Origin of the sequence: Blautia sp. HCP3S3_C4 (assembly GCF_052064095.1) — a bacterium.
GTDB lineage: Bacteria > Bacillota > Clostridia > Lachnospirales > Lachnospiraceae > Blautia_A.
Genome location: NZ_JBQHWF010000001.1, coordinates 1 through 57,671 on the forward strand (window position 1 = coordinate 1; position 57,671 = coordinate 57,671).

Below are 57,671 nucleotides of genomic sequence, written 5' to 3' on the forward strand. Positions count from 1 at the left end.
ATCAGATGGAGAAAAGACAGAAAAATAGAATTGTTTTGAGTTGCAGATATAGCGACACTCGATTTAGGCGGAAAAAAACTGGAAGTTCACAATAATAAAAGAACAGGCACAAAGATGGTCGAAACGGTATAATACAAAGATTGTTTCTGTTTATGAAGTCAAACTTGATCTGAAGTTAAATATAAAAGAATTCCGGGAAATGACGGATGAGTGGCTTGATTTTATTATTGCCTGCAGGAGTGGAGAAAGTCACGATTATGACATTGTGATAGGAGCAATGGCAGATGATCAGATTTATAATTATATTGCAGATTATATGGATGGAGTAATTACAAGGGAGCAGTTTTGGGTATTGGCGAAGTTTAAATATCCTACACATCAGATTGCGTTTTGTACAAGTCAGGCCTTAAAGAGCCTGACCTATAGAGGATATGAAGAGGTGAAAGAATGACAAATCAGATTGGAAGAGAAAATCAAAAGGATAACGACCTGTTTTTTACCTGCAGTTTGATTGATTATATTGCCAGAAAAACAAAAAATACCCGAACAGACGTTGTTAATAAGCTGGGTAAAAAAAGACTGCAGAAAATATATGATCTGGCGGATGTTTACCACTGTGATAATATTGACAGAGTAAGTGATGACTTCATAGAGGATGCAGAAATCATAAATGGGACGTTTGATAATGTCGGAGAGTGCAGGTATGCAATCCCATCCCATTGGGACATAGGAAAGGTATATAAAAGACTGATTAAACAGGTGGCGCAGGGGGAAAAACTCAGCATCATTGATGCTTTGATAAAAGTATATAATTCTTTTATCAGCCAGAAAATTGATGATTACAACAGCAGTGTGTACTATGAAAATCCTTCATATATTTATGAGAGTTACAGGGAAAATGAAATGCTGTAAGCTTTGATCTGCCATAATTTAACCCTGTTCATATGGTGCTATGTCCCAGCGTTCCTGCTGCCATCAGGATACCCACCAATATCAGGAAACAGCCGCTGACAGTATTGATGATCCGGTAGTGTTTTTTAATCCAGTTGAAGGCTGACTTCAAATAGTCGATCAGAATAGCACTGAGAAGAAAAGGAATGCCAAGTCCCAACGAATAGCAAAGCAGCATCAGCATACCTTTAATTACATGACCCTGCTGAGAGGCCAGCATCAAGGCAGAACCGAGGAATGCGCCCACACAAGGTGTCCAGCCCAAGGAAAATATTATGCCAAAGAGCATAGCGGGGAAGAACCCCATCTCACGACTGTTTAATGTTTTACTGCCGCCTCTGAACAAATTCATTTTGAAAATGCCCAGAAAATTGAGGCCAAAAAGAATTACTATCAATCCGGAAATTAAATTCACTGCACCTTTGTATTCTCGCAGAAAGCTGCCAATGGTGCCTGCCAAAGTGCCCATTGCCACAAAGATTACAGTAAACCCACTAACAAATCCCAATACTCCCAACAAGGTCTTTTTTGTGCTGCGTTCTCCACCACCTGCAAAATAGGAGATATAGATGGGCAGCATGGGAAGCAGGCAGGGTGATATGAAGGTGATAATGCCCTCCAGGAAAGCTACTGCGTATTGCATGAACCGCTGCACCCCTTTCCGAAAATACCGGACAACAGCCAGCCGATAAAGCCCATATAGGTCATCGTGATGAACGGGTTAGAAGTCAGCGGACAAGCTCCAGTGGGGCATCCCACAAAGTAGTAATATGCAAGGCCAACTAATGCGCCGCCTGCGGTAAAAAGAACTGGCTTCAGCCATTTTTCAATTTTTTCTTTCATCTCACATTCCTCCTGCTAAATATTCCTCTGCATAGTGAACAGCAGTTGCCCCATCGGCTACAGCAGTTACGACCTGCCGTAATGCCTTTGTGCGGACATCCCCAACGGCGAACACACCGGGGATGTTGGTGCGGGTACTCTCATCTGCAATAATGTATCCAGCCGGATCAATCTCAATCTGATCTTTCATCAATTCGGTGGAAGGCTTTCTTCCCACGCTTACAAATACACCATCGCAAGCAAGGGTACTTTCTTCTCCAGTTTTCACGTTCCTAATCTGGATACCGGTCAGCTTTTCGTTATGGAGCAGAGCTATAATCTCACTGTCCCAGAGAAATTCTACATTTTCTGTTTTCATCAAAGGCTCATGGTAGATCTTTGTTGCTTTTAGGGTGCCTCTGCGGTGGACGACGATGACTTTTTTGCAGATACGGGAGAGAATCAGCGCATCCGCCGCAGCGGTATTGCCACCTCCTGCGATGACAACCGTTTTGTTCCGATAGAACATTCCGTCACAGGCTGCACAGTAATGGACACCTTTACCGATTAACGCCTGTTCCCCATCAACACCCAGCTCTCTGGGACCGGCTCCTGTAGCCAATACGATGGATTTTGCGTACATAGCGCCTTCGCTGGTCACAGCTTTCTTTACAGAACCTGACAGTTCCAGAGACAGCACCTCAGTCAGCTTGGTTTCCACACCAAACCGCTCCGTTCCTCTGGCCGCTTGGCACATTCTTCGGCAAAACTGTTCAATATCGATACGGATGTCCGTAAGACTATTGTCAGAACCAATTCTATCCAGTTGATAAACTGAGGTTCCGCAATTCACGCCCAGGTGAAAACGAATCGAAGAATTGTCCTCAGTATTTGCAAAACCTTTGTTCTGGTGTAGGTATTCACAGCGAAGCTGCCAGCATCGTTCTCCTCAGATATAGGGCGAGATATCCTGCGCAGAGACTTTAAAGAAAGGTGCTGCGTATGTATCAAACCAACGAATATATTGATTTCCTACATCACGAGTTGGTCTCTGGTTTCTGTCCAGAACAGCACGCCCATCCCGATAACGCTTTACAATTTCTGGGAAAGCAATTCCGCCACAAATATCAGGCAAAGTCAGCGCCAATGCCAAAGCAGATTGCCAGCGTCCATCCTCAATGTTCAGTTCTACTTCCTCTATGCGATGTAAAAAGGTAAAGCTGGCATTATCTTGAATCATAGGCATCCTCCTGTAAAAAACCGCCTGCCGGGAAACCGACAGGCGGCATACTGCCTTTTATACTTCCATCATCTATAGGCTATAGTGATTAAAGAACCAAAGAAGGAGCAGAGTAAATTCGTGCTGCCAATTCCTGATTGAGCATATACAAGCTCTTGGGATCGGAGTCAAAGAGTTCAATTTTGGAAATCAAATTATTTAGTAATTTTCCGCGCGCACTTCGAAGAATGCCTGAGGATGCTTGCAGACAGGGCAGATCTCAGGAGCCTTGGTTCCTACTACGATATGTCCGCAGTTACGGCACTCCCAGATGGTAACGCCGCTCTTCTCAAACACCTGCATGGTCTCCACGTTGCTCAAAAGCTTGCGGTAGCGCTCCTCGTGCATCTTCTCAATGGCAGCTACGCCACGGAACTGTTCAGCCAGATCATGGAATCCCTCCTCATCAGCTTCACGAGCCATGCGGTCATACATATCCGTCCACTCGGCGTTCTCACCTTCAGCAGCATGGAGCAGGTTCTCGGCAGTATCGCCCAGCTCGCCCAGAGCTTTGAACCACAACTTGGCGTGCTCCATCTCGTTCTGTGCGGTATGCAGGAACAGAGCAGAAATCTGCTCGTAACCGGCTTTCTTGGCTACTGAAGCAAAGTAAGTATATTTGTTGCGTGCCTGAGATTCACCAGCAAAGGCTTCCCACAGATTTTTCTCGGTTTTGGTGCCTGCATAGGGATTCTTTGCAGGAGCCGCAGCATCCTCAATCTTCACAAACTTGTTGGCAGGCTGCTTGCAGACAGGGCACTTAAAATCAGGTGTCATAGGGCCTTCGTGAATGTAACCGCAGACTGTGCATTTCCATTTTTCCATTTTCTTTTCCTCCATTTTTTCATTGAATTGAATGTTTTTTAATAGAGATTCCACAGCATCCACAGGAATGCCGGGATACGTTTTAATACTTTCCAGAAACGATCTGGTGTTGCTGCTCTGAGGCAGCATAAAGCCGGCTTCTCTGCACAGATCCTCAGCCATCAGGCGAGAGGATTTTTCCACAGCGACGCTCAAGACATCAGGAAGCTGCGAAGCAATGTTCTCTGCATTGGCTTTGCTTTGAACTAAGCCACGAAGTGCTTCGACAACTTTTTCTTCTTTCGGCTGCTGCGGCGGCAGTTCTTTTGGAACCATAGAGATTGCAGAGGATGGACAGGCTTCGGCACAGGCACCGCAGCCGATACACTTTTCAGGATCAATGATGCTGTTCTCTGTATCAGTCGCTCCGGTTGGGCAGACATAGAGGCAAAGGCAATCCTTGGTACACAAGCGAAGATTTCTTACTGCATATTTTTCAGCCATAGTTATGCCCTCCCTTCCATTTTTTCAAATTTCCAACTGGGAACCTTACACACTGGACATAGCTCCGGAGCTATGTCACCAACATAGACAAAACCACAGACCGTGCAAACCCAGACACCGGTGTTTTCCAACATCTTGTCTCCCTCAGATTCATATCGAGTCAGCAGAGATTGGAGCATTCGGGTAACCTTTTCACTCCACACCTGACAGCGCAGACCACCCCGATCAGGCTTTTCACCGGCTATAGCATTGCCATAGGGATACCCTACAGACAAATCCTTGTCAATGAGTTCCAGCAGCTTGGCTGTGCTGGCCTCCTCGACGGGCGCAGCCTTGCTTCTGAAGAACTCTGCCAGTTTTCTGAAATCATCTGCCTGCTGGGGCAGATACTGCTTTTCGCAGCCACGGGCCAGATTGGAGCAGATGATGCTCATTTCCATGGGAGAGAGTTCCTTGTCCACATGGGGCTTTTCAAGGACCTCCTGGGACGCTGTTTTTTCTTCTTTGGGTTTGAAAGCGTCTTTGCCTGCTTTACAGACAGGACACTTCCAATCGGCAGGTAGGTCTTCCCACTTGCCACCGACAGCTTCATCGTGAATATATCCACAAATGCCGCAAACATATTGTTTCATAGGTTTTACCGCCTCCTTTATCTATATTTTATCAAATCACGACACATATTCCGTGACTTAATCACCTATTTCAGTCGCAGGAGTGATGGCCGCAGCCGTGGGAACCGCAAGAGTGACCTTCCCCATGGTGGTCGTGATGATCACACCGGACATTGGGGTTGAAGTCCAGCTCGCCTGCTGCCAGTGCTTCTGCTGCTGCATCAGCGTTGCCGGAAACACCACCATAAAGCCGGATACCCACATCGCTCAGTGCCATCTGGGCACCGCCGCCAATACCGCCGCAGATCAGGGCATCCACCTTCAGTGCACTCAGGACGCCTGCCAGTGCACCATGTCCGCTGCCGCCAGCATCCACAACCTCAGACGAAATGATTTTTCCATCTTCCACATCGTAGATTTTAAACTGTTCGGTGTGACCGAAGTGCTGAAAGATTTCTCCGTTTTCATAAGTGACTGCAATTCTCATAATATTATCTCCTTTCGGTTTTTCGTGCATCGGATGGATTTTTTGCTGATAGCAATTTTTGCACCCGTAGGCTGCGCTGTTTCCGCTGCAGAGTGTAAAATCCCCTCCCTCGATTCGCAGAGGAAGTCCCTCAACCAGCGCATCGGCCAGTTTTTTGCGGGCAGCTGCATAAATCTGCTGAACCGTTGTTCTGGCAATACGCATATATTCTCCGCATTGCTCCTGAGAAAAACCTTCACGGTCAATCAGGCGAATGGATTCATACTCATCCACATTCAGGACAATGGGAGTCAGTTCCTCGCCGCCACGAACCGGAACAAAACCATCATTATCCGGCAAACAACAAACTTTTCTGCATTTTCTCGGTCTTGGCATAGATTCACCTCCATATTATTTGCGGCATATGCCATTTATACGACCATTGTACATCTCCTTTTCCTATATGTCAACGGAATTATTGACATATGCCATAATTTATTTTATACTATGTGTATTCAAGGAGGTGTACCCATGGATTTTTCATCTTATTTTCCAATTTGGAACAAACTGACACCGACCCAGCAGCAGATTTTGGAGCGAAATGCAGTTTTACGAAAAGTGGACAAAGGGACTGTGATTCACAACGGAACTGTGGAGTGTACCGGTCTTCTGCTGGTAAGAAGCGGACAGCTTCGTGCCTATATTCTTTCCGATGAAGGACGGGAGATTAGCCTCTATCGTTTGTTTGATCGTGATATTTGCCTGTTTTCCGCCTCCTGTATGATGAACAGCATTCAGTTTGAGATCACCATTGAGGCGCAGAAGGATACCACGATGTGGGTTATTTCTGCTGACACTTATCAGCGCATTATGAAAGAGTCTGCTGTGGTAGCTAATTTTACCAACGAAATTATGGCTACCCGTTTTTCTGAGGTTATTTGGCTCATGGAGCAGATCATGTGGAAAAGCTTTGATAAAAGGCTGGCAGAATTTCTGCTGGAGGAATGCAGCTTAGAGGAAACAAACATCCTCAAGATTACCCATGAAACCATTGCGGGCCACATGGGCACCGCCCGTGAGGTAGTTACCCGAATGCTTCGCTATTTCCAGAACGAGGGTATGGTCAGGCTGACTCGTGGAACAGTGGAGGTTACAGACAAAATCAGACTGGAACAATTGCAAAATGATTAAGCAAAAAGGACATCTGCTTGCTATTAGTTGCAAGCAGATGTCCTGATTTTATGCTCGATCCATTCCGCAGGCCGTAGCCGATTCAATGAGACAGCGATCATTGGTCACAGCATCATAGAACCGGAAGCCGCCGGAGAAGTTATAGCAGTCAAAGCCGTTTCCGGCCAGGATACGACAGGCAATGTAGCTGCGCAGACCGCTCTGACAGATGACGTAGACAGGCTTACGCTTGTCCAGCTCACCCAGCCGCTCCCGCAGCTCGTCCACCGGGATGTTAAAGAAGCCGTCAATGTGTCCGTGTGCGAATTCTTCCACAGTGCGGGTGTCCAACAGAGTTACGCTTCCGTCACGAGGAAGACGATCTGCATCTTCCAGATGCCATTGTTTCAGAACACCGTTTGCGATATTCTCAACCATAAAGCCAGCCATATTTACCGGGTCTTTCGCAGAGGAATAAGGCGGTGCGTAGGCCAGATCCAGATCCTTCAGTTCCGTGGCTTTCATTCCTGCCCGGATAGCGGTGGCCAGCACATCAATGCGCTTATCCACACCTTCATAGCCTACGATCTGCGCACCCAGCAGGCGATAAGTCGCCTTTTCAAAGACCACCTTCATTGTCATGACTTTCCCGCCGGGGTAGTAACCTGCATGGCTCATGGGCGACAGGATAACCGTATCAACATCCAGCCCTGTTTTTCTGGCGTTGGTCTCATTTACGCCGGTAGTAGCGGCAGTCATGCCGAAGATCTTGATGACACTGCTGCCTTGGGAGCCGGTATAATGGCTGTCTCCGCCACAGATGTTGTCCGCAGCGATTCGTCCCTGTTTATTGGCAGGGCCAGCCAAAGAAATCAGAGCATCCTGCCCGGTGACGAAGTGCTTCACCTGCACCGCATCGCCCACGGCATAGATGTCGGAAATGGAGGTTTCCATTCGGTCATTGACCACAATACTTCCTTTAATGCCCAGTTCCAACCCGGCATCCTTTGCAAGGGTGGTTTCGGGAGAAACACCAATGGCCAGGATTACCATATCCGCATGGAGAGGCTGTTCGTCTTTCAGCAGCACATCCACGCCGCCGTCCCTTTCCTCAAACCCTTCTACGGTATGACCAAGTGCCAGCTTTACACCGTGCTTGCGCATTTCATTATGGATGAAAGAAGCCATATCGGCATCAAAGGGATTCATAAGCTGTTTTGGACGCTGGACAATGGTGACATCCATCCCCAGCTCTCGCAGGTTTTCTGCCAGCTCCAATCCAATGAAGCCACCACCTGCCAGTACAGCGGATTTGGGATGGTTTGCATTGATGTAATCCTTGATGCAGAAGGTATCTTCAACAGTGCGCAGGGTAAACAGCTTATCAAGACCTACACCGGGAAGCCGGGGCTGGGTAGGCTTGGCTCCGGGAGAGAGAATCAGCTTGTCATAGCTCTCCTCAAACTCCTCACCGGTTTCCAGATTTTTCACGGAAACGGTTTTTTCTTCAGGATGAATCGCTGTGACCTCATGGCGCACCTTCATGTTCACACGGAACCGGGAGAAGAAGCTTTCCGGGGTCTGGAGGGTCAGATCCGACCGATCGGTAATCACATCACCGATATAGTATGGCAGACCACAGTTGGCATAGGAGATATACCCCGAGCGCTCAAAAACTACGATTTCTGCCTGCTCATTCAGTCTGCGAATACGGGCGGCAGCGGTAGCACCGCCTGCCACACCGCCTACAATGACAACTTTCATATTATCGTTCCACCTTTCCTGCATAAGCGGAAATTCCGCCTATGTTTTTCACGTTGGTATAACCCAGCTGCTGCAAAACAGCAGCTGCCTGGCGGCTTCTTGCACCACTGAGACAGTGTACAAAGATGGGGGTAGCTTTATTGTCAATCATGCCAGCCACTTTGTCAATGGACTGCAAAGGAACATTTTTACTGCCGGGGATATGCCCCTGCCGGTATTCGTCGGGGGTGCGAACATCCAGCAGGACTGCGCCATCCGTAGTGCTATATTCTTTGACACCCTGATTGATGTCAGGGCCTTTCAGGAAATCGAAGAATCTCATCTTTGCACCTCCTTACAGCATGGCGAGAATCTGAGCCTTAGGTCTGGCACCGGTGACTTGATTGACAATCTTTCCGTTCTTCATAACCACCAGAGTGGGTATGCTCATCACACCGAACTGCATAGCCAGTTCCTGTTCCTCATCCACATTAATTTTAACAACCTTGATATCGGAGCGCTCCTTGGCAATCTCCTCTACCAGAGGAACTACCATGCGGCAAGGACCACACCAGGGAGCCCAGAAATCCATCAGGACGGGCTTGTCCGAGTTCAAAACCTCTTGATTGAAATTGTTTTTATTAACACTGATAGCAGACATATTTAAGTCCTCCTGTTTCCTTTTTTATGTTCTTGCCATTCCGTCTACACTGAGCACAACACCTGTGATATAGGATGCTTCGTCAGATGCCAGGAACACAAATGCATTGGCAATATCCTCCGGCTGACCCAGGCGGCGCAGAGGGATCTGCTTGATGAGCGGATCAATTACTTCCTTGGGAACAGCTTTCATCATATCGGTCAAGGTAATACCGGGAGCGACCGCATTCACTCGAATCCCCTTCGGACCCAATTCCCGGGCCAGGGAAACCGTCAGGCCATTGACAGCGAATTTGGATGCGGGATAAGCAAAGCCACTGGGCTGGCCGTAAATGCTGACCATTGAGGAGGTGGAGAGAATAACACCTTGACCTTTTGCAATCATGCACTCACTGGCGGCTCTTGTGGCATTGAACACGCCTTTTACATTCAGATCCATAACCTTATCAAAGGTTTCCTCCGTATATTCGGTAAAGGGAGTGCTTTCGGATACACCGGCATTGTTCACCAGAATATCAATGCAACCGTATTTTGAGGCAGCCTCCCGGAACGCAGTGCGGACAGACTCTAAGCTGGACAGATTGGGACTGATTCCCGCAACTGTTGCATCAGGGTACTTTCCTTTCAGCTGCGCAACCGCTTTGTCAGCAGAACCTTGTGAGCTTGCGGTCAGGATTACCGTAGCACCTTCCTTCAAAAATTTGTCTGCGGTGGCGTAGCCAATGCCACGGCTGCCTCCGGTGATGATTGCAACTTTATCTTTCAGTCTCATAAGAATACCTCCTTGTGTTTTGTATTTGTAGTATAACCTGTTTCGGAGGTGCTCTCCGTGATAAAATCACATTTTTCCAAGAAGGAATGATAGAAAAATCATGCCCGTGCATAAATAAAAAGTCAAAGTCACGCTCCGATTAAAAATGATACCAAGGAGATACTCACGAACTTTATCACCAAGCTGGAGGATTTGACCGGAGAACAACAGTAATAAGTTGGGTGATACCGGCAAGAATCAGATCAGTATGCAGAGTCTTCTCATTTTGGGTTCGGCGTCCTGCAAGACAGAGATTGTCTTTGATGTGGTTGATATCCCTTATCGATATGTGTTTCTAATAGAGAAAGAAAAGCAGGTTTGTCATTTTCAAATTTTTCATGGCAATCTGAAAAAATATCTGCCAAAGAAAGCTGTTTATATGGTATCATAAGTATCAGAATAACTCCTTTCTTGGATGTAGGTTTATAGTTTTTAGTCAACTCTATTATACCATGTCCAGTGAGGAGTTATTTGTTTTTAGGTAACAAAAAATGCCGTATTTATGCGGTGTTGTGGCGTTTCGCAAACGCCCAGGAATAAAAAAGATTGAGAGGAGAAATATCATGGATTACAGGACTTTTGTAGATCAGGTCATTAAAAAGGTAACAGAGAAGACGATTTTTGGAGATGCCATACTATAACAACAGATAAAGGAACTAAAAACTGTCAGCTGGTATCATGGGAGTGATCCTGTATGATGCAGCATAAATAGGAAACAGGTACGAAAAAAGATCTGGTACTCTACCGTATACAGACATCCAGGGATAATCTGAAATCTGCAAGGATATTTAGGCAGAAGAATACAAAGGAGCAAATAACCGTACATACTTTATACTCGTCTTATTTTTGTGCGGAACTGTCTTTTTTGTAGATTCCTGCTTTATGGCTGGACGGGATGTCCAAAGAATAAGAAATGTGAATCTGTTTTTGTTGACAATACTTACCGGAAATTTTACAATGGATACAGGTACAAAGTGATGCATATTACTGTATGGAAATACGCAGAAAAACAGGATAAGGAGGCAAACTATATGAGAAGAAAATTCAGGAAAATATTAGCCCTTACTACTGCAATTGCTGTGGTGGCAGGCGTGCTGCCGCTGGACGGAGGGGCATTATCCAGTAAAATTACGAATGGCGGACTTACAGTAAGTGCGGCAGAATTTACATCACCGGAGACAGGAAACGGAGTTACTCCGGAGGAGGATCCGGAAGTAACATTTTCCGATAATGATGCTTCGGTGGAAAGTGCGGAGACATTGTTTACAGACAATGGCACGGCAGATAATGAAGGAGCATTACAGGACGGGGAAGAGGAGATCACCGTACAAAGTGTACAGAACCTGATAGATGCCCTGCCATCATCAGAAGAAGTCAGTGAAATGAGCTTTGAAGAGCAGGAGAAAGTATATGAAAAACTCCAGAATGCATATGAGACTTATGAGACTCTGACAGAGGAAGAAAAATCTCAGCTCACAGGAATGGATGCTTTTGACGAACTGTTTGATTATTTTAATGGGATGGTTAGTGCTGCTGGTGCTGGGGAGAGTAATGGTCTTACGGTAACTCAGAGTAATGGGGGTACAGATTTCTATGTGTATGATGAGGCTACCCATACTCTGACAATTAATGATACGGGAAAAGAGAAGATTACGATATCCGGTACAACGACCGTAGATCATATTGTGGTAAAGGGTGATAATACTGTTAATATTATACTTGATAATGTAAATATTCAGCAGTCCTCTAGTTGGACTAGTGCATTTCTGATTGAGACTGGAGCTATTGTTAATCTGACACTGAAAGGTAAAAATGTATTACAATCAGGTATATCATGTGCTGGATTACAGGTGGAAGGAACATTGAATATTACCGGTGGAGAAAATGGCAGCCTTCAAGCGACAGGCGGTGCTCAAGGAGCCGGAATCGGAGGCGGTGAAAATAAACCAGGAGGAACCATTAACATTACAGGAGGAACAGTAACTGCGACAGGCGGTGCTTATGGAGCCGGAATCGGAGGCGGTTCCAGTGGAGCCGGAGGAATCATTAATATTACAGGAGGAACAGTAATTGCGATAAGCCTTGGTTCTTCTGTCTATATAGGAGGAGCTGGAATCGGAGGCGGTAAGAGTGGAGCCGGAGGAATCATTAATATTAAAGGAGGAACAGTAACTGCGACAGGCGATAACTGTGGAGCTGGAATTGGAGGCGGTTCCAGTGGAGCCGTGGGAGAAATTAATATTACAGGAGGAGAAGTAACTGCGACAGGCGGTGTTCAAGGAGCCGGAATCGGAGGCGGTAAGAGTGGAGCCGGAGGAACCATTAATATTAAAGGAGGAACAGTAACTGCGACAGGTGGTGCTTATGGAGCCGGAATCGGAGGCGGTGATTATGGAGCCGGAGGAGACATTAGTATTACAGGAGGAACAGTTACGGCAAATGCTGGTTGTTATACTTCTAATCAAGGAGGCGGAGGAGCTGGAATCGGAGCCGGAAATACATATAATCCTCCACAAGGGACTAATGCAGATAGTATAGTAATTAATGGCGGTATTGTAATAGCAAATAGTTTCAAATCAGGCGTTGCTGATATTAGCAATTTGACTGCTGTCACAGGTAGGGCTGTTATTATATGTCAAACAGGTGGAATTAAGGTATCTCCAGAGCAGAGCCTTATTATAGGGAATAGCACTACTCCTTCAAATGATACGCTAACATATTATGGAACCATCGAAAATAATGGAACCATCACAAATAATGGAACCATCGAAAATAAAGGAACCATCGAAAATAACGGAACCATTAGCGGTAATGGTACTATTGATTTTCGTGGGGGTGGTTCGATTACAGGTAACGCAGTTGAAAGCGGGGTTACGTTAAAATATTCTGTAAAGAAAACAGGTAGTGAAAACATTTATTTTGCAGAGGAACATGATGATAATAAGAATGGGTATTCAGCAACTTTGAGTGCTAAGCCAGGGTATGTTTTACCCGATGATATTTTTGTTACAATTGCCGGGAATCTAATTGAAAAAGTTGAAGCTTCAAATGAGAATGGATATTCGTATACTTATAATAATACCGATAATTCTGCAGAATTGAAAATCCCCAAAATATTAATAACCGGAAATATTGTAATAGAAGTAAAAGCAAAGCTTGTTTCACCAGAGATTCTTACATGGAGCAGCAGTACACCCGGTAAAGCGACTGTTACATGGAAAAGTGTAAATAACGCAAGTGGATATTCCGTGCAGTTGTATAATACTGTGTCAGGTAATGTTAAGGATGCAACTGTAGATGAATCAGAGCATACCTTTGATATTACAGAAGAAGGAAGTTATGCAGTTAAGGTTAAGGCAAAAGGAGCAGGCAACTATGCGGACAGTGCAGAAAAGACAAGTTCTCCGCTGCAGTTTTATTCTGTTAATTTTATCACAGATAATGGGGAAGGCCTTTCGCCACAGGTTGTCGTAAAGGACGGAAAAGTTTTAGACCCGCTGACAGGTGGCACTGTTCTTACGAAAAATGGTTATACCTTTGCTGGATGGTACAGTGACAGCAATTTTACTGAAAACAGCAAATGGGATTTTGATAATAGTACAGTTCAGAATGATACTACTCTGTATGCAAGATGGTATTTAGTGCCTGTTTACAGTTATTATACGATTACCGCTTCTGCAGGTACAGGCGGAACGATCACTCCGTCAGGAAGCTGTAGCATCCGGGAGTGGTTGGATAAGACCTTCACTATCACTCCTGACAGCGGTTATGAGATCGCGGATGTACTGGTAGATGGAAAGAGTGTGGGAGCTCAGTCTTCCTATACTTTTGAAGATGTCAGAAGCAATCATACCATTTCTGCATCTTTCTTAAAGATAGTTCCACAGGAGTATCCGGATGGAACAAAGGCAAAACCGGATGGAAGTTTTGAGACACCGGATGGTACAGTAATCCTGCCTGACGGAACCATCGTTCTTCCGGACGGTATCAGAATTGAGCCGGACGAAGAAGGAAACAGACCGGTAATAGATAAAGACAATGTGGTGACAGCACCGGACGGAACCGTTTATAAGCCGGACGGCACGATTCATAATACAGACGGTTCTGTACAGGATCATGCGGGAACATACCTCAGTCCGGCGAAGACATGGATCGATTCTGTAAACGCAGTCGGAAATAAGATAACGATCTTACTTACAGGGGAAGCTGCGGGAGCTATCGGTTATGATTATGTCATCGGAACGTCTGCGGATATGCTCAAGACCAGAGAGTATTATAAAATCAGCAAAAATAAACTGGGTACCGAGACTCTGATGCAGTATGTGGAAAAAGGTACTTATTATGCTGCCTGCCACGCATGGATACGGGGAGCTGATGGAAAGAAAGTCTTCGGGCCGTGGTCAGAATTGAAAGAGTTTCAGGTGGATGCAGTAACTCCGGAGACACCGAAGATTAAAAATGTAAAAGTATCGAAACAGACTGTGACAGTGACATATACAGTATGCAGTGATGCAGAAGGATATGATATCGTACTTGGAAAAGAATACAAAAAAGTAAATGAGGAGAAGCGTCCTGTAAATTACGGAACACTTGTAAAGAAAGTAAAGAATGGAAATACGGTGACAGTTACCTTTAGAAATGTAACTCCCGGAACCTATTATGCAGGTCTCCACTCCTGGAACCGTACCAGTGAAGACGGTAAGAAGGTCTTCAGTCCCTGGTCCGGTGTAAAGAAGGTCGTGGTAAAATGATCTTTTTCTCTGAGAGTGTAAGAGAAACCGGTATGATTCCTGTACAGGGATGCTGTGTATTATTAAATTTCATTGAATGAAAAGTAAAACCGATGGTATTGACTGTTCAGGTCATACCATCGGTTTTTTCTGAATAAAGGCGGAAGTATAAATGGAAGAACTTGAAATAAGATTTGATCTGGAAAAAATGTTGGATGCTAATGGTTATCCGTGGGGTCTATGGATATTCTCAGATATGAGGATAAAACATAGAGTGTTTTATTCCGACTTTTAAAGATTTATCCGTAAATTGGCATGATTTCCCGGAAAATGAAGTAAATGAGAAGCTTTTTATTGTATTGACAAGGTCCTGTTGGAGACAACATATTTTGGTCCTGATTATAATGTAAAAGTTATACTGACGCGCTGGAATGGCAGCTTTATCCTCAAAGAGCTTATCAAGATATTCTCTTAGTTGAGGAAAATCTAATTGAATTTTTTCAAAATCAGAGGGACCATCAGTTAATGCATCTGCTTCATATGAATCTATATAACAATAAGTATACATGGGTAATAGTTTGTGCTGGTATTTAGAATTTCTGATTCTTTGAAAAACTTAAAAAGTACAAGAATTGTGATTGCACATCGATTGTCCACAATCAAAGAATGTGATCGGATTATCGTTTTGGATAAAGGGCGCATTATTGAAGATGGTACCTACCAGTCTTTGAGTAAAGCAGGAGGTTTCTTTTCTGAATTGGTTGAAAGGCAAAAAATCTAAGGTTTTTATACCTGTACAATCGTGCAGAAAAAACATATTGTAAGGAGATATCCTTTCAAATAAATAAGAAAATGGAGGAAAAAAACATGAATGAAAACTTAAAACAGGCTATTTTAAAGGTGAAGGAAATGCCGGAAGTTCAGGAAAAGCTTACAAAGGCAGAGACATTGGAAGAAGTGTATGAGATTATGCAGTCTGCTGGGTTCACAGTGAGCTTTATGGGATCGATGATGCGGTAAAGGATGCGTGGAAGCTGTAAACAATTCATGAAAACACTTGACAATCTTAACTTTACCATACTAAAATGTAAAAGATTTAAAATGAAGGAATAAGTACAGATCACATCCCTCACGGATTGCACATGAGGACGTCAAGGAGGATATTATGAAGAAATACAGCGACATGACCAAAGAAGAACTTCTCACTCTGAAAGCTCAGTTGGAAAAAGAATTCGCAGACATCAAAGCACAGGGGCTGACCCTGGATATGTCCCGTGGAAAACCATCTGCAGCTCAGCTGGATCTTTCCATGGAAATGATGAGCGTATTAAACAGCGATTCAAATCTGAAATGTGAAACAGGTGTAGACTGCCGTAACTATGGTGTTATCGATGGAATCCCGGAAGCAAAGCGCCTTCTTGGAGAAATGTCTGAGGTAGACCCGGAGCATATTATTATTTACGGAAACTCCAGCTTAAACGTAATGTTTGACAGTATTGCCCGTTCTATGACACAGGGAGTAATGGGGAATACTCCATGGTGCAAACTGGACAAGGTAAAATTCCTCTGTCCTGTGCCAGGTTATGACCGTCATTTCAAAATCACAGAATTCTTCGGAATTGAGATGATCAATGTACCAATGACTCCACAGGGACCTGATATGGATATGGTAGAAAAGCTTGTCAGCGAAGATCCTGCCATCAAGGGAATCTGGTGTGTGCCGAAATATTCCAATCCACAGGGCTACACCTACTCTGCAGAGACAGTAGACCGCTTTGCTCATCTGAAACCTGCAGCTTTGGACTTCCGTATTTACTGGGATAACGCGTACAGCATCCATCATCTCTATGATGACAAGCAGGACTTCCTGGTAGAAATCCTGGAAGCATGTGCAAAAGCCGGAAACCCTGATCTGGTATATAAATTTACTTCTACATCCAAGGTAAGCTTCCCGGGATCCGGAATTGCAGCTGTAGCAGCATCTAAGGCAAACCTGGAGGATTTCCGCAAGTATATGCAGATTCAGACCATCGGACATGACAAATTAAACCAGCTTCGTCACGTAAGATTCTTCAAGAATCTGGAGGGACTTCATGCGCACATGAGAAAACATGCAGATATTCTCCGTCCGAAATTTGAAATGGTTCTGGATACTCTGGACAGAGAACTTGGAGGACTGGGAATCGGTGAGTGGACAAAGCCTCACGGTGGATATTTCATCTCCTTTGACTCCATGGAGGGATGTGCAAAGGCTATTGTTGCCAAAGCAAAGGAAGCAGGAGTTGTCCTTACAGGAGCAGGTGCAACTTATCCATATGGCAAGGATCCAAAAGATTCCAATATTCGTATTGCACCAAGCTTCCCGACTCCGGAAGAGCTTGGAAAAGCAGCAGAAGTATTTGTACTCTGTGTAAAACTTACAAGTGTGGAAAAGCTTCTGGAGAATGCCTGAACTGAATAAAAAACTACGATAACGATAAACTGCCCGGCATATTTTTGTGTGCCGGGCGGTTGTGGTTGGAAAGGGGAGAAAAATGAGTACCCGGAAAAAAATTCTGATCAGCCTGATCATCCTCCTGTTTTTGCTCACAGCAGGCGCTTATGGATATGGGGTTTATTATTTTACCAGTCATTTCCTGCCTGGGTCTATGGTAAATGGATTTAACTGTTCCTATATGACAGTAGAGGAATCAGAGAAGCTTCTGGATGAACGGATCGGCGCTTATGTGTTGGCTGTGGAAACCAGAAATAACGGGCAGGAGAGTATCAGTGCCCAGGATGCAGGGCTTTCCTACAAGTCTGACGGCAGTGTAAACCAGCTGGTAAAGGAACAGCAGCGTTTCCGCTGGTTCCTGGCTTTTAATCAGCATCAGGACTATGAGATCCCATCTTCAATCCAGTATGATGAACAGAAGGAAGAAACGGCAGTTGCCGCTCTGAAATGTATGCAGCCTGAGAACAGTACGGAGCCTTCGGATGCATATATTGCAGAGAAAGATGATAAATTTGTAATTATTCCAGAGGTAGAGGGAGCAGCCCTGGATCCGGAAAAGACCTGCCAGGTAATCCTGGATGCTATGCTTACCGGAAAAGTGGCTGTAAATCTGGAAGAAGGCGGCTGCTATAAGAAACCGTCTGTTTATCAGAATGATGAAATGTTGGTGAAAAACTGTGAGCAGATCAATAAGCTGACAGATGTGGTGATCACCTATGATTTTGATGACCGCACAGAGACTGTAGACAGAGAGACGATTAAAAACTGGCTGAAGAAAGACAAAAAAGGTAATTATACTCTGGACAAAAAACAGGTGACTGCTTATGTGAAGGGTCTGAGCGAAAAGTACGATACTGTTGGAAATAGCAGAATCTTTCATACCTATGACGGGCAGGAAATCACAGTAGAGGGCGGTAATTATGGATGGCAGATCGATCAGGAAGCAGAGGTAAAGGCATTGACAGGGCTGATCAAAGAAGGCAAAACCCAGGTAAGAGAGCCGGAGTATGCCCATGAGGGATTAAGCCGTAAAACCAATGATATCGGATATACCTATATAGAAATCAGTCTTACTGCCCAGAGGATGGTATATTACAAAGACGGAGTTCCTACAGCAGATGCGCAGATTCTTACCGGAAATCCCAATGTTCCCAACTGTTCTACCCCTGTGGGCTGCTATTCCACAGGAGAGAAAATATCCGGATATACAGTACCGGGAGAGGATTATCCTGGATCTGTAAATTACTGGATTCCTTTTGGCGGAGGCCTGGGAATCAATGATGCCCCTTGGAGAACAGAATTCGGTGGACAGATTTATGATTTTGAGGGAACTCATGGCTGTATCTGCGCACCGGCCGATCAGGTTCAGATCATTTACAGTGCAGTGGAGAAAAATACTCCGGTTATCATTTATGGATAGTTGTTATTTTGTAACAATCGTATTATAATAACGGCATGTGTTATAAGGAGGAATAAAATGAAGATTGTTGTATTGGCTGGAGGAACAAGTACAGAACGTGCCATTTCCATTATATCCGGAACTGGTATTTGTAAGGCTTTGCGCCAGAAAGGACATCAGGCAATTCTTGCAGATGTTTTTTGTGGAGTGGAGAATGTAGACTGGGAGAATCCTTTCCCTGAGGAATATGATGTGGACGCTGCCTCTGCATATATGTCCGGGTTTGATGATAAAATAGAAACTATGAAAAAAGAACGCAGAAGCTTTTTCGGGGAAAATATCCTGAAGCTCTGTGAAATGGCAGACATTGTTTTTCTAGGACTGCATGGCTCCAATGGAGAAGATGGCAGACTTCAGGCCACTTTTGACCTGATGGGAATCCGGTATACAGGAACAGGATATCTTAGCAGTGCAATGGCTATGGATAAGGGAATCACCAAGCAGATGTTTATGATGAACCATGTACCTACACCAAGGGGAGTTTCTATGGTAAAGTCTCAGATGACTACAGATCTGAAGGCGCTGGGAATGGAATTCCCTGTAGTGGTCAAGACCTGCTGCGGCGGTTCCAGTGTGGGAGTTTATATTGTAAATGACCAGAAGGAATATGAGCAGGCGCTGAAGGATGCCTATTCCTATGAGGATGAGGTAGTTATTGAGGAATATATTAAGGGACGTGAGTTCTCGGTGGCTGTAGTAGACGGGAAAGCATATCCTGTCATAGAAATTGCTCCCATACAGGGATTCTATGATTATAAAAATAAATATCAGGCCGGATCTACCATCGAGACCTGTCCTGCAGAGCTTTCACCGGAGCTTACCGAAAAAATGCAGCATTATGCAGAGGCAGGAGCGAAGGCTTTGTTTATGGAGGGATACTGCCGTCTGGATTTCATGATGAAGGAAAACGGGGATATGTACTGTCTGGAGGCCAATACCCTGCCGGGAATGACACCTACCAGTCTGATCCCTCAGGAAGCCAGAGTACTTGGAATTGATTACCCTACCCTCTGTGAGAAACTGATCGAAGTGTCTTTGAGAAAGTATCAGTAGTCTGGAGCCGGAGCTGTCAGGACAGAAGCCAACAGAATCCAAAAGAAGAGAAAACAGAAAGAAGATATTATGAAGAATTTAACTCTGGAACATATTACACAGGTCTGCGGAGGCACTTATTATGGACCGGCAGACAAAATGCAGGAAGAGGTGCAGTCTGTTGTTACTGACAGCAGAAAGGCAGATAAGGGTTGTCTGTTTGTGCCTATTGTAGGAGAGAGAGTAGATGCCCACAGATTTATCCCTCAGGTGATGGAAGCAGGAGCACTGGCAACATTGTCTGAGCATGTGCTGGAAAGTGCAGATTTTCCATACATTGTGGTGGAATCCTCCCTTCAGGCAGTAAAGGACATTGCGGAATTCTATCTGAAGCAGCTTCAGATCCCGGTAGTTGGGATTACCGGAAGTGTAGGTAAGACCAGCACCAAGGAAGTGATTGCTTCTGTACTCAGCCAGAAATACCGCACTTTGAAAACACAGGGAAACTTTAACAATGAACTGGGATTGCCCCTGACTGTGTTTCGCCTGCGGGAAGAGGATGAACTGGCAGTGTTGGAAATGGGAATCAGTGATTTTGGAGAGATGACCAGGCTGGCAAGGATTGCCAGACCGGATACCTGTGTGATCACCAATATCGGTACCTGCCATCTGGAGAATCTGGGAGACAGAGATGGTGTACTGCGTGCTAAGACAGAAATATTCAAATTTCTGAAGAAAGACGGCCATATTGTATTAAACGGAGACGATGATAAGCTATCTACTGTAAAAGATTATGAGGGAATTTCACCGGTATTTTTTGGGATGAATGGAGAATGCCAGGTATATGGAGACCAGATCATCAGCCGTGGACTAAAGGGAATGACCTGTACCATACATATGGGAGATGTTGTTTTTACAGTGGATATTCCTATGCCGGGACGTCATATGGTATATAATGCTCTGGCAGCGGCAGCTGTGGGCAGGATTTATGGACTGACACCGGAGCAGATCAAGGCCGGAATTGAGAGTCTGGAGCCGGTAAGCGGACGTTTTAAAATGATTGAGACAGAGAAATTTCTGATCGTGGATGACTGCTATAATGCCAACCCAATGTCCATGAAGGCTTCCCTGGATGTGCTTCAGGACGGAGCCGGACGTAGAGTAGCTATTCTTGGTGACATGGGAGAGCTGGGAACCGATGAGGCGGAGCTTCACAGGGAAGTGGGAGAGCATGCCGGTAAATGCAGAATAGATGTACTGATCTGTACAGGTGCACTCTGCAAGAATATGGCAAAAGCAGCAGCTGAGGCGAATCCCTCCCTGGAGGTGATTTATGAGCCGGACAGAGAAAGCCTTCTGGCTCATCTGAAAAAATATGTACAGAAAGAGGATACGATTCTGGTAAAAGCATCTCATTTTATGAAGTTTGAGGAAGTTGTTGAAGTATTACAGAAAATGTAAAAGAGGAAAAGCAAATACCGGTTGGTGTGTGCTGAAGAAAATGAAATAGACAGGAATAGATGCAGAATCTGCTTTATGTGCAGGTTCTGTATTTTTGTAGCTGAATTTGACGAACGAATTTAGTTTCCCGGGGGCTTTGACAGAGGTATAATACATTTATGGAGATTTCGAAAAATACCTTGAGACTGTGAAACAGGAAGAGGAATTTTTCGGAATGACTGCAGTTCAGAATCAGAAGGAGGATGTTATGGCGGAGAAGGTCATGAATCTGCATCTTCTGCTCTATGCAATGGCTGCCCTGGGTGGCCTGGGAGCGGCAGGGATGCTAACAACACATCTTACTTATCGAAGACTGATCAGAAAAAACACAGGGATAAAATCAAATCTCAAAGAGAAATGGATGAATTTATGGAGAACCAGGGACAGGCTTCTGAACAGGATGAATCGTATGGTATGGTATCCTTCCCTTTTCTGTACGGCTCTCCTGGTGACTGCGATTTCCCTTACTGCAACCGGTGCCGGACAGAAGGGGGTGCCTCTTGCCTATCTTTATGTAGGGGCAATTGTACCGGCAGCTCTTTTGCTGCTTCGCCAGGCTTTGGATTTTACCTATAAGGAGGAGCTTATTATGAATACACTTTCTGATTATGTGGAGCAGGTCAGGATCTGGACAGAGGAAACTCCGGCAGCAGGAAAGCCGGATGAGGCTTCCAGAGAAGAAATTGTAGAACATATTGCAGAGAGTATCCGGCAGACTGCGGCTGCAGGAAGCCATTTCAGCAGAATGCTTACTCCTGAGGAAGAGGAGATCATGAGAGAGATCATCCGGGAGTTTATGGATTGACAAAGAGGACGGTCTATTGACCGTCCTCTTCTATAACCTGGATCTCCAGATAATCAAAATCAATCTGTTCAATGAAGTTATCCTGATAAAATCTGGCTTTGTCATGTTTTTGGAAATCCTTGACAGTGGAATCCAGCCAGATAGGATTTTCCAGATCCATTTCATAACAGACGGATTCCAGCCCCCGGAATATTTTGTGGGTTCTGGTATCCTGGGAATCGTCACATATTACAGTATCTCTTAATAAACGGTTATCTTTCCATATTTTGCCCCATAAACGAAACATAATTTGCCTCCCTGATTCGGTTGTCTGCAGATAGTGATGAAAACAGTATAGAGGATTACAGGCAAAATGTAAAGAAACAGTAGACAGTAAAGGGAAGAAAAGCTATGGGAAACAGTATCGAAAACGATTAAGCTAAAGTTCGGATAAATAGTTGGAAAAAGCGAAAATAGTCAAAAAATATAAAAGGACAAGTTTCTTGTGAAAACAGGGAAAAGTAAAAATGCACAATAAAACGGGTTAAAAATATAGCGAATTATACGAAACGCATAATTTAAGCAAAATAAGCATTGACAAATTAGTAAAAGTGAGGTTTAATAAAGGAAAGAAAACGATTAAGTAAAACAAATTAAGAAAAACTTAATCGAAAGGTGTTTCGGAAATTGGATTTGAGAAGCACACACACCAAAAGGAACGAAATTATTTTAATTTTAAAAGGAGGACACACAATGAAGAAAAAAGTCATGGCAATTGCACTTGCAGCAGCAACAGTTGTATCAATGGTAGGCGTTACAGGCGTAAGCGCAGCTACAGAGGTTGCAAAGAATGATCTGGCTTACAAGGGTGAACTTGAGATCATGCATTACTCTACATCAGAGGAGTCTGAAGGAAACGGTGGATCTGATGGATTCCGTACAACTCTTGCAGCATGGCAGGAAGCTCATCCGGACATTACATTGAACGAAAATGTTCTTGCAAATGCAGAATACAAAACACAGATCGCTACATTGGCAGCAGCAGATAACCTTCCGGATGTATTCTTACTTCAGGGTATGAATACCAAGGCATGGGCTGAGCAGGGACTGGTTATGGATCTGACAGACACAATTAAAGCTTCTCCGTATTATGATAAATATGATCAGGATTACTTTACACCATTTAAGGTTGGCGATAAGCTTTATGGATATCCGGTACTGACAGGTGGTACTTGTACAGTAGTTATCTATGACAAGGCTATGTGGAAAGAAGCAGGATACGATACATTCCCATCTACATGGGAAGATGTTGAGAAAGCTTCCGAATATTTCCAGGAGCAGGGTATTGATACTGTTGCATTTGGTAATGGCGGAAAATGGCAGGCAAACAGCGACTTCCTTTCTACTTTAGGTGACAGATATACAGGTAAAGATTGGTTCCAGGGTCTGATTGACAACAGCGGTTCCAAATTTACTGACGAAGCATTTGTAAAAGCTCTGACAGAAACACAGCATCTGTTCACAGAAACCAAGATCTTCAACGAAGACTTCAACTCTGTAACAAACGAAGATGCACGTGAGTACTATATCTCCGGTGATGCAGCAGCATTTATCGGTGGTAACTGGGATGAATCCTATATCGCAGCAACTCTGAAAGAAAGCGATGAAGAGAAATACAACAACATCGGCTTTGCAGTTCTTCCACAGCCTGCAGATGCAACAGAGGATCCTGATTCTCAGAACATCGGTCTTGGATATGCAGTAGCAATCAATCCTAAGGTTGCTGACGATGCTGACAAATTAGCAGCAGCTATTGACCTTGCACAGGAACTTACAGGACCTGCATTCTCCTCTTATGTAGCAGAGAACTATGCACTTAGCGGATTAACAAAGACAGACGATGTTGACCTGAGCAAATTCGACCAGATTACACAGGACTTCTACAACTACTCTTATGTTGATACAACAAAATGCGAGATTTATGACTCCTACATCAACAGCGCTGTATGGGATGTTCTTAACACAGATCTTCAGACTATGATGAATGGTGATATGACTCCGGAAGATGTAGCAGCAAATGCTCAGAAAGCATACGAAGAGAACTATAAATAGATTATATAAATAAGAATATAAATCTATAAGCAATGACCGTTCTGCCCACTGCGGTGGGCGGAGCGGTTTTTGAGTGTAGAAAGGAGAGATGCAGCATATGTTGACGACAATTAAACCTAAAACCAAAACTCTTATTTTATATCTGTGCCTGCCAGTTGCAATGTTTATTTTTACGGTATTTGTTCCGCTGGTAACAGCTCTTGTATACAGCTTCTTTGAGTGGAAGGGAGGCCCTGTAAAAACCTTTAACGGACTTGCAAACTATGTTCAGCTGATCCATGATTCTACTTTCTGGCAGTCCTTTGGACATAATATTTATCTGGTAATCGCATGTATCATCGGACAGGTTGGCATTGCTTTCCTTCTGGTCCTGCTGGTTAATGCAAAAGCAACAAAATTAAAAGGTATGCACCGTACTTTCGGATTTTTCCCAAGTACGATCGCAGCTGTATGTATTGGTTTGATCTGGAACATGATCTATCATAATAAATATGGTCTGATCAACTGGTTCCTGAAAGCGATCGGACGTGCAGATCTGTGTCAGGTATGGCTGAATAATCCGAAAATCGTTATGCTTTGTGTAACAATTCCGCTGATCTGGCAGTACATAGGTTATTATATGGTAATTATTCTTTCCGCCATTGCTTCTATTGATACGGAAATTTTTGAAAGTGCTCAGATTGACGGAGCCAACGGACTTCAGACAGCATGGTATATTACCCTGCCATTGATCAAGAACACAATGCTTGTATGTATTACCCTTTGCGTAGCTGGTAATATGAAAGCTTTCGATAATATTTATGTTATGACAAAGGGCGGTCCGGGTACGGCATCCATGGTTATGGCAATGTACGGATACCAGGTTTCCTTTAGCCAGAGCAACATGGGCTATGGTAGCTGTATTTCAGTAGCAATCTTTGTACTGTCGTTGTTGGTAATCGGCGGTTCTCAGGCGTTGATCAAATATCTTACCAGGGAAAAGGAGGCGTAGGTTTATGAATTCAAGTGCAAATGTACCGGCAACTCACAAAGTGAGAAAAGGAATTGCAGCTGTGATCATAAATGCGGTCCTGCTTATTTTCTCCCTTTCCTGTATTTTCCCTATCGTGTGGATGATGTATTCCTCGCTGAAGGAAAAACGAGTATTTAATGCGGATATTATGGGGCTTCCAAAGGACCCTACTTTGATTAATTATATTAAAATCCTTTCTAATAAGGATTATCATCTGGGACAGTCTATGTTAAACAGTGTAAGAACTACAGGTGTATCTATTGTTCTTATTATTATATTCAGCTTTATTGTAGGCTATATTCTGGCGCGTGTTCATTTTAAACTGAACCGTGTACTGTATATCATGTTCCTGATGGGTATGCTGATTCCTATCCATTCTCTGCTGGTTCCTATCTATGTAGTATTCCAGAAATGCGGAATCAACAACAGATGGTTCACTTTGCTTCTTCCATATGTATCCTTTGGTCTCCCTATCGGTATTTTCCTGGTAGAGGGCTATGTGAAATCTATTCCGGTATCACTGGAAGAGGCTGCGGCAATTGACGGAAGTAACTTTACCCATACTTTATGGACGATTATTCTTCCAATCTGCCGCCCGATCCTTACAACGATTGCGATCATTCAGGTATTCAGCTGCTGGAACGAGTTCTCTTTCGCCCTGGTTCTGATCAAGGATGTAGGTCTTCAGACTGTACCGCTTGCATTGACACAGTTCAAGGGACAGTTTGCATCGGATTATCCGAAGCAGATGGCTGCCATGTTGATTACTATGGCGCCGGTAGTAATCCTGTATTTTGCATTTAGCAAGGAGATTATCAAAGGTATGGTATCAGGAGCTGTTAAAGGCTGATCTGCCACAGATCCTGTTATTCATATACTAATGCCAAGAGTCCCCTGGAAGGTGTGTGTAACTCCTTTCCGGGGGATTTCTTTATTGTTTGCTCCGTTCTCAGTAACAGGATTTCTTTTGTTTCGGATTGGTACTTGATTATTTGCTTCAGATAACCTATAATTAAGTTTAAATTTCTGCAAATTAGCGTATAAAAGCGTGCTTTCGGAGAAAGTCAGGAAAAGGAGGATATATTATGAAATTATATGATACCGGTGTTTACCTGCTGAATGGTAAGGAGATCGTACCGGAGACTGAGGCAAAGCTGTCTGTTTCCAGAGAAAAGGCAGCAGAGAATACGATTGCTTATTCAATCCTGAAATCCCACAATACTTCCGGAAATATGGAGAAACTTCAGATTAAATTTGATAAACTGACATCCCATGATATTACCTTTGTGGGAATTATTCAGACAGCCAGAGCATCCGGACTGGAGAAATTTCCTGTACCCTATGTGCTGACTAACTGTCATAATTCTCTTTGCGCAGTAGGCGGAACGATCAATGAGGATGACCATATGTTTGGACTTACCTGTGCCAAGAAGTATGGCGGCGTATATGTACCGCCTCATCAGGCTGTTATTCATCAGTTTGCAAGAGAGATGCTTGCAGCAGGAGGCAAAATGATCCTCGGTTCAGACAGCCATACACGTTATGGTGCGCTTGGAACCATGGCAATGGGAGAAGGAGGACCGGAGCTTGTGAAACAGCTTCTTTCCCAGACCTATGATATTAATATGCCGGGTGTAGTTGCTATTTATCTGAAGGGAGCACCCAGACTTGGTGTGGGACCTCAGGACGTTGCGCTGGCTATTATCGGTAAGGTTTTTGCCAATGGTTATGTGAAGAATAAGGTTATGGAGTTTGTAGGACCTGGTGTGGCAAATTTAAGCGCTGATTTCCGTATTGGTGTGGACGTTATGACTACAGAGACAACCTGCCTTTCTTCTATCTGGCAGACAGATGAGAAAATTCAGGAATTCTATGAGATCCACGGCAGAAGTGAGGATTATAAAGAGCTGAAACCAGGCGAAACTGCATATTATGATGGATGTGTGGAGATTGATCTGGGAGAAATCAAACCTATGATCGCAATGCCTTTCCATCCAAGTAATACATATACCATTGACGAGTTAAAAGCTAATCTGGATGATATTCTTGCAGATGTGGAGAAAAAAGCTCAGATAAGTCTGGATGGTAAGATACCATATACACTCAGAGATAAAGTGATTGATGGAAAACTGTATGTAGATCAGGGAATCATCGCCGGCTGCGCAGGCGGCGGATTTGAAAATATCTGTGCTGCAGCAGATATTCTGAAGGGCAAGAGCATTGGTGCGGATGCTTTTACATTAAGTGTTTATCCGGCAAGTACTCCAATTTATATGGAACTGGCAAAAAATGGTGTTCTGGCTAATCTGTTGGAAACAGGTGCTGTAGTTAAGACTGCTTTCTGCGGACCGTGCTTTGGGGCTGGTGACACACCTGCAAACAATGCGTTCAGCATTCGTCATACCACCAGAAATTTCCCGAACCGTGAAGGTTCTAAGATCCAGAATGGCCAGATTTCTTCTGTGGCACTTATGGATGCCCGCTCTATAGCTGCTACAGCTGCTAATAAGGGATTCCTTACTTCTGCTGAGGAATATGCCGGAGGATATACAGGTCAGAAATATTTCTTTGATAAGACTATTTATGAAAATCGTGTTTTTGACAGCAAGGGTGTAGCTGATCCGTCTGTAGAGATCCAGTTTGGTCCAAATATTAAGGACTGGCCAAAGATGTCTGCACTTCCGGAGAATCTTATTGTGAAGGTTGTTTCTGAGATTCATGATCCGGTTACTACCACAGATGAACTGATTCCTTCCGGTGAGACTTCTTCCTACCGTTCCAATCCTCTGGGACTGGCAGAATTTACCCTTTCCAGAAAGGATCCGGCTTATGTAGGCCGCGCCAAGGAAGTCCAGATTGCTCAGAAAGCAATTGAAGAGGGTAAATGTCCGGCTGAAGCACTTCCGGAGCTGAAACCGGTGATGGAAGTGATCAAGAAATCCTATCCGCAGGTCAGCAAAGAAAATCTGGGAGTTGGAAGTACCATTTTTGCTGTGAAACCTGGTGACGGTTCAGCCCGTGAACAGGCTGCCTCCTGTCAGAAAGTACTTGGAGGATGGGCAAATGTGGCAAATGAATATGCAACAAAGAGATATCGTTCGAATCTGATCAACTGGGGCATGCTTCCGTTTTTGATCCAGGAAGGAAAGCTTCCCTTTGTGAACGGGGATTACCTGTTTTTCCCGGAAATCCGTCAGGCTGTGGAGAATAAGGCTGATGTGATCAAAGGATATGTAGTCGGACAGGAAGGTCTGAAAGAATTTGAGGTGACTCTGGGCGAGCTTACAGATGATGAAAGAGAGATTATCCTTAAGGGATGTCTGATCAATTATAATCGTAAATAAATAATAAAGAAATGCAGTCGTTTGGGAAGCGGCTGCATTTCTGATTTTGCTGTTATTGTTCATAGGCAATATCCAGCAAAGCGTGTTGCTGAGAACGGAATGAACGGTAATATTTTGACAGAATCAAATCTTGGAAACTTAAAAAGTCAGAAAATTACGAGATAAATAGAAAAAATATAAAATTAATGAAAATAAAACAATAATAAGATAAAAAATATGAAAATAAATAGAAAAATGTATTGACAAATACGAAGCATGATGGTATTATAAGTTCATCAAAAAGAAACAGGAAATAAAATCTTAAAAAAGAAATTCATTCAATTCATAGTATAGATAAATGTTACAATGAAGAAGGATGAAATTATTTTAGAAGGGTTAGGTGATTCCGTTGGAAATGAATTTACAGACTTAATCAATATAAGAGTGGCAGATATCGCATTTCCTGCCAGAAAGACCGGATACATAAGATGATGAAACGGTTTTCCAACAAATGAAATTATTTTTCAGAATGGAATAGAATTTGTATCCAGAGTATTATAGAAGCGATAACTTATATTGAATAACTGTCACAGACCTGGTACAGAGATTTTGATAAATATGTAAAGAAATATTTATTAAAAGAGTATAACCCTTATCTCAATAGTTAGCCTGAAAGCTGAGTTTCAGGGAACAGATAGATTGAAGGTAAGAACGATACTTTGAGATGTATATCAGTAACTTTAGGATATAGATTGAAGCTTTGCATCAGAAGAATATCTTCCATATAATAATGGATTCAGATATTGAGTGTGAATTACGAAGGTACTTTTTCAAAATACTTTACATAGGATGACAGATTTCTTGAATTAAAATAGAAATATTGTATTTGAAAAACCTGGTTCGGATGAGATGATAAAGTATAAACACATAAACGGTTATGAATTTAAGAAGTTAAATTTATAATTGCTTATATAAAAGATGAAAAAGTGTATCCAGTATTTCCAATTTGTAATTATAATCCGTGAAATTATAATTAAAATCTATATAACTTTCTAAGTAAGACCAATGATTACATATCATTTGGATTATGAGCAGGAAATCAGAGAAGAATTTTAAGATTTGAAATTTAAAAATTGAATAGCGAATCTTGTAGAACAGTCTATAAATAATATAGAAAGAATACTAAGAGGAAAATAAATTGAATAACGAAGAACATTGAGGCGGTCATCATTTTTGAAATCTGGTAGAGTAAAAAGTGATGACCGTCTTTGAGTTTGCCTGAAAAAATCACGCCTGGCGTGGTTTTTTATTTTGCATGTTTTGCGGCAGACCATCTTGGAGTGAAACTGGCGTTGCGTGAAAATGAAGATTGAGGTATAATTTTTGGGATATTTACTGCTTTTATAAAGGAGATTATATATAGATGAAAGATGTGAGAGAATGTATCTTATATGAAGATAAGGATATCCTGGTCTGCCATAAGCCGGCAGGGATTGCAGTACAGAGTGGGCGTGTGGGGACCATGGATCTGGAAAGCCTGCTAAAGAATTATATTGCGCAAAAAAAAACGGGAAAGATACCTTATCTGGCTGTGATCCATCGATTGGATCAGCCGGTGGAAGGAGTGCTCGTGTTTGCTCTGAATCCGAAAGCGGCAGCGACTTTAAACAGACAGATGATGACGGGGGAGATTTCCAAAACTTATCTGGCGGTGACAGATGTGAAAAGGGAAAGTGTACTGCAAAAGGAAAGCACAGACACAAAGGAAGAGGAAAAAGTGCAGATGATATGCCTCACAGACTGGCTCTGCAAAGATAATAAAACGAACTCTTCTTCAGTGGTGCCTGCTGGTACAGCAGGTGGGAAGAAAGCAGTTTTATATTATAAGATTCTGGAAAGCAGGGAAGTACAGGGACAGAAACGCTGCATGGTACAGGTTCGGCTGGAAACAGGACGCCATCATCAGATCAGAGTACAGCTGTCACATGCAGGGATGCCCTTGGTGGGAGACCGTAAATATAATCCTGTGGAAAACAGCAGAGAAGCACTGGCCTTGTGTTCGGTACAGCTGGAGTTTACACATCCAGCATCAGGGAAAAAGATGAAATTTCAGGTTGCACCCACAGGAACGGTATTTCGTGAATTCTCCGTGAAAAAAATATAAAATCTCTGGACGAAAGATTTAAAATGTGTATAATATAAGGGATAAAATGTTAGCTTTATGTAAATGAATAAAGCCTGATTTTTCGGCTGTGTATAAGCAGTGAAACGGATGATTTACCCGCTCGGTTGTAGCGCGATAGAAAGAGGAGATTGATCATGAAGAAACCGATAGTAGCAGTGATCGGTATGACAGTGGCTTTGACAATGCTGTCAGGTTGCAGTAAGGATGAGGTTGAGGAGACTATCCAGCCATTGGTAGCAGATGCTATTGAGGAAGAGGATTCTGAGGCAGAGGCAGTGGAGGATGGAGATGGGAGTCCTCTGATTCCTGAAATTGACACCAGTGTGAAGATTCAGGCAGGTTCCAGAATTGCTGTTGTGAGCAAGTCCACAAAGGGAGAGTACTGGAAAATGGTAAAGAAAGGCATGGAGGACGCTGTGGCAGCCATCAATGATGCCTATGGTTATAAGAAGGATGATGCTATTACTATGACCTTTGAGGGACCGGATAATGAAGAGGATGTGGAGAGCGAAATCAACATTATTGACGCGGTAATTGCAGAGAATCCTGAAGTATTGTGCATTTCAGCAGGAGATATGGATTCCTGTCAGGCACAGCTTGAAGCAGCTCATGAGAATGGGATTCCGGTTATTGTTTTTGACTCTAATGTTTCTGAGAAGAAGCTGGTGCGGGCATATCGTGGTACAGATAATGTACAGGTAGGCAAGATGGCTGCATACAGGCTGGGAAGTGCGATTGGAAAGATGGGAAAGATAGCAATATTTTCTGCTCAGGAGAAAACAAAGAGTGTACAGGACAGAGTCCAGGGCTTCATGGATAATATCCGGAAATATGGAGATATTGAGGTAGTGGAGACCATTTATTCCGATCAGGTTGATGATATGGAAGCTGCAATGCAGGAGGTTCTGGAGAAATATCCAACACTGGACGGAGTGTTCTGCACCAATGCGGATATTACAGAGCTGTATCTGGAAATGGATAAAAGTACGGAAAGTGACAGTATTGCCCTGGTTGGTGTAGATGCCACTTCCAAACAGCAGGAGGCAATCAGAAAGGGAACAGAGATTGGCTGTGTTTCCCAGCAGCCTTATGCTATGGGATATCAGACGATCTGGGCGGCAGCAGAGACCACAGCACCCAGAAAGTCGGTGAAAATAGAGAAAAACGTGCTGACCAATCCGGCATGGATCGATGCATCTACTCTTGATGATCCGGAGAGCAGTGCATATCTTTATACAGATTAGAACTGGCAGTTTCCGGAGAGATTATGAATAAAAAATGATTATTGAGAATATCGGGTATTTACGGTAAGAGAAATATACAAAAGAGAAAGCATGAGAACAGAAGTGTACTGTTCTTGTGCTTTTTTTGCTTTCATTTGGTCACAAAAAATAAATATAATATGTTGAAATAATCACATGCATGATATAAATATAACAAAAAATAGTAAAATTATAATTAAATTTTGATAAAATTATACAGCTTTCTTGTAATTTTACATGCGATATGATAAAATTATGAACATAATCAGTGATCAGAGGAAAACAGGATTATATAAGTTTATAACTGAAAGGATATGGATGATTTGTAGTCATAAATAGGAGGAAAATTGGATAAAAAAGAGAATGGCATGAAGCAATGGTCAAAGATTATTAAAAATGTTACTATGTTGTCTCAGTTTAGCTTGTCTCTTATCACACCGCTTTTGCTGTGTCTGGCGTTCTGCTGGTTTCTTATTTCCCATACAGGTGTTGGCGGGTGGATTTTTATTCCGGGTTTCTTTTTTGGACTGGGAGGTTCTGGGACAGTAGCATATAAATTTTATCTTTCTATTAACAGACAGCAGAGAAAAGAGAGCAGAAAGAAGAAAAATAAAGTATCGTTCAACAGACATTTATAGTGGATGGAAGGGAGATTTATATGAGTATTATGGATAATGTTCAGCCAGTCGTAAAGAAAGAAACCGGAAGGGTGTCTGCCATTACCGGAATCGGACTGCTGATCATGTGGATTGTATTTGGAGTGCTGCATGCTTTTATGCCGCAGAAGGTACCCTTTGATTATACAGTATTTCTTGGAGGTGCGGCTGGAGGATGTGTGGCAGTCCTTAATTTCTTTTTAATGGGACTTGCAGTACAGAAAGCAGCTGCAGCAACAGATGAAGACACAGCAAGAATGAGGATCAAAGCCAGTTATTCACAGAGAATGATGATCCAGATGCTGTGGGTGATCATAGCCATTGTTGCTCCGTGCTTTCATTTTGTGGCAGGAATTGTTCCTCTTTTATTTCCGGGAACAGGAATTAAAATTGCAGGAATTTTTCATACTAAAAAGTAGTCATTAAAACGAATTACAAATATCTGTTGTTATTAAACCGGAAAACAGTACCGGGGCAGACAGGAGGTGAATAATAGTATGGAACTGGATATTACAGGGGCAAGGATATTCTTTACATTGCCCATTGATGTGCCTTTTCTCGGGCCATTAAGGATCAGCGAGACAATGGTCATAAGCTGGCTGGTTATGATACTTATAACTGGTTTGTGTATCTGGCTGACACATGATCTGAAAGAAGAGAACATTTCCAAACGTCAGGCTGTGGCAGAGCTCATTGTAGAGAAAGCCAACAGCTTTGTAATCGGAAATATGGGTGAGAAATTCAGATATCTGATACCATTTGTTGCAGCACTTTTTGCAACCAGCGTGGTTTCCAACCTGATCAGTCTGATCGGACTTCGAAGCCCTACAGCAGACCTTTCTACAGAGGCTGCCTGGGCAGTTGTGGTTTTCATTATGATCACAGCGCAGAAGATAAAGACCAGCGGATTTGGCGGCTATCTGAAAGGATTTACAACCCCGATCGCAGTTATGACACCGTTTAATATTCTTTCCGAGCTGGCTACACCTGTCAGTATGGCCTGTCGTCATTTCGGAAATATCCTTTCCGGTGTGGTAATCAATGGCCTGATCTATGGGGCACTGGCAGTTGCAAGCTCCGCACTTTTGGGACTGATCCCGGGTGCACTGGGAAATATACTGTCAAAGATACCGATTCTTGATGTGGGTATACCTGCGATCACGTCGGTCTATTTTGACTGGTTCTCGGGAGTTATGCAGGCGTTTATCTTCTGTATGCTGACTGTAATGTACATTGCAAATGCAGCAGAAGAGTAGCAGAAACATGATTTGCCGGAGCAAAACGGCAGCGGTGGTAACCGCAAAGAATGCTGAAATACAGCAGAAAAATTAATACCGCAGCAAAGGGGAAAAAGCTGCAGATTATTATTTAACAGGAGGGTTTTATTATGGATTTTCAGTTATTGGCAAAAGGTATCGCATTAGCAGGATGTGCAATTGGAGCAGGATGTGCGCTGATCGCAGGTATCGGACCTGGTATTGGTGAAGGTAACGCAGTAGCAAAGGCGCTGGAAGCAATCGGACGCCAGCCTGAGTGCAAGGGTGATGTTACTTCTACCATGCTTCTTGGATGTGCCATCGCAGAGACAACAGGTATCTATGGTTTCGTAACCGGTCTGCTGCTTATTTTCGTTGCACCTGGTATGTTCATGAACTTCCTGAGCTGATAGGCATTTTAGACTAGTATAGACAGGAGGTTACAAACATGCAGGTACAGGAATTAGTTGGAATTGTGCCGTGGAATTTTATAGCGACGATTTGCAACCTTTTTATTCAGGTATATCTGATCAAACGTTTCCTCTTCAAGCCCATCAATGAGATGCTGGAAAAGCGTAAAGCAAAAGCTGATGCCCAGATCCAGGATGCAGTGAAGGCAAAGGAAGAAGCCCAGGCAATGAAGGCAGAATATGAAAAGAATATGCAGGAAGCCAAGAATAAGGCAAATGACATTGTGATGACAGCGCAGAAAACAGCCGCTATCCAGAGTGAAGAGATGCTTAAGGAGGCTTCCAGTCAGGTAACTGCCATGAAAGAGAAGGCAGAGAAAGACATTGCACAGGAGAAACGTAAGGCAGTCAACGAGATCAAGGGAGAAATCGGCGGTATGGCTGTTGAGATTGCCGGAAAAGTGATCGAGCGCGAAATTAGTGAAGAGGATCATGCAAAACTGATTGATGAGTTTATTGAGAATGTAGGTGAGGCATCATGACAAAAACTGCCAGAGTTTACGGCGGAAGTCTGTATGACCTTGCCGCTGAAGAAAAGCTGGATGGACAGATTATGGAGCAGATGATCGCGATCAGACAGATTTTTCGAGAAAATCCGGGATATCTGAAATTGCTGGGAGAACCAGCGATTCCTGAAGACGAGAGACTTAAGATGATTGAAGAGGCTTTCGGAGGGCAGGCAGAGAGATATCTGGTGAATTTCCTGAAATTATTGTGTGAACGCAAGATTCTGAGAGAGTTTGCCGGATGCTGCGAAGAGTTTATCGGACGCTACAACAGTGCACATGGAATTGCGGAGGCAGTGGTTACCAGTGCAGTGAAGCTCAGTGAGACTCAGATGGAAGCTCTGAAAGCGAAGCTTGAGAAGCTAAGCGGAAAGAAAGTGTATCTGGTTCAGAAAACAGATGCATCCGTGCTTGGTGGACTTCGCGTGGAACTGGAGGGCGTGCAGCTCGACGGTACCGTACAGAGCCGTATTTCCGGTATTTCAAAGAAACTGAATGAATTGGTAGTATAAAAATTTAAGAGATTAAAGGATGGAATGGAAACATGCAATTAAAACCTGAGGAAATATCCAAGGTCATCCGAAGCCAGATAAAATATTACGAAAATGCCATTCAACAGAACGAGACAGGTACGATCCTTATGGTTGGTGACGGTATTGCCAGAGCCAGCGGACTGGTAAACTGCATGTCAGGAGAGCTTCTGGAATTTGAGGACGGAAGCCTCGGTATGGCACAGAACCTGGAGGAGAACAGTGTCTCCATCGTAATCTTTGGTTCAGATGAGAACATTGGTGAGGGTCAGACCGTAAAGCGTACAGGCAAGGTGGTGTCTGTACCTGTAGGCGACGCCATGGTTGGACGTGTTGTAAATGCACTGGGACAGCCAATTGACGGAGCAGGCCCGATTGATACAAAAGAATTCCGGCCGATTGAGAGTAAGGCACCGGGAATCTGTGAGAGAAGATCTGTATATCAGCCTCTCCAGACCGGTATCAAAGCAATCGACTCCATGATCCCCATTGGACGTGGACAGCGAGAACTGATTATTGGTGATCGTCAGACCGGTAAAACCACAATTGCCACAGATACCATTATTAACCAGAAGGGAAAAGATGTGATCTGTATTTATGTAGCCATCGGACAGAAGCGTTCCACAGTAGCTACATTAGTAGAGAACCTGACCAGAAACGGCGCAATGGATTATACTATCGTTGTGGCAGCTACAGCATCTGAGTCAAGCCCGCTGCAGTATATCGCACCCTATTCCGGATGTGCAATGGGTGAATACTTTATGAATAAGGGAAAAGATGTGTTGATCATCTATGATGATTTAAGTAAGCATGCAGTTGCATACCGTGCACTTTCCCTGCTGATCCGTCGTCCACCCGGACGTGAGGCATATCCGGGTGACGTTTTCTATCTGCATTCCAGACTTCTGGAACGTGCAGCGAAGCTGGATGATGAACATGGCGGCGGCTCTATGACAGCACTGCCGATCATTGAAACACAGGCAGGTGACGTATCTGCCTATATTCCTACTAACGTTATTTCTATTACAGACGGACAGATATTCCTGGAGACAGAGTTATTCCATTCAGGAATCATGCCTGCTGTAAACCCGGGTATCTCCGTATCACGAGTTGGTGGTGATGCGCAGATTAAGGCAATGAAGAAGGTAGCAGGAACACTGAAGCTGATCTATTCCCAGTACCGTGAACTGCAGAGCTTTGCACAGTTTGGTTCTGATCTGGATGCTGATACAAAGGCACGTCTGGAACAGGGCGCACGTATTGTGGAAGTTCTGAAACAGAACCAGAATGCACCGGTTCCTGTAGAGAAACAGGTTGCAATCCTTTATGCGGTTACAAAGGGTGTTCTGGAATCAGTAAAAGTTGAAGACGTAAATGTATATGAATCAGGATTATATACCTATCTGGATACAGATGCAGCAGGCGTAGAGGTTATGCAGGAGATCCGCTCAACAGGTAAGCTGGAGCAGGAAACAGAGCAGAAGCTTCGCAGCGTACTGGATGCGTATACAGAGAACTTCCTGAATACAAGACCTGAGAAATAAAGTGATTAGGAGGGTATCGTATGGCTTCGAATATGAAAGCGGTAAAGCTGCGTATCAAGAGTGTACAGAGTACCATGCAGATTACCAAGGCCATGGAGCTTGTAGCATCCTCCAAACTGCGTAAGGCAAAGGAACGTGCAGAGGTATGCCGTCCGTACTTTACAGAACTTCATGAGACATTGAAAGAGATTGCAAGGGAGAATACAGATTTCTCATCCATTTATGCGAAAGAGTCTTCCAACAATAAAACCTGCTATGTAGTGATCGCAGGTGACAGAGGATTGGCAGGCGGATATAATGCAAACCTTTTCAAATGTCTGGAGGCTTCTGCTGAAGGTAAGGACTACATGGTTCTGCCGGTTGGAAAGAAAGCAGTAGAATATTTCCGACAGAGAGGGCTTGAAGCTCTGACAGAACAGTTTGCAGAAGTGGGGAATATTTCTGTGGCGGACTGTTTTGAGATGGCAAATATGCTCTGCACGGAATTTCGAAAAGGAACCTTTGGCCATATTGAATTATGCTATACTGTTTTTAATTCCATGCTTTCTCAGCAGCCGGAGGTATTTTCCATGCTTCCTATGACTGATATCAGAGAGGAAAGCGGCGGTAAGATAGAGACGAAGAATCTGATTCTCTACGAACCGGACGGAGAGACAGTATTTGATGCCATTGTTCCGGAATATCTGGCAGGCCTGGTTTATGGCGGTATCTGTGAAAGTATTGCAAGTGAACTGGCAGCCAGACGTATGGCTATGGACGCAGCTACAAGTAATGCGGAAGAGATGATCGATCAGCTCAACCTTTATTACAACAGAGCACGTCAGGCAAGCATCACGCAGGAAATCACGGAGATTGTTGCAGGTGCAGAAGGTCTTTAATATAATTTCCAACAGATAGGAGATTACTAACATGAGTGAAAAACACATTGGCGAGGTAGTGCAGGTTATCGGTCCGGTACTGGATATCCGCTTTGCGCACGATGAACTGCCGCCTCTTCTCAATGCCATAGAGATTGATAATGATGGCGCAAAGCTGGTTGCCGAGGTTGCACAGCAGATCGGTGATGATGTGGTAAGATGTATTGCCATGAATTCTACTGACGGACTGGTGCGCGGTGCCAAAGCTCTGGATACAGGTGGTCCAATTTCCGTTCCTGTAGGTGAGGAATGCCTGGGACGAGTATTTAACCTTCTGGGTGATCCGGTAGATAATCTTCCGGCACCGGAGGCAAAGGAACGCTGGTCTATCCATCGTCAGGCTCCTTCTTATGAAGAACAGATGCCTGCAACAGAAATCCTGGAGACAGGTATTAAGGTCGTTGATCTGATCTGCCCTTATGCAAAGGGTGGTAAGATCGGTCTTTTCGGTGGTGCAGGTGTAGGAAAAACAGTTCTTATCATGGAGCTGATCCACAACGTAGCAACTGCACACGGCGGACTTTCCGTTTTTACAGGTGTAGGAGAGCGTACACGTGAGGGAAATGATCTTTACAATGAAATGAAAGAAAGTGGAGTTATCGACAAGACTGCTCTGGTTTACGGTCAGATGAACGAGCCGCCCGGAGCACGTATGAGAGTTGGACTTTCCGGACTTACCATGGCGGAATACTTCCGCGATGAGAAGAACCAGGATGTGCTCCTCTTTATTGACAATATTTTCCGTTTTACACAGGCAGGTTCCGAGGTGTCTGCGCTTCTGGGACGTATGCCTTCAGCCGTAGGCTATCAGCCTACACTGGCAACTGAAATGGGTAATCTGCAGGAACGAATTACTTCCACAAGAAAGGGTTCCATCACATCTGTACAGGCGGTATATGTGCCTGCCGATGACCTGACTGACCCGGCTCCTGCAACTACATTCTCACATCTGGATGCAACAACTGTACTTTCCCGTGAGATCTCCAGCCAGGGTATTTATCCGGCCGTTGATCCTCTGGATTCCACAAGCCGTATCCTTTCCCCTGAGATCGTAGGGACAGAGCATTATGAGATTGCCAGATCAGTACAGAGGGTTCTTCAGCGTTACAAAGAGCTTCAGGATATCATTGCCATTATGGGTATGGACGAGTTGTCAGAGGAAGACAAACGTACTGTAAGCCGTGCACGTAAGGTTCAGAGATTCCTGTCACAGAGCTTCTCCGTAGCAGAGCAGTTCACAGGTATGCCTGGTAAATATGTTCCTCTGAAGGAGACGCTGAGAGGATTCAGGATGATCCTGAACGGTGAGTGTGATGACATTCCTGAGAGTTATTTCCTGTTTGTGGGAACCATCGATGAAGTGTTTGAAAAAGCCAAGAATCAGTAAAGGGGGAAATGTCCTATGAGTACTTTCCCGTTGAGAATCGGAACACTGGACGGACTGCTCTTTGAAGGCAATGTGGAGCGTGTGATCTGCAGAACTGTCAGTGGTGATCTGGCTATTCTTGCCAGACACTGTAATTACTGTACTGCCCTGGGAATGGGTGAAGCCAGTGTGGTAATGGAAGATGGAAGCAGACGGACCGCAGCCTGTATTGGCGGGATGCTTTCTGTTATGAATGGAAAGTGCCGTGTCCTTGCAACTACCTGGGAGTGGAAAGAGGATATTGATGAGCAGCGCGCACAGGAAGCTAAGAAAAGAGCTGAGGAGATGATCGCCAAAGGTGGTTTGACTGATCATGATTATAAGGTTGCGGAGGCTAAACTGCAGAGGGCGTTGGTGCGTTTGAGTGTGAAGAGCTGAGAAAATAAGAGTTATTAAAAGACTGACAGGGAATCCGGGAGGGGAGACTGTCGGTCTTTTTTTGTTTGTGATATGGGTTTTGGGGGATATAGTGGGAAGAATTTGAGGGACGCATAGAAAAGGGACGCATAGAAAAATAATTTATTTCATGTGCGGTTTCGGACATTAAGATATTCTAAGCTGCTCAAAATCTGATAAAGGCATGAGAAAAATGCCACAAACTCGCTTCGCTCAGACAGTGTGTCATTTTTCTCATAACGCAGATTTTGACCAGCTAAGAATATTTAAATATCCTGCAAATGCACATGAAATAAATTATTTTTCTATGCTGGTGGTTGGATCTTTCAAATACACTGGCAGGGGACTTATTTGATTCGGTTAAAAAGATGAAACATAGTACATTGTCATACATTGACACTTTACCATGATGAGGTTAAAATAAGGATAGATTATGCGACTGTAAGGGAAAGTGGGCAGTTGCGATATTATTTTGAATTTCGGTGGTTTGCTGCCGGGATTATTTGGACAGGAGCGAATATGTTATGATAGCAGAAAAAATGAAACCTTATGTAAAAAATAATTCAGCCATCCGTATGATGTTTGAGGAGGGAAATCGTCTCAGAGCCATTTACGGTGCGGACAAAGTTTATGATTTCAGTCTTGGGAATCCCAGTGTTCCGGCACCGGAGTGTGTGAAGGAGGCTATTATTGATCTGGTGAACGAAGTGGAGCCTACAGTGCTTCATGGTTATATGAGTAATGCAGGATTTGAGGATGTGCGCCAGACGATAGCGGAATCTTTGAACCGCCGTTTTGGGACAAAGTTTGCGGCGAAGAATCTGATTATGACGGTTGGAGCAGCCAGCGGTCTGAATGTGATTTTCAAGACGATTCTGAATCCTGAGGAAGAAGTGATTGTTTTTGCACCATATTTTCTGGAATATGGTGCATATGTGCGCAATTTTGATGGCAAGCTTGTGGAAATCTCTCCGGATACAACCACATTCCAGCCGAATCTTGAGGAGTTTGAGCAGAAGATTACGGCAAAGACAAGGGCAGTGATCGTAAATACACCTCACAACCCCACTGGTGTTGTATATTCTGAAGAAACCATTAAGAAGCTAGCTGCAATTCTTGAGAAAAAACAGCAGGAATTTGGCAGTGTAATTTACCTGATTTCTGACGAGCCATACAGAGAGCTGGCTTATGATGGTGTAGAAGTTCCATATCTGACAAAATATTACGATAATACTATTGTTGGCTATTCTTACAGTAAATCTCTGTCCCTTCCGGGAGAGCGTATCGGTTATCTGGTAATTCCGGATGAAGCAGATGGCAGTGAAGAACTTATTACTGCTGCGGCTATTGCCAACCGTACCATCGGATGTGTCAACGCCCCATCCCTGATGCAGAAGGTGATTGCCAAATGTGTAGATGCAGAAGTGGATGTAGCTGCATATGACAAGAATCGTCTGGCATTGTACAACGGTTTGAAGGAATGCGGATTCGAGTGTATCAAACCCCAGGGAGCATTCTACCTCTTTGTGAAATCCCCGGTAGCAGATGAAAAGGCGTTCTGCGAAGCTGGAAAGAAGTATAATATTCTCATGGTTCCGGGAAGTTCTTTCGCCTGCCCGGGTTATGTGAGACTGGCTTACTGTGTATCTTATGATACAATCATCAATTCCCTGCCGGAGTTTAAGAAACTGGCAGAGGAGTTTGGGCTGTGAAAACGGCGGGGATTGACATTGGGACAACAACGATAAGTGGTGTTGTTCTGGAAAATGAGGAAAACGGACAGGCAAAGATTCTTCCTCGGAGCAGCAATGAGCAGTCTGCCAAAGCCGGCTTAATGATTAATCGAAGGAGGGTCATGTTCTTATGAAAAATGCAAAAAAATTCCGGAAGAATATGCCAAAAAGTATTTTGATAAGTTTGTGAAAAAAACATTGATAATACTACATAGACTAATACTACGGCTATAGAGAAGGGAATTAATTTCTCCAAGGTATTGCAGGATGCAGTGAAAAAGAAACTATGCCGCTTGAATGACTGATATCTGAATTTGCATGAAAATAGAGTTAAGATAATGAAAAATTTTTTTGGGGGATAAAACCATGGATGTTAGTTTGTTAGAAGAAATGGATTTTGACAATGTGAATATTGACTGGGAATTTATTGAGACGATTTTAAAAGAACTTCCTTCCAATATTTATTTCAAAGATACTCAGTGCAGATATCTGTTTTGTACTCATTATTGGAATCATATTGTTCACGATGATACAGAAGCATGGAGTATTCGCGGAAAAACGGATATGGAGATTCGAAAGGACAAAGAAAATGCGCGAAAGGCATATGAAGAGGATAAAAAACTTCTCAAAACCGGAATAGGATGTAAATATGTTATAGAAACCTGTATAGATGGTGTGACAGAGTTCCTTGAAATTATCAAAAACCCGGTAAAAAATAAAGACGGCAGAATCATCGGCATTGTTGGACTGATAAATATTGTTACTGACAGGATAAAGCTTCAGAAGCAACTGGAAGCATATGCACAGACGGATATCATGACAGGGCTTTTTAACAGACGTTATCTGGAGTATTGGGAAGAAAATGAAATAAAGCCACAGTATTTTCCAATCAGTATCATAGCAGCCGACTGCGATGGATTAAAGCATACCAATGATACGTACGGACACCATGTTGGCGATGAAATGATCAGGTCTGCAGCGCAGCTGTTAAAAGATGTGCTGGCAGATCAGGCAGTAATGTTCCGCATGGGAGGAGATGAGTTTCTGATGATATTGAACAATACAGATGAAATACAGGTACAGAATATAGTAGACAGATTAAGAGAAAAAATAAAGCAGACCTACGTAAAAGGAATTCCGCTTAGCATTTCTTTTGGAGTCTGTACCATGAAAGACATGATAACAGATATAGAAAATGCAATTTACATTGCAGATAAACGGATGTATAGAGAAAAAAAAGAAAAAAGCGTGTTAAAACAGTAAAAAAGATGTAACTGTTCAGAAACTCCGGAATACAGAGTATCTTGCCATGATAGGCAGAGGAATTGCATAGCTAAAAGATGGTAAAGGCCAGGAACATGAATTGATAAAGTCTATTGAGCGTGACGGTCTGCTTGAGGGAATAGGAAAACCGGTAATTTCTCCGGTGCTGAACAGGTAAACTCAATGATTGATTGAATGAGGGCATATTCTTTTATTGTCCGATTTATTGTATATTATTTTCCGGCATGCTCCGATATGTTTTGGGGCATGCCGGAAAATTTTATGAAAATTGCAAGAAAATGGAAGAAAAAAGTGAGAGTATTTTTAACGCTATGGAAAAAATGTGATTTTTGAAAAAACAAAGATTGTAATAATGCCTCGAACGTGACATAATAAGAATGGAAAAGTAAAGGGCAGGTTAAATTCTGATTAGAGACAGGTAAAGTAACCTGCTTACATTATGCGCCGATTTCCTGGGATGAGGATGGAAATCAGGCAGACGACAAAGGAGAAAATAATGGGAATTTTTTCAATGATATTGTCATTGCTGAGTGGAGTGGCATTATTTCTGTTTGGTATGTCATTGATGGGCGATGGCCTGAAAATGGTTGCCGGAAATAAGCTGGAAGCTTTCCTGTATCGAATGACAAACACACCGCTGAAGGGAGTTGCTCTGGGTACTGGTGTTACCAGCGTGATCCAGTCTTCTTCTGCCACAACTGTTATGGTCATTGGTTTCGTTAACTCAGGTATGATGAAGCTGAAGCAGGCCATCGGTATTATCATGGGAGCTAACATTGGAACCAGTATTACCGGGTGGATTCTCTGTCTTTCTTATATTGATGGAAAGAATGGAATTGCTAAAATTTTATCCACTGCAACAATTACAGCAGTAGTAGCGATTATTGGTATTATCCTTCGCATGGCATGTAAGCGCTCCGTGCATAAAAATATCGGTAATATCATGCTTGGTTTTGCAATCCTGATGACAGGTATGCAGACAATGAGTGGTGCTGTTTCACCGCTGAAAGACAGCCCGACCTTTACAAATATGCTGACCATGTTTTCCAATCCTCTGATTGGTATTTTGGTAGGTATCGCATTTACCGCAGTGCTGCAGAGCGCATCTGCCACAGTCGGTGTACTGCAGGCGTTATCTGTAACAGGTATCTTGACATTTTCCAGTGCATTTCCAATCGTTCTTGGTATCGGTGTAGGTGCGGCCTGTCCGGTCCTGATCTCAGCTATCGGTGCTAATAAAAATGGTAAACGTACAGCACTTGTTTACCTGATCAACGACCTGTTTGGCCTGATACTCTGGTCTGTGATCTTCTATACAGTAAATGCTATCGTACATTTCGGATTTATGGATATGATCATGTCACCGGTTTCCATTGCTTTACTGAATACTGTATTCCGTGTAGCAACAGTATGTGTTCTCTTCCCATTCATACCGAAGATTGAACAGCTGGTGTGCTGGCTTGTGAAGGACAGTGCAGAGGAACTGGAGGACGAGGCAGACTTCGACCTTCTGGAAGAACGTCTTCTGAATTATCCTGCACTTGCGATTGGACAGTGCCATCGTGCCATGAGTGGTATGGCAAAGAAGCTTCGTAAGAATGTTAACCGTGCCATGAACCTTCTGAACGAATATCAGCAGGATAAATTTGACAAGGTACAGAGAAAAGAGAACCTGATCGATAAATATGAGAGCCGTCTTGGTGACTATCTGATGAAGCTGACAAAGCATGAGATGAACAGTGCCCAGACAAAGCAGGCTTCACTTTATCTTCATACCATTAACGACTTCGAGAGAATCGGTGACCATGCATCCTACATTGCATATATGTCCAGTGAAATGCATGATAATCACACCAATTTCTCACAGGAAGCCTGGGATGAGCTGAATGTAGTAATGGAAGCAGTTCGTGAGGAAATCAATCTTACCTGCCGTGCATTCCTCAATGATGACAAGGAAATGGCACAGAGAGTTGCACCGCTTGGAATGATTATCACATCCTTATGCAATGAGCTAAAGATGCATCATGTAGAGCGTCTGAGTAATGGCAATTGCGGACTGGAAGAGGGAACTGTATATACAGACATTCTCAACAGCTTCAACCGTATTGCAGCACATTGTGCAAGTGCAATGGTAGCTCTCCTTAAGAGTGGAGACGAGAATCCGGATATGCATATCCATGATTCCAAGATTTACCCATCTGACAGCGTGGAATATTATACATACTTCAAGGAATATCGCCAGAAGTATGAAATCGTAAAGAACGAGGAACACATGCGAAGCATGGAACCGGAAGAGGTAGAATAATACTTTTATACTACAAAGCAATAAATATATATGATATAATGACAGCAGATGATCTGGAAACAGATGTCTGCTGTTTTTTCGTTATAGTTGTCAGCAGGCTGGATTGTTTTTGCAAACACAACAACCCCAAAGGAGGAAGCAATTATGTTATTCGACAGCAGAACAGTTTATCTCGGTGCATCCAGGGACAAATATGAGCAGTATTGTAAAGCCTTAGATTCAGAGAAAATCAAATACAAAACAAAGAGAGTTAACCACGAAGAAAAAATGATAGCCCCGGGCAGGGGAACTGCCCGCAGCATGGGTGGGAACTTCGGAACAGATAAAACATTGTATGAAATCATGGTCGGAGAGAAAGATTACGACAATGCAATGGGGATTCTGACAGCACTGAAGTAGACGGAACCTATCCTGAAGAAGAAAGTATGCAAAAAAGTGTGCAATATAACGGAAATCCTGGAGGTGTTTTGTGGAAGAATGTGGGGAGTTTCGCCATGGAGAAGACTTTCCCGCTCTGCTGAACTGTCTTAAATGCATTATTTACGAGGACTGCAAGCTCCTTCTGATAAACTGCGAAGCAGTTATTCGGTTATGAGTAAGTAGCGAAGCGGATTGCGAATATCCGCTTGACCTAACATTGCCTCATCTATCAAGGTGAGGCAATTGCATATCCGGGCATATCGCTCAAATATCCATAATTGTATATGTAAAATCGGATAACGAATCATACTTGACAGAAGCTTACGTGGGAGATATAATTAACTCAAACGGAAACGTTTCGGTTTTGGAAATGCTTCCTGCATTTATAGTAATCAGAACAAAAAATATACATCATTAATTATGAGGAGGAAATCATTATGCCACTTGTAACATCAAAAGAAATGCTGGACAAGGCTCAGAAAGGCGGTTATGCAGTAGGTGCATTTAATGCGGAGAATATGGAGATGGTGAAAGCAATCATCCAGGCTGCAGAGGAACTGAAAGCGCCGGTTATGATTCAGACAACACCATCTACAGTGAAATATGGAACAGTAGAAACCTATGCGGCGATCGTTGCAGCAGAGGCTGAGAAAGCATCTGTTCCGGTATGTATGCATCTGGATCACGGAAGCAGCTTTGAACTTGCTATGCAGGCAATGCATGCAGGTTATACTTCTGTTATGATCGATGGTTCCAAGCTGGATTTTGAGGCTAATATTGCAGAGACAAAACGTGTGGCAGATGTTGCAAAAGCACTGGATATTCCATGCGAAGCTGAGCTTGGCAAGGTTGGTGGCAAAGAGGATGATCTGGAGGCTGAGGCAGACACAAATACAGATCCTCAGGAGGCAAAGGAGTTCGTTGAACGTACAGGAGTTACTTCTCTTGCTGTTGCTATCGGAACTGCACATGGCTTCTATGTAGGAACTCCCGTTCTTGATAAGGAACGTCTCAGTGAGATCCGCCAGGTTGTAGATATTCCGCTTGTACTTCACGGTGCATCTGGTTTAAGTGATGAGGATGTCAGGGACTGTGTAAAACGTGGTATCTGTAAAGTGAATTTTGCTACAGAGCTTCGCGCAGCATATTCCAAGGCAGTCAAAGAGCTTCTTGCAGAAAAACCAGACACCATTGACCCGAAAGCATATGGAAAAACTGCTATTGCAGCAGTGAAGGAACTGGTAATGGCAAGAATGAAGGTCTGCGGATGCGACGGCAAGGCAGAGAAATAAAATGGCGGCAACAATGAAAGATATAGCCAGACTGACAGGACTTGGTCTGGCTACAATCTCTTCCTATTTTAACGGAGGAAACGTCAGAGAAAAAAACAGAGTAAAGATTGAAAAAGCTATTGAGGAACTCCATTATGAGGTCAATGAAGTTGCCAGAGGGCTTAAGACAAATGCGACAAAGACCATAGGAGTTGTAATTCCGGAGTTGAATAATATATTCTGTGCCGAGATTATAACAGGGATGGAAGATATTCTCAGAAGTCACGGTTATGCAACCATCGTCTGTGATTGTCGTACAGATAAGAAGCTGGAGCAGGAGGCAGTGGAGTTCCTGATCCGCCGCAGGGTGGATGGAATCATTAATATGCCGGTGGATGAAACAGGGGCACATCTGAAGAGATTTCAGAAAACAGGCAAGCCGATCGTGCTGATAGACCGTAAGATTCAGGGAATTCCCTGTGACAGTGTTCTGGTGGATAACAAAAAAGCAGCAGAGGATGCGATGCAGCTTTTTATAGAAAAAGGGCATAGAAAAATTGGAATCATAGGTGGCCCTGAGGGGATTTTTACAGCAGAGGAACGTCTGGAAGGATATTACACAGCTCTTAAAAAAGCTGGAATTCCCATAAAAAATTCACTGGTATATCGTGGTGACTATACGATCCAGGGAGGTGTCAAAGGCCTGGAAGAGCTTGTCCGGGAGAATCCGGATATGACAGCGGTTTTTGTGACCAACTATGAAATGACAATGGGTGCAATGATCGGAGTCAATGAGTTGGGAATACAGATTCCAGAGCAGCTTTCTATGATAGGGTTTGATAATCTTCAGTTTGCAAGGGCGTGCCGTCCCAAGCTGACGATTGTATCACAGCCCACCGACAGGATTGCCAAAGAGATTGCAAGGATTATTCTGGAGCATCTTGAAAAGAAAGAAGAAAGATCTGAGAAACCTTTTATGGAGAAACTTCAGACAGAGATTATGGAAGGAAAATCTGTAAGTATTCTGAACAGATAAAATAGAATCATGGGAGCAGCAAAATGATAAAATCATATTTATTGGGGATTGATATCGGAACAAGTGCCTGCAAGGTTGCGGTATTTGACAGGAATGGAAAAGTTCTTGCAGCAGCCAGTGGTGATTATCCGGTATATTATCCACATGAGGGATGGGCAGAGCAGAACCCTGAGGAATGGTGGGATGCAGTCTGCCGTGCAACAAAGGAAACAATACAGAAGGCAGATATCACTGCAGATGAGATTGCAGGAATCGGGATTGATGGTCAGAGCTGGTCTGCAATTCCAATTGACAGAGAGGGTAACGTGCTGGCCAATACACCAATCTGGATGGATACGAGAGCACAGTCTATTTGTGACAGACTGAATCAGGAGATTGGACAGGAGGAGATTTTTGAGGTAGCAGGAAATTCTCTTCAGCCCTCTTATTCTACTGCAAAGATCCTTTGGTACAAAGAAAATCTTCCGGAGGTATACGCAAAAATCCACAAGATTCTTCAGTCCAACAGCTATATTGCATTTAAACTGACAGGTGCGCTTACCCAGGATGTGTCACAGGGATATGGATTGCATTGCTTCAATATGAAGAAGGGTTGCTGGGATGAAAAGATGTGTGAACGTCTTGGAATCCCCATGGAATTTCTTCCGGAAATCTGTGACTGTGACCATGTGGTTGGAAAAGTTACCGGGAAGGCAGCTGCAGAGTGTGGACTTGTGGAAGGGACTCCGGTAGTTGCCGGTGGACTTGATGCAGCCTGCGGAACTCTTGGTGCAGGTGTGATCCATTCCGGTGAAACACAGGAGCAGGGCGGACAGGCCGGAGGAATGAGCATTTGTACAGAGGAATATAAGGCTGATCCGAGACTGATCCTGAGCTATCACGTTGTCCCGGGTAAATGGCTTCTTCAGGGAGGAACCACCGGAGGCGGCGGTGTAATGCGCTGGTTTGAACGTGAATTTGCAGATTATGAACGGATGATGAAAGAACAGACAGGTGCCTCATCCCTGGATCAGCTTAATAAAATTGCAGAAAAAGTTGCACCAGGCTGCGAGGGAATGGTATTTCTTCCATATATGTCAGGAGAGCGTTCTCCTATCTGGAATCCATATGCAAAGGGTGTTTTCTATGGATTGGATTTTGCAAAAACAAAAGGACATATGGTCCGCGCCTGCATGGAAGGGGTGGCATTTTCCCTGCGGCACAATCTTGAAGTGGCCAGAGAAGCCGGGGCAGAGGCAGATGTATTGAGAGCTATGGGCGGTTCTGCCAACTCCCTGCTCTGGACACAGATCAAATCCGATATTACAGGAAAACCGATCATAGTGCCGGCATCTGATACGGCAACCACCCTTGGTGCCGCACTTCTGGCAGGAGTGGGAGTAGGTTTTTACAAAGATTATGAGGAAGCAGTTTCACTTACGGTCAAAGAGACCCGCCACCATGAACCGGATCCGAAGAACAAAGCAGTTTATGATAAAACTTTTGAGACTTATATAGAACTTTATAAATCTTTGGCGCACATAATGACTGCAAAATAAAAAGCAGAATTCATGAAAGGAGAAATATATTATGAAAGCAGCAGTAGTAGTTGCAAATGAAGATGTACAGTATCAGGAAATGGAAGAACCTAAGGTGACCAAAGGAACTGTTAAGATACGTGTCAGATATTCTGGTATCTGTGGTTCAGACATTCCGCGTGTCCTGAATCACGGGGTTCATTTTTATCCAATCGTACTTGGACATGAGTTTTCCGGAGATGTAGTGGAAGTTGGGGAAGGTGTGACTAAGGTAAAAGTGGGAGACCGTGTTTCCGGCGCACCGCTTCTTCCATGTATGAAATGTGATGACTGTCAGCAGGGAAATTTTTCTCTCTGTAAGCACTACAGCTTCATAGGCTCCAGACAGCAGGGAAGTAACGCAGACTATGTGGTTGTGCCGGAGCAGAACGCCGTTCCTTTTGAAAGCAGTGTTCCATATGAGCAGGGAGCAATGTTTGAGCCTGCAACTGTTGCAATCCACGGTGTATTCCAGAATGATTACCACGGTGGCGAGTATGTTGCAATTCTTGGCGGTGGTACAGTTGGAATGTTTACCATGCAGTGGACCAAGATCTTTGGTTCCAAGAAAGTGGTAGTTTTTGATATTAGTGAGGAACGCCTTGAGCTGGCGAAACGTCTTGGTGCAGATGAAGTCATCAATACCAGAGAAGAAGGATATATGGAAAAGGCTATGGCGATCACAGGTGGCAAGGGTTACGGTTTTGTCTTTGAGACAGCAGGACAGGTTCCAACCATGCATATGGCATTTGAGCTGGCTGCAAACAAAGCACATGTCTGCTTTATCGGAACCCCTCATGAGAACCTGACATTTACACCGGCGCAGTGGGAAAATATGAATCGTAAAGAATTCAAGCTGACCGGCTCCTGGATGTCTTACAGTGCCCCTTATCCGGGACGTGAATGGGATCTGACTGCACATTATTTTGCAACAGGTCAGCTGAAATTTGATCCTGGATTTATCTACAAAAAAATTCCAATGAGTCAGGCACAGGAAGCATTCCAGTTATTTAAAACACCTGGACTTGTAAAAGGAAAGATTCTTTTGTCAAATGAGGAAGAATAAGATGATACTTACAGTGACATTAAATGCTGCAATCGATAAAAGATATGTAGTAGATGATTTTAAAATAGGAGAAGTAAATCGTGTACGACAATGTTCATATGTTCCTGGTGGTAAGGGACTTAATGTTTCCAAGCCAGCTTCCATTTATGGGGCAGAGGTTGTGGCAACCGGGTTTGTAGGCGGGCATGCGGGAAACTACATTGAAGAGGCTTTGAAACCATTTGGTATTAAGGGAGATTTTTATCATGTGGATGCGGAGAGCAGATCCTGTATTAATATCTGGGATGAAGTTAACCATGTGCAGACAGAATTCCTTGAGCCGGGTTTTACTTTGACAGAAGAAGATTTTCAAGGATTTGAAGAGAAATTCAGAGAACTGGTAAAAGATGCTGATGTAGTTTCCATGTCAGGAAGTGTTCCCAAGGGGCTTGATGGAACTGCATATCAGAGACTGGTCAGAATCGTCAAAGAAGCCGGCAAACCGGTGATTCTTGACACCAGTGGGAAACTGCTGAAAATGGGAATTGAAGCTTGTCCGACACTGATTAAACCGAACATAGATGAAATTCGAATGCTGACAGGTAAACAGTGTGATAATATTCAGGATATTATTGAAGCTGCCAAAACAATTCATGAAAAAGGGGTTGAAATCGTAGCAGTTTCCCTTGGAGCAGACGGTTCTCTGGCAGTAGGAAAGGATGGCATCTTCCGTGCAGTTGTGCCGAAAATCGATGCAGTAAATACAGTAGGCTGCGGAGATTCCATGATTGCAGGTTTTGCACTTGGATTGAGTCAGGGACTTTCATTGGAAGAGACTTTAAGAAGTGCCAGTGCGATTTCCGCAGCATCAGCCATGCGTGAGGAGACTGGATTTTTCGTAATGGAAGATATGGAAAAACTACTTCCGTTAATCAAGATTAAAAAATTATAATAATAAAATCAGGAGGAAATAAAAATGGCAGAATTCATTGATCCGGCGATTGTGCCGAAAGTAACGCTTCCGTCAGGAGAGAAAGTACCTTGTATGGGTATGGGAACCTTTGGTTCTGACCGTGTAAATGCAGAAGAAGTATCTGAGGCTGTGGCAGGTGCGATCCGCAGCGGATATCGTATGTTTGACTGTGCAGCATGCTATGGAAATGAGCATCAGATTGGTGAAGTTTTCAGGGCAGCCTTTGATGAAGGGGTAGTAGAAAGAAAAGATCTTTTCATTATGACAAAGGTATGGAATGACATGCATAGAAAGGTAGAAGAAGCCTGCACCAGAAGCATTGAGGATCTTCAGTGTGACTATGTGGATCTGTATTTTATCCACTGGCCATTCCCGAACTACCATGCACCATTCTGTGATGTAGATTCCAGAAATCCGGAATCCAGACCTTTCAGTGTGGAGGAATTTATGGATACCTATCGTCAGTGTGAGAAACTGGTAGAAAAAGGTAAGATCCGCTATATCGGTATTTCCAATATGACTATTCCAAAACTGGAAGCAGTTCTTCCGTTAATGAAGATCAAACCGGCGGCATGTGAACTGGAGCTGCATCCATGTTTCCAGCAGCAGGAACAGTATGATTATCTGATTGCTCATAACATCCAGCCGGTAGGATATATGCCACTTGGTTCTCCAAGAAGACCGGAAAGAGATATCTGCCCGGAGGATGTGGCTGATATGCAGACCCCAGAAATGCAGGAGATTGCCAAAGCGCATGGAGTACATCCGGCATTGATTGCCCTGAAATGGGCTCATCAGAGAGGGGAAATCTCCATTCCATTTTCTGTACATAACTATGTAAGTAACCTGAAATGTGTAACAGAAGATCCCCTGACTGATGAAGAAATGGCCAAGATCGCTACCCTGGAAAAAGGAAACCGACTTGTCAAAGGCCAGGTGTTCCTGTGGGAAGGCGCAAAGGACTGGCATGACCTGTGGGATGAAGATGGGGTTATTGTAAAATAAAGTGAGAAAAAGCATCTGTTAAAGCAGGTGCTTTTTGTTTTCAATATTTTATTGAGAAAAGCCTGAGAAAAGTTTAAAATAGGAAATAATAAAAAATAAACGAAAGGAGTTTTTATCATGAATAAGCGAACAGAGAGAATGAGCCGGAGTGCAGCTGAGAGAATTAACCGCAAAGATACAATGATTAGACAGAATAATGCAGAACTTGAGGAGCTGAGGAGTCAGTATGAGAATCTGGATATCTGCGAGGAGGATAAGCAGGTGATTGATGATTATATTGCCTGCAAAGATGCCAGAGCTGACAGGATGGCAGAGAAGCTCTATGAAAAGGGAAGAAAAGATGTAAAGAGATGTATCCGTATTCGAAAACTGATCCGCAGATGCATAATTCTGTCTGCCATTGTTACAGTGGTGCTGGTTCAGTATAATAAGAATGAAAAGCTGAGAGAAAGTATGGAGGAACTGCTGAAAATGTTCCGGGATGGAGTGTCTGGTGAAAATTTATAACTGATATAAATAACGCAGATAAAAATGTACTCTCGGAATCTTTTTACAAAAGTAAATACAAGGAAGACTCCGAGAGTGCATAAACGAAAAGGAGCAAGACAGCATGGAAACACAAAGATACTCAATTTTGTACAGCAGTAAAACAGGGAACACAAAGAAGCTTGCGGAGAAGATCAGGGAGGTACTGCCTGAGGAAAACTGTGACTATTTTGGAACAGAAGGAGCAAAGGCTCTTTCTTCCGACATATTATACATTGGATTCTGGACAGATATAGGGAATGTAGATCCTGCAACACTTGAACTGTTAAAGAGTCTGAAAAACAAGAAGATCTTTCTGTTTGGAACAGCAGGTTTCGGAGGCAGTGAAGCCTATTTCCAGCAGGTTCTCGGGAAAGTTAAAGAATCTGTGGATGAGAGTAATACAGTGATGGGAGAATTTATGTGTCAGGGGAAAATGCCCCAGTCAGTCAGGGACAGATACGTAAAGATGAAAGAGAAGCCGGATCATGCGCCGAACCTGGATGAACTGATCCAGAATTTTGACAGGGCGTTATCTCATCCTGACAATGAGGATCTGGACAGACTGGAAGAAATAATCAGAAGAGACCTGAAAAAATAATGAAGTCTTGACTAACAGAGGGAACTGCGGTATAGTGCTCGTTACTAAAAAAGGTAATTCATAAATTTTTATAGATTTTCGCGAAAGAGAGGTAACGAGATATGACATTTTATCAGGAATTACAATTGAGTTCGACCGGCTCCAAGCAGCTGATCAGAAGCACCACAGACCCAAAAGAGAAAAGACGACACATTTTAATCTATAATTTTAAAGTGTATCTGGTTATGGCTTTTTGCGTAGCAGTGGTGAGCATGTACAGCAAGCTTACAGGAAGCAGCAACAGTGTAGTTGGTGTTACTGTTCTGTTGGCAGTGCTTGTGCTGCGGCAGGCAGATTTCGGGATCAGGACAACACATGGACTGCTTTCCATTGCAGGGATCTTCGGAATGCCGGCAGCAGTAGCACTTCGTATAGGTGCCAATGTACTGGGAGCAGCCTATACGGTAATCTGCAATAAAGTGACAGATAAAGTAGCAGAATACATAGGCGCAAACAGATGCGCAGAAAGTCTTCAGGGATAAAGGGAACATTAATATATAATTAGCAGAGGGAGGAGAAAGAACATGAAACAGGATACCCTGGAAGGCAGGGCGAAAACGAAAAATGGTGTAAAACGATTATGCTTTTCCGCAGTATGTATTTTACTGGAAGCAGCTTTTATCATTGCTATGATCACAAAGCTGAATCAATATGCGGAGATTATCAATCTGATGACAAGGCTTCTTGCAGGTGTACTGGTTCTTAAGCTGTATGCGTCAGACCAGACTTCATCTATGAAAATGCCCTGGGTTATTTTGATCCTTGTATTCCCTATCTTGGGAGTGGGATTGTACTTACTGATTGGTCTCAATGGCGGTACCCGTAAAATGCGGGAGCGTTATGACCAGATCGACAGGGAACTTCTGCCGTTGCTTCCCAATGACAGTGAGTGCAGGGAAACGCTTGGTAGGAAAATCCCGAAGGCAGGCAATATTTCTGATTATATACAGAAAAATGCCTCCTATCCGGTCTATCAGAATACAGATGTTATTTATTATGATGAGGCAGTCAAAGGGCTGGAGGCTCAGCTGGCAGATCTGGCAAAGGCAGAGAAATTCATTTTTATGGAATATCATGCCATTGAGGATGCACAGGCCTGGCATAAAATCCAGAGAGTTCTGGAAGATCGCGTAAAGGCGGGAGTGGAAGTCAGAGTGTTTTATGACGACATGGGTTCCATTGGATTTATCAATACAGACTTTATTAAGAAAATGGAAAATGTGGGAATCCACTGCAGAGTGTTCAATCCTTTTACTCCGGGTCTGAATGTGTTTCTGAATAACCGGGATCACCGCAAGATCACAGTAATTGATGGAAAAGTAGGATTTACCGGCGGTTACAACCTTGCTAATGAATATTTTAATTTCACACATCCTTATGGACAGTGGAAGGACACAGGTATCCGTCTGGAGGGGGAGGCTGTACGTTCCCTGACAGTAACATTCCTGGAGATGTGGAATGCTGTCAGTGATAAGGATAAAAATGACAGTGATTTTACCGAATTTCTGGTCCAGACAGATTATCAGGCAAAGCAGACAGGCTTTATCCAACCCTATGCGGACAGTCCTATGGATCATGAACAGGTAGGTGAAGAAGTGTATATCAGTATGGTGAATAAAGCGGAAAAATATTGCTGGTTTATGACTCCGTACCTGATCATCACAGATGAAATGACCCATGCTCTGTGTCTGGCAGCCAAGCGAGGGGTAGATGTAAGGATCATTACACCTGGTATTCCGGATAAAAAGATGATCTACAATATCACACGCTCCTTTTACCATGGACTGGTAAAACATGGAGTGCGTATTTACGAATGGACACCTGGTTTCTGTCATGCAAAGATGAGTGTGGCAGATGATTGTATGGCAACCTGCGGAACCATAAATCTGGATTACAGAAGTCTGTATCATCATTTTGAAAACGGCTGCTTTATGGCAGACTGCCAGGCAGTTCTGGATATCCGAAATGATCTTGCAGCAACCATGGATGAATGCCGTGAAGTGACAGAACAGTACAGTACCGGACGCAGCGCGTATCTGCGCCTGGGACAGCTGTTTATGAGGTTATTTGCGGGACTATTATAACGTTACTGTTTACTCCGTTCACAGTAACGTAGCCAAAATTCATTCCAGATTGCCTGCGGCAATGGAATTTTGGCTTGTATGTCTCGGGATTTTGGCATATCATGCCAAAACACCTCGCGGGATAGTGGTGTGCGAACAGCAACATTATAACACTTGGAAAAAAGTAGGATATCGTGTACAATGGAATGGGTAATAGCAAAACTATTAAAATATGGGAGGAATTTTAACTATGGATCTTTCAATCTTAGTAAAAATGTCAAATACTTATGGAAGCAACCCTGCCTATGTTCTTGCAGGCGGTGGTAATACTTCTGTAAAAGACGACACCACATTGTATGTAAAAGGCTCTGGTACACAGCTTGCCACAATCAAGGCAGAGGAATTTGTGGAAATGAGCAGAACACGTTTGAATGAGATCATGAAGACAGATTATCCTGAAGATGATGTCAAACGTGAATCACTGTATCTTGCAGATGTTATGGCTGCAGTAACAGATGCTGACAAAACAAAACGTCCAAGTGTAGAAGCACTGCTTCATAACTTATTTGCCTATACTTATGTACTGCATGTTCATCCTACACTTGTCAATGGACTGACCTGCGGAAAAGGGGCAAAGGAACTCAGCGAACAGATCCTTGGAAAAGATGTACTCTGGATCGATATCTGCAAACCAGGTTATACACTTGCGCGTATCTGCTATGAGAAAATGAATGCTTACAAAGAAAAATTCGGAAAAGATGTTCAGGTTCTTCTGCTCCAGAATCACGGAATTTTCGTTGCAGCAAATACTGTAGAGGAAATTGGAGTGTTATTTGACGATGTGATCAGTAAATTAGAGAAACAGGTAAAGAGAACTGCTGATGTCAGTGATGCTGTTACACCTGAAAAAGAGCAGGCAGCAGAGAAGCTTTCCCAGTTACTGGGACATGCAGTAGAAGTGGTACCTGTAGCAGAAGCTGATCATTTTGTAAAAGATAAAGCAGCGGCTGCACCCCTTCTGAAACCATTTACACCGGATCACATTGTATACTGCGGGCCATATCCGTTATTTGTAGAAAATATCGATCAGGCAAAAGATGCGCTGGACGCATTTATGAAAGAGAATGACAAAGAGCCAAGACTGATCCTGGTACAGGGAGTTGGCGCCTTTATTATGGAAGATGATAAGGGAAAAGCTGCAAAAGCACAGCTTCTTGTAAAAGATGCGATTAAGCTTGCAGTATACGCAGAAAGCTTTGGCGGACCGCTTCACATGACAGATGATATTACATACTTTATCACACATTGGGAAGCAGAAGCATACCGCAGTAAGAAGTGATATAATAAAATATCCGCTTGCCTCAAACCAGGCAAGCAGCAAAGCGGATGATTTTATCCAATTGACTAAGGGAGTGTGAAAAAACATAAGTTTTTTCACACTCCCTTTAAGTTCAGGTAACTGTCCGGCATGCTGTGCAACACGGAACAGTTACGGATATTATTTTATTTTCAGGCTTTTCTGAAAGCGGCTCTCTTACGTTCTCTGGAATCCAGCAGTCTCTTACGGATACGGAGAGATTCCGGTGTAACCTCCAGAAGTTCATCCTGGTCGATGAAATCGATGGCCTGTTCCAGGCTGAGAACTCTTGGTGGAGTTAATTTCAGTGCATCATCAGCGGAAGAAGAACGTGTGTTAGTCAGATGCTTTGTCTTGCATACGTTCAGCTCGATATCTTCGGCTTTACCATTCTGTCCGATAACCATACCGCTGTAAACCTTTGCACCAGGTCCGATAAACAGAGTACCACGCTCCTGAGCTGCGAACAGACCATAAGTAACAGCTTCGCCAGCCTCGAAAGCAATCAGAGATCCCTGTTTTCTGTACTGGAAATCTCCCTTGTAAGGAGCATATCCGTCAAACATGGTATTGATAATGCCGGTACCCTTGGTGGAAGTAAGGAACTCACCGCGGAATCCGATCAGTCCACGGGAAGGAATGTGGAACTCCAGACGGACAGTACCGTCACTGGCAGTACTCATACCCTGCAGCTCACCTTTACGTTCGCTGAGCTTCTGGATCACAGTACCGGAAAATTCTTCCGGAACATCTACATAAGCGATTTCCATTGGTTCAAGTTTTTTGCCGCGCTCGTCTGTTTTGTACAGAACCTCCGGTTTACTTACTGCAAATTCATAGCCTTCACGTCTCATATTTTCGATCAGGACAGACAGATGAAGCTCTCCACGTCCGGAAACCTTAAATGCCTCTGTTGTTTCCGTATCTTCCACACGAAGGCTGACATCAGTGTTCAGCTCACGGTAGAGACGGTCACGAAGATGACGGGATGTGATGTATTTACCTTCCTGACCAGCCAGCGGACTGTCATTTACGATGAAGTT

General features: G+C 43.6%; 56 protein-coding genes and 4 pseudogenes (1 of these 60 running past the window's edge). 45 read left to right on the forward strand and 15 right to left on the reverse strand.

Going from position 1 to position 57,671, the window contains the following annotated elements; genetic code table 11:
• Positions 1-88: 88 nt before the first annotated feature.
• Positions 89-451: pseudogene (locus ACTNC6_RS00005) on the forward strand (DUF3990 domain-containing protein); the annotation flags it as partial.
• Entirely contained in the window at positions 448-912 is a 465-nt protein-coding gene (locus tag ACTNC6_RS00010; protein ID WP_441033531.1) for a hypothetical protein, read from the forward strand. The pseudogene ACTNC6_RS00005 and the gene ACTNC6_RS00010, both read left to right, overlap by 4 nt.
• Before the next feature lie 28 nt (positions 913-940).
• Here ACTNC6_RS00010 and ACTNC6_RS00015 read toward each other — a convergent pair whose 3' ends face one another.
• The 9 genes and pseudogenes from ACTNC6_RS00015 to ACTNC6_RS00055 all read right to left on the reverse strand — a co-directional run bounded on the left by ACTNC6_RS00015 (position 941) and on the right by ACTNC6_RS00055 (position 5,833).
• Positions 941-1,594, reverse strand: coding sequence for a cytochrome c biogenesis CcdA family protein (locus tag ACTNC6_RS00015; RefSeq protein ID WP_441042911.1), 654 nt, complete (start codon positions 1,592-1,594; stop codon positions 941-943).
• Positions 1,579-1,794 carry a hypothetical protein gene (locus ACTNC6_RS00020; protein WP_441042912.1) on the reverse strand — a complete coding sequence of 72 codons (216 nt, stop codon included), beginning with the start codon at positions 1,792-1,794 and terminating at the stop codon, positions 1,579-1,581. The genes ACTNC6_RS00015 and ACTNC6_RS00020 overlap by 16 nt, the downstream gene beginning before the upstream one ends.
• 1 nt (position 1,795) lies before the next feature.
• Positions 1,796-2,494, reverse strand: a complete 699-nt coding sequence (locus ACTNC6_RS00025; RefSeq protein WP_441042913.1) for an NAD(P)/FAD-dependent oxidoreductase — start codon at positions 2,492-2,494, stop codon at positions 1,796-1,798.
• Positions 2,495-2,722: 228 nt separating this feature from the next.
• Positions 2,723-3,013 carry a hypothetical protein gene (locus tag ACTNC6_RS00030; protein ID WP_441042914.1) on the reverse strand — a complete coding sequence of 97 codons (291 nt, stop codon included), beginning with the start codon at positions 3,011-3,013 and terminating at the stop codon, positions 2,723-2,725.
• 88 nt (positions 3,014-3,101) lie between these two features.
• A pseudogene (locus tag ACTNC6_RS00035) lies at positions 3,102-3,188 on the reverse strand (ferritin); the annotation flags it as partial.
• Between the two features lie 23 nt (positions 3,189-3,211).
• A complete protein-coding gene (gene rbr / locus ACTNC6_RS00040; protein ID WP_441033857.1) occupies positions 3,212-3,772 on the reverse strand; it encodes a rubrerythrin in 561 nt (186 codons plus the stop codon).
• 18 nt (positions 3,773-3,790) lie between these two features.
• A pseudogene (locus ACTNC6_RS00045) lies at positions 3,791-4,360 on the reverse strand (4Fe-4S binding protein); the annotation flags it as partial.
• A 2-nt stretch (positions 4,361-4,362) separates the two neighbouring features.
• Positions 4,363-4,992 carry a rubredoxin-like domain-containing protein gene (locus tag ACTNC6_RS00050; RefSeq protein ID WP_235249357.1) on the reverse strand — a complete coding sequence of 210 codons (630 nt, stop codon included), beginning with the start codon at positions 4,990-4,992 and terminating at the stop codon, positions 4,363-4,365.
• 70 nt (positions 4,993-5,062) lie between these two features.
• Positions 5,063-5,833 (reverse strand): NifB/NifX family molybdenum-iron cluster-binding protein, encoded by a 771-nt coding sequence (locus tag ACTNC6_RS00055; RefSeq protein WP_235254956.1) that lies wholly within the window; start codon positions 5,831-5,833, stop codon positions 5,063-5,065.
• A 135-nt stretch (positions 5,834-5,968) separates the two neighbouring features.
• Between ACTNC6_RS00055 and ACTNC6_RS00060 the strand changes: the two genes are divergently transcribed.
• Entirely contained in the window at positions 5,969-6,628 is a 660-nt protein-coding gene (locus ACTNC6_RS00060) for a Crp/Fnr family transcriptional regulator (RefSeq protein WP_441033547.1), read from the forward strand.
• 48 nt (positions 6,629-6,676) lie between these two features.
• Here the strand turns inward: ACTNC6_RS00060 and ACTNC6_RS00065 are convergent, their stop codons facing one another.
• Genes ACTNC6_RS00065 through ACTNC6_RS00080 form a run of 4 tightly spaced genes read right to left on the reverse strand, consistent with a single transcriptional unit; the run spans position 6,677 to position 9,782 of the window.
• Positions 6,677-8,371, reverse strand: a complete 1,695-nt coding sequence (locus ACTNC6_RS00065) for an FAD-dependent oxidoreductase (RefSeq protein WP_441043081.1) — start codon at positions 8,369-8,371, stop codon at positions 6,677-6,679.
• Position 8,372: 1 nt separating this feature from the next.
• Entirely contained in the window at positions 8,373-8,693 is a 321-nt protein-coding gene (locus ACTNC6_RS00070) for a rhodanese-like domain-containing protein (RefSeq protein WP_154433133.1), read from the reverse strand.
• A 12-nt stretch (positions 8,694-8,705) separates the two neighbouring features.
• Complete coding sequence (trxA, locus tag ACTNC6_RS00075) at positions 8,706-9,011, reverse strand: thioredoxin (RefSeq protein WP_118718022.1); 306 nt, start codon at positions 9,009-9,011, stop codon at positions 8,706-8,708.
• A gap of 24 nt (positions 9,012-9,035) precedes the next feature.
• Complete coding sequence (locus ACTNC6_RS00080; RefSeq protein ID WP_441042915.1) at positions 9,036-9,782, reverse strand: SDR family NAD(P)-dependent oxidoreductase; 747 nt, start codon at positions 9,780-9,782, stop codon at positions 9,036-9,038.
• A gap of 530 nt (positions 9,783-10,312) precedes the next feature.
• On the opposite strand from ACTNC6_RS00080, the gene ACTNC6_RS00085 reads away from it, so the two are divergent.
• The 9 genes from ACTNC6_RS00085 (at position 10,313) to ACTNC6_RS00125 (ending at position 21,841) form a co-directional block, all read left to right on the forward strand.
• A complete protein-coding gene (locus ACTNC6_RS00085; RefSeq protein ID WP_441042916.1) occupies positions 10,313-10,462 on the forward strand; it encodes a hypothetical protein in 150 nt (49 codons plus the stop codon).
• Positions 10,463-10,852: 390 nt separating this feature from the next.
• Positions 10,853-14,572, forward strand: a complete 3,720-nt coding sequence (locus ACTNC6_RS00090) for an InlB B-repeat-containing protein (RefSeq protein ID WP_441042917.1) — start codon at positions 10,853-10,855, stop codon at positions 14,570-14,572.
• Positions 14,573-14,723: 151 nt separating this feature from the next.
• Positions 14,724-14,846, forward strand: a complete 123-nt coding sequence (locus ACTNC6_RS00095) for a hypothetical protein (protein ID WP_441033559.1) — start codon at positions 14,724-14,726, stop codon at positions 14,844-14,846.
• A gap of 572 nt (positions 14,847-15,418) precedes the next feature.
• Positions 15,419-15,571 (forward strand): Nif11-like leader peptide family natural product precursor, encoded by a 153-nt coding sequence (locus tag ACTNC6_RS00100; protein WP_441033562.1) that lies wholly within the window; start codon positions 15,419-15,421, stop codon positions 15,569-15,571.
• 145 nt (positions 15,572-15,716) lie between these two features.
• Positions 15,717-17,003 carry an aminotransferase gene (locus ACTNC6_RS00105; protein WP_441033565.1) on the forward strand — a complete coding sequence of 429 codons (1,287 nt, stop codon included), beginning with the start codon at positions 15,717-15,719 and terminating at the stop codon, positions 17,001-17,003.
• 82 nt (positions 17,004-17,085) lie between these two features.
• On the forward strand, positions 17,086-18,465 hold the full coding sequence (locus tag ACTNC6_RS00110) for a peptidoglycan binding domain-containing protein (RefSeq protein ID WP_433844807.1): 1,380 nt from the start codon (positions 17,086-17,088) through the stop codon (positions 18,463-18,465).
• Between the two features lie 57 nt (positions 18,466-18,522).
• Complete coding sequence (locus ACTNC6_RS00115; protein ID WP_173743290.1) at positions 18,523-19,557, forward strand: D-alanine--D-alanine ligase family protein; 1,035 nt, start codon at positions 18,523-18,525, stop codon at positions 19,555-19,557.
• 69 nt (positions 19,558-19,626) lie between these two features.
• Positions 19,627-20,997 carry a UDP-N-acetylmuramoyl-tripeptide--D-alanyl-D-alanine ligase gene (locus ACTNC6_RS00120; protein WP_441042918.1) on the forward strand — a complete coding sequence of 457 codons (1,371 nt, stop codon included), beginning with the start codon at positions 19,627-19,629 and terminating at the stop codon, positions 20,995-20,997.
• A gap of 247 nt (positions 20,998-21,244) precedes the next feature.
• Complete coding sequence (locus tag ACTNC6_RS00125) at positions 21,245-21,841, forward strand: hypothetical protein (protein WP_044997334.1); 597 nt, start codon at positions 21,245-21,247, stop codon at positions 21,839-21,841.
• A gap of 13 nt (positions 21,842-21,854) precedes the next feature.
• Here ACTNC6_RS00125 and ACTNC6_RS00130 read toward each other — a convergent pair whose 3' ends face one another.
• Positions 21,855-22,127 carry a hypothetical protein gene (locus ACTNC6_RS00130; protein WP_441033576.1) on the reverse strand — a complete coding sequence of 91 codons (273 nt, stop codon included), beginning with the start codon at positions 22,125-22,127 and terminating at the stop codon, positions 21,855-21,857.
• A 446-nt stretch (positions 22,128-22,573) separates the two neighbouring features.
• Here ACTNC6_RS00130 and ACTNC6_RS00135 point away from each other — a divergent pair, with 446 nt between their 5' ends.
• The 33 genes and pseudogenes from ACTNC6_RS00135 to ACTNC6_RS00295 all read left to right on the forward strand — a co-directional run bounded on the left by ACTNC6_RS00135 (position 22,574) and on the right by ACTNC6_RS00295 (position 56,610).
• A complete protein-coding gene (locus ACTNC6_RS00135) occupies positions 22,574-23,932 on the forward strand; it encodes an ABC transporter substrate-binding protein (RefSeq protein ID WP_441042919.1) in 1,359 nt (452 codons plus the stop codon).
• A 97-nt stretch (positions 23,933-24,029) separates the two neighbouring features.
• Complete coding sequence (locus tag ACTNC6_RS00140; protein ID WP_433844811.1) at positions 24,030-24,923, forward strand: carbohydrate ABC transporter permease; 894 nt, start codon at positions 24,030-24,032, stop codon at positions 24,921-24,923.
• Between the two features lie 4 nt (positions 24,924-24,927).
• A complete protein-coding gene (locus ACTNC6_RS00145) occupies positions 24,928-25,794 on the forward strand; it encodes a carbohydrate ABC transporter permease (RefSeq protein ID WP_173743286.1) in 867 nt (288 codons plus the stop codon).
• A 235-nt stretch (positions 25,795-26,029) separates the two neighbouring features.
• Positions 26,030-28,288, forward strand: coding sequence for a hydratase (locus ACTNC6_RS00150; protein WP_441042920.1), 2,259 nt, complete (start codon positions 26,030-26,032; stop codon positions 28,286-28,288).
• Between the two features lie 345 nt (positions 28,289-28,633).
• Complete coding sequence (locus ACTNC6_RS00155; RefSeq protein WP_019162986.1) at positions 28,634-28,759, forward strand: hypothetical protein; 126 nt, start codon at positions 28,634-28,636, stop codon at positions 28,757-28,759.
• 931 nt (positions 28,760-29,690) lie between these two features.
• Positions 29,691-30,431, forward strand: coding sequence for an RluA family pseudouridine synthase (locus ACTNC6_RS00160; RefSeq protein WP_441042921.1), 741 nt, complete (start codon positions 29,691-29,693; stop codon positions 30,429-30,431).
• Positions 30,432-30,586: 155 nt separating this feature from the next.
• A complete protein-coding gene (locus ACTNC6_RS00165) occupies positions 30,587-31,696 on the forward strand; it encodes a substrate-binding domain-containing protein (protein WP_441033589.1) in 1,110 nt (369 codons plus the stop codon).
• A gap of 365 nt (positions 31,697-32,061) precedes the next feature.
• Entirely contained in the window at positions 32,062-32,352 is a 291-nt protein-coding gene (locus ACTNC6_RS00170; RefSeq protein ID WP_243874012.1) for an AtpZ/AtpI family protein, read from the forward strand.
• Between the two features lie 20 nt (positions 32,353-32,372).
• Positions 32,373-32,789, forward strand: coding sequence for an ATP synthase subunit I (locus ACTNC6_RS00175; protein WP_173743282.1), 417 nt, complete (start codon positions 32,373-32,375; stop codon positions 32,787-32,789).
• Positions 32,790-32,867: 78 nt separating this feature from the next.
• Complete coding sequence (locus tag ACTNC6_RS00180) at positions 32,868-33,626, forward strand: F0F1 ATP synthase subunit A (RefSeq protein ID WP_303242250.1); 759 nt, start codon at positions 32,868-32,870, stop codon at positions 33,624-33,626.
• A 128-nt stretch (positions 33,627-33,754) separates the two neighbouring features.
• The gene (gene atpE / locus ACTNC6_RS00185) at positions 33,755-34,036 is read left to right on the forward strand and encodes an ATP synthase F0 subunit C (RefSeq protein ID WP_173743323.1); all 282 of its coding nucleotides are present in this window, start codon (positions 33,755-33,757) and stop codon (positions 34,034-34,036) included.
• 38 nt (positions 34,037-34,074) lie between these two features.
• Positions 34,075-34,578: a F0F1 ATP synthase subunit B gene (atpF, locus tag ACTNC6_RS00190; RefSeq protein ID WP_019162980.1), complete on the forward strand. Its 504-nt coding sequence runs from the start codon at positions 34,075-34,077 to the stop codon at positions 34,576-34,578.
• A complete protein-coding gene (gene atpH / locus ACTNC6_RS00195) occupies positions 34,575-35,114 on the forward strand; it encodes an ATP synthase F1 subunit delta (RefSeq protein WP_441033597.1) in 540 nt (179 codons plus the stop codon). Before atpF ends, atpH begins: the two co-directional genes overlap by 4 nt.
• A gap of 32 nt (positions 35,115-35,146) precedes the next feature.
• Positions 35,147-36,676, forward strand: coding sequence for a F0F1 ATP synthase subunit alpha (gene atpA, locus ACTNC6_RS00200; RefSeq protein WP_441042922.1), 1,530 nt, complete (start codon positions 35,147-35,149; stop codon positions 36,674-36,676).
• A 20-nt stretch (positions 36,677-36,696) separates the two neighbouring features.
• Positions 36,697-37,554 (forward strand): ATP synthase F1 subunit gamma, encoded by an 858-nt coding sequence (gene atpG, locus ACTNC6_RS00205; protein WP_173743280.1) that lies wholly within the window; start codon positions 36,697-36,699, stop codon positions 37,552-37,554.
• Positions 37,555-37,585: 31 nt separating this feature from the next.
• Positions 37,586-38,980: a F0F1 ATP synthase subunit beta gene (atpD, locus tag ACTNC6_RS00210; protein WP_173743279.1), complete on the forward strand. Its 1,395-nt coding sequence runs from the start codon at positions 37,586-37,588 to the stop codon at positions 38,978-38,980.
• 15 nt (positions 38,981-38,995) lie between these two features.
• Positions 38,996-39,397 carry an ATP synthase F1 subunit epsilon gene (atpC, locus tag ACTNC6_RS00215; protein WP_173743278.1) on the forward strand — a complete coding sequence of 134 codons (402 nt, stop codon included), beginning with the start codon at positions 38,996-38,998 and terminating at the stop codon, positions 39,395-39,397.
• 542 nt (positions 39,398-39,939) lie between these two features.
• Entirely contained in the window at positions 39,940-41,127 is a 1,188-nt protein-coding gene (locus ACTNC6_RS00220; RefSeq protein WP_173681049.1) for a pyridoxal phosphate-dependent aminotransferase, read from the forward strand.
• Positions 41,124-41,282 (forward strand): hypothetical protein, encoded by a 159-nt coding sequence (locus ACTNC6_RS00225; protein ID WP_441042923.1) that lies wholly within the window; start codon positions 41,124-41,126, stop codon positions 41,280-41,282. The genes ACTNC6_RS00220 and ACTNC6_RS00225 overlap by 4 nt, the downstream gene beginning before the upstream one ends.
• A gap of 232 nt (positions 41,283-41,514) precedes the next feature.
• Positions 41,515-42,411: a diguanylate cyclase gene (locus ACTNC6_RS00230; protein ID WP_441033606.1), complete on the forward strand. Its 897-nt coding sequence runs from the start codon at positions 41,515-41,517 to the stop codon at positions 42,409-42,411.
• 517 nt (positions 42,412-42,928) lie between these two features.
• Positions 42,929-44,737, forward strand: a complete 1,809-nt coding sequence (locus ACTNC6_RS00235; protein WP_441033607.1) for a Na/Pi cotransporter family protein — start codon at positions 42,929-42,931, stop codon at positions 44,735-44,737.
• Positions 44,738-44,881: 144 nt separating this feature from the next.
• On the forward strand, positions 44,882-45,136 hold the full coding sequence (locus ACTNC6_RS00240) for a hypothetical protein (RefSeq protein ID WP_025579283.1): 255 nt from the start codon (positions 44,882-44,884) through the stop codon (positions 45,134-45,136).
• Positions 45,137-45,594: 458 nt separating this feature from the next.
• Positions 45,595-46,449, forward strand: a complete 855-nt coding sequence (locus tag ACTNC6_RS00245; RefSeq protein WP_441033610.1) for a class II fructose-bisphosphate aldolase — start codon at positions 45,595-45,597, stop codon at positions 46,447-46,449.
• A 1-nt stretch (position 46,450) separates the two neighbouring features.
• Complete coding sequence (locus tag ACTNC6_RS00250; protein ID WP_441033613.1) at positions 46,451-47,464, forward strand: LacI family DNA-binding transcriptional regulator; 1,014 nt, start codon at positions 46,451-46,453, stop codon at positions 47,462-47,464.
• Positions 47,465-47,487: 23 nt separating this feature from the next.
• On the forward strand, positions 47,488-49,002 hold the full coding sequence (gene xylB / locus ACTNC6_RS00255) for a xylulokinase (protein ID WP_441042924.1): 1,515 nt from the start codon (positions 47,488-47,490) through the stop codon (positions 49,000-49,002).
• Between the two features lie 31 nt (positions 49,003-49,033).
• The gene (locus tag ACTNC6_RS00260) at positions 49,034-50,086 is read left to right on the forward strand and encodes a galactitol-1-phosphate 5-dehydrogenase (protein WP_433844820.1); all 1,053 of its coding nucleotides are present in this window, start codon (positions 49,034-49,036) and stop codon (positions 50,084-50,086) included.
• Position 50,087: 1 nt separating this feature from the next.
• A complete protein-coding gene (pfkB, locus tag ACTNC6_RS00265) occupies positions 50,088-51,017 on the forward strand; it encodes a 1-phosphofructokinase (protein WP_441033621.1) in 930 nt (309 codons plus the stop codon).
• Positions 51,018-51,041: 24 nt separating this feature from the next.
• Positions 51,042-52,043, forward strand: a complete 1,002-nt coding sequence (locus ACTNC6_RS00270) for an aldo/keto reductase (RefSeq protein ID WP_441033624.1) — start codon at positions 51,042-51,044, stop codon at positions 52,041-52,043.
• Positions 52,044-52,160: 117 nt separating this feature from the next.
• The gene (locus ACTNC6_RS00275; protein WP_441033627.1) at positions 52,161-52,550 is read left to right on the forward strand and encodes a hypothetical protein; all 390 of its coding nucleotides are present in this window, start codon (positions 52,161-52,163) and stop codon (positions 52,548-52,550) included.
• A gap of 103 nt (positions 52,551-52,653) precedes the next feature.
• Positions 52,654-53,169, forward strand: a complete 516-nt coding sequence (gene bilS / locus ACTNC6_RS00280) for a flavodoxin family protein BilS (RefSeq protein WP_441042925.1) — start codon at positions 52,654-52,656, stop codon at positions 53,167-53,169.
• Between the two features lie 101 nt (positions 53,170-53,270).
• Positions 53,271-53,558 (forward strand): annotated as a pseudogene (locus tag ACTNC6_RS00285) (FUSC family protein); the annotation flags it as partial.
• Positions 53,559-53,732: 174 nt separating this feature from the next.
• Positions 53,733-55,292 carry a cardiolipin synthase gene (cls, locus tag ACTNC6_RS00290; RefSeq protein WP_008706252.1) on the forward strand — a complete coding sequence of 520 codons (1,560 nt, stop codon included), beginning with the start codon at positions 53,733-53,735 and terminating at the stop codon, positions 55,290-55,292.
• A gap of 229 nt (positions 55,293-55,521) precedes the next feature.
• A complete protein-coding gene (locus ACTNC6_RS00295; RefSeq protein ID WP_441042926.1) occupies positions 55,522-56,610 on the forward strand; it encodes a class II aldolase/adducin family protein in 1,089 nt (362 codons plus the stop codon).
• Between the two features lie 170 nt (positions 56,611-56,780).
• Here the strand turns inward: ACTNC6_RS00295 and typA are convergent, their stop codons facing one another.
• Positions 56,781-57,671, reverse strand: partial view of a translational GTPase TypA gene (gene typA, locus ACTNC6_RS00300; protein ID WP_441042927.1) — the 3' end only. It continues 942 nt past the right edge of the window; 891 of the gene's 1,833 nt are visible here — the last part of the coding sequence; its start codon lies off the right edge, out of view; the stop codon is at positions 56,781-56,783.

Bases quoted from the DNA above. Each gene is read 5' to 3' on its own strand.
- ACTNC6_RS00010 (WP_441033531.1), top strand. From the start codon at position 448: ATGACAAATCAGATTGGAAGAGAAAATCAAAAGGATAACGACCTGTTT.
- ACTNC6_RS00015 (WP_441042911.1), bottom strand. From the start codon at position 1,594: ATGCAATACGCAGTAGCTTTCCTGGAGGGCATTATCACCTTCATATCA.
- ACTNC6_RS00020 (WP_441042912.1), bottom strand. From the start codon at position 1,794: ATGAAAGAAAAAATTGAAAAATGGCTGAAGCCAGTTCTTTTTACCGCA.
- ACTNC6_RS00030 (WP_441042914.1), bottom strand. From the start codon at position 3,013: ATGATTCAAGATAATGCCAGCTTTACCTTTTTACATCGCATAGAGGAA.
- ACTNC6_RS00050 (WP_235249357.1), bottom strand. From the start codon at position 4,992: ATGAAACAATATGTTTGCGGCATTTGTGGATATATTCACGATGAAGCT.
- ACTNC6_RS00055 (WP_235254956.1), bottom strand. From the start codon at position 5,833: ATGCCAAGACCGAGAAAATGCAGAAAAGTTTGTTGTTTGCCGGATAAT.
- ACTNC6_RS00060 (WP_441033547.1), top strand. From the start codon at position 5,969: ATGGATTTTTCATCTTATTTTCCAATTTGGAACAAACTGACACCGACC.
- ACTNC6_RS00065 (WP_441043081.1), bottom strand. From the start codon at position 8,371: ATGAAAGTTGTCATTGTAGGCGGTGTGGCAGGCGGTGCTACCGCTGCC.
- ACTNC6_RS00070 (WP_154433133.1), bottom strand. From the start codon at position 8,693: ATGAGATTCTTCGATTTCCTGAAAGGCCCTGACATCAATCAGGGTGTC.
- trxA (WP_118718022.1), bottom strand. From the start codon at position 9,011: ATGTCTGCTATCAGTGTTAATAAAAACAATTTCAATCAAGAGGTTTTG.
- ACTNC6_RS00080 (WP_441042915.1), bottom strand. From the start codon at position 9,782: ATGAGACTGAAAGATAAAGTTGCAATCATCACCGGAGGCAGCCGTGGC.
- ACTNC6_RS00085 (WP_441042916.1), top strand. From the start codon at position 10,313: ATGCCGTATTTATGCGGTGTTGTGGCGTTTCGCAAACGCCCAGGAATA.
- ACTNC6_RS00090 (WP_441042917.1), top strand. From the start codon at position 10,853: ATGAGAAGAAAATTCAGGAAAATATTAGCCCTTACTACTGCAATTGCT.
- ACTNC6_RS00095 (WP_441033559.1), top strand. From the start codon at position 14,724: ATGGAAGAACTTGAAATAAGATTTGATCTGGAAAAAATGTTGGATGCT.
- ACTNC6_RS00100 (WP_441033562.1), top strand. From the start codon at position 15,419: ATGAATGAAAACTTAAAACAGGCTATTTTAAAGGTGAAGGAAATGCCG.
- ACTNC6_RS00105 (WP_441033565.1), top strand. From the start codon at position 15,717: ATGAAGAAATACAGCGACATGACCAAAGAAGAACTTCTCACTCTGAAA.
- ACTNC6_RS00110 (WP_433844807.1), top strand. From the start codon at position 17,086: ATGAGTACCCGGAAAAAAATTCTGATCAGCCTGATCATCCTCCTGTTT.
- ACTNC6_RS00115 (WP_173743290.1), top strand. From the start codon at position 18,523: ATGAAGATTGTTGTATTGGCTGGAGGAACAAGTACAGAACGTGCCATT.
- ACTNC6_RS00120 (WP_441042918.1), top strand. From the start codon at position 19,627: ATGAAGAATTTAACTCTGGAACATATTACACAGGTCTGCGGAGGCACT.
- ACTNC6_RS00125 (WP_044997334.1), top strand. From the start codon at position 21,245: ATGGCGGAGAAGGTCATGAATCTGCATCTTCTGCTCTATGCAATGGCT.
- ACTNC6_RS00130 (WP_441033576.1), bottom strand. From the start codon at position 22,127: ATGTTTCGTTTATGGGGCAAAATATGGAAAGATAACCGTTTATTAAGA.
- ACTNC6_RS00135 (WP_441042919.1), top strand. From the start codon at position 22,574: ATGAAGAAAAAAGTCATGGCAATTGCACTTGCAGCAGCAACAGTTGTA.
- ACTNC6_RS00140 (WP_433844811.1), top strand. From the start codon at position 24,030: ATGTTGACGACAATTAAACCTAAAACCAAAACTCTTATTTTATATCTG.
- ACTNC6_RS00145 (WP_173743286.1), top strand. From the start codon at position 24,928: ATGAATTCAAGTGCAAATGTACCGGCAACTCACAAAGTGAGAAAAGGA.
- ACTNC6_RS00150 (WP_441042920.1), top strand. From the start codon at position 26,030: ATGAAATTATATGATACCGGTGTTTACCTGCTGAATGGTAAGGAGATC.
- ACTNC6_RS00155 (WP_019162986.1), top strand. From the start codon at position 28,634: ATGAAGAAGGATGAAATTATTTTAGAAGGGTTAGGTGATTCCGTTGGA.
- ACTNC6_RS00160 (WP_441042921.1), top strand. From the start codon at position 29,691: ATGAAAGATGTGAGAGAATGTATCTTATATGAAGATAAGGATATCCTG.
- ACTNC6_RS00165 (WP_441033589.1), top strand. From the start codon at position 30,587: ATGAAGAAACCGATAGTAGCAGTGATCGGTATGACAGTGGCTTTGACA.
- ACTNC6_RS00175 (WP_173743282.1), top strand. From the start codon at position 32,373: ATGAGTATTATGGATAATGTTCAGCCAGTCGTAAAGAAAGAAACCGGA.
- ACTNC6_RS00180 (WP_303242250.1), top strand. From the start codon at position 32,868: ATGGAACTGGATATTACAGGGGCAAGGATATTCTTTACATTGCCCATT.
- atpF (WP_019162980.1), top strand. From the start codon at position 34,075: ATGCAGGTACAGGAATTAGTTGGAATTGTGCCGTGGAATTTTATAGCG.
- atpH (WP_441033597.1), top strand. From the start codon at position 34,575: ATGACAAAAACTGCCAGAGTTTACGGCGGAAGTCTGTATGACCTTGCC.
- atpA (WP_441042922.1), top strand. From the start codon at position 35,147: ATGCAATTAAAACCTGAGGAAATATCCAAGGTCATCCGAAGCCAGATA.
- atpG (WP_173743280.1), top strand. From the start codon at position 36,697: ATGGCTTCGAATATGAAAGCGGTAAAGCTGCGTATCAAGAGTGTACAG.
- atpD (WP_173743279.1), top strand. From the start codon at position 37,586: ATGAGTGAAAAACACATTGGCGAGGTAGTGCAGGTTATCGGTCCGGTA.
- atpC (WP_173743278.1), top strand. From the start codon at position 38,996: ATGAGTACTTTCCCGTTGAGAATCGGAACACTGGACGGACTGCTCTTT.
- ACTNC6_RS00220 (WP_173681049.1), top strand. From the start codon at position 39,940: ATGATAGCAGAAAAAATGAAACCTTATGTAAAAAATAATTCAGCCATC.
- ACTNC6_RS00230 (WP_441033606.1), top strand. From the start codon at position 41,515: ATGGATGTTAGTTTGTTAGAAGAAATGGATTTTGACAATGTGAATATT.
- ACTNC6_RS00235 (WP_441033607.1), top strand. From the start codon at position 42,929: ATGGGAATTTTTTCAATGATATTGTCATTGCTGAGTGGAGTGGCATTA.
- ACTNC6_RS00240 (WP_025579283.1), top strand. From the start codon at position 44,882: ATGTTATTCGACAGCAGAACAGTTTATCTCGGTGCATCCAGGGACAAA.
- ACTNC6_RS00245 (WP_441033610.1), top strand. From the start codon at position 45,595: ATGCCACTTGTAACATCAAAAGAAATGCTGGACAAGGCTCAGAAAGGC.
- ACTNC6_RS00250 (WP_441033613.1), top strand. From the start codon at position 46,451: ATGGCGGCAACAATGAAAGATATAGCCAGACTGACAGGACTTGGTCTG.
- xylB (WP_441042924.1), top strand. From the start codon at position 47,488: ATGATAAAATCATATTTATTGGGGATTGATATCGGAACAAGTGCCTGC.
- ACTNC6_RS00260 (WP_433844820.1), top strand. From the start codon at position 49,034: ATGAAAGCAGCAGTAGTAGTTGCAAATGAAGATGTACAGTATCAGGAA.
- pfkB (WP_441033621.1), top strand. From the start codon at position 50,088: ATGATACTTACAGTGACATTAAATGCTGCAATCGATAAAAGATATGTA.
- ACTNC6_RS00270 (WP_441033624.1), top strand. From the start codon at position 51,042: ATGGCAGAATTCATTGATCCGGCGATTGTGCCGAAAGTAACGCTTCCG.
- ACTNC6_RS00275 (WP_441033627.1), top strand. From the start codon at position 52,161: ATGAATAAGCGAACAGAGAGAATGAGCCGGAGTGCAGCTGAGAGAATT.
- bilS (WP_441042925.1), top strand. From the start codon at position 52,654: ATGGAAACACAAAGATACTCAATTTTGTACAGCAGTAAAACAGGGAAC.
- cls (WP_008706252.1), top strand. From the start codon at position 53,733: ATGAAACAGGATACCCTGGAAGGCAGGGCGAAAACGAAAAATGGTGTA.
- ACTNC6_RS00295 (WP_441042926.1), top strand. From the start codon at position 55,522: ATGGATCTTTCAATCTTAGTAAAAATGTCAAATACTTATGGAAGCAAC.